Raw genomic sequence first — 56,581 nt, 5'->3', positions numbered from 1 at the left:
CGTCCATTACGCCGCCGAGCAGCGCCAGCTCAATCCGAGCATCCAGGCCTCCACCGGCGTCTACATCATCGGCGGCAAGATTCAGGAGAACCTGGTCGACCTCGATGCCAACGGCCAGCCGGTCGGCGTGCTCGCCGAGAGCTGGGAGGGGACCCCGGACGGCAAGACCGTGACCTTCAAGCTGCGCCAGGGCGTCACCTGGCACGACGGCAAGCCGTTCACCTCGGCCGACGTCGAATTCACCGCCATGAACATGTGGAAGAGGATCCTCAATTACGGATCGACGCTGCAGCTCTTCCTCACGGCGGTGGAAACGCCCGACGCCCACACCGCGATCTTCAAATACGAGCGGCCGATGCCGCTGAACCTGTTGCTGCGCGCCCTGCCCGACCTCGGCTATGTCTCGGCCAAGCATCTCTATGAGAACGGCGATATCCGCCAGAACCCGACCAACCTCGCGCCCGTCGGCACCGGTCCGTTCAAGTTCGTCAAATATGAGCGCGGGCAATACATCATCGCCGACCGCAACGAGAATTACTGGCGGCCCAACGCGCCCTATCTCGATCGCATCGTCTGGAAGGTGATCACCGATCGCGCCGCCGCGTCGGCGCAAATGGAAGCCGGTGAACTTCACTACGCGCCATTCTCGAGCCTGACGCTCTCGGATCTCGCCCGCCTCGGCAAGGACAAGCGCTTCATCGTTTCGACCAAGGGCAATGAAGGCAACGCCCGCACCAATACGCTGGAGTTCAACTTCCGCCGCAAGGAACTCTCAGACATCAGGGTTCGCCGCGCCATCGCGCATGCGATCAACGTGCCGTTCTTCATCGAGAATTTCCTCGGCGATTTCGCCAAGCTCGGCACCGGCCCGATCCCGTCGACCTCGACCGACTTCTATCCGGGCGCGAACACGCCGCAATACGCTTACGACAAGGCCAAAGCCATCGCGCTGCTCAACGAGGCCGGCTTCAAGCCGGGCACCGGCGGCACGCGCTTCTCGCTCAGGCTGCTGCCCGCCCCCTGGGGCGAGGATATCTCGCTGTGGTCAACCTTCATCCAGCAGTCGCTCGGCGAGATCGGCATTCCCGTCGATATCGTGCGCAACGATGGCGGTGGCTTCCTCAAGCAGGTCTATGACGAGCACGCCTTCGATATCGCCACCGGCTGGCACCAGTACCGCAACGATCCCGCGGTCTCGACCACGGTCTGGTACCGTTCGGGCCAGCCCAAGGGCGCGCCCTGGACCAACCAGTGGGGCTGGCAGGACGCGAATGTCGACAAGACGATCGACGATGCCGCCACCGAAGTCGATCCCGCCAAGCGCAAGGCGCTCTATGCCCAGTTCGTCAAGGAGGTGAATACGGAGCTGCCGGTCTGGATGCCGATCGAGCAGATTTTCCTCACCACGATCACGGCAAAGGCGCGCAACCACTCCAATACCCCGCGCTGGGGCTCGGCGAGCTGGCACGATCTTTGGCTTTCGGCTTAAGCCGTTATCGGCCAAGATAGGTTTATGCGCATTCTCGGCCTCGCGGGGCGGCGGCTCGCCGCCTCGATCCCGACCCTTGTCCTGATCCTGATCGGCGTGTTCCTGCTGCTGCAGTTCGCGCCGGGCGACACTGTCGACGCCATGATGGCGCAGATGGGCGGCGGCGATGCCGCGACCGCCAAGGAACTGCGAAAATTCTACGGGCTCGATCTCTCAATCCCGGCTCAGCTCGGCAATTACCTGTGGCGGCTGGTGCGGCTCGATCTCGGTTTCTCCTCGATCTACGGAAAGCCGGTAGCATCCGTGATCATCGAGCGGCTGCCGCCGACGATCCTCCTGATGACCGCCTCGCTATCTTTCGCATTTTTCTTCGGGCTGGTGTTCGGGGTGATCGCAGCGCGTGGCGTCAACCGCTGGCCCGATACGTTGATTTCCACGCTTGGGCTGATCTTCTATGCGACGCCCTCGTTCTGGTTCGGGTTGATGGCGATCGTGGTGTTTTCGGTCTATCTGCAATGGCTGCCACCGGGCGGTTTCGAGGATATCGGGACGATGCGGACCGGCATCTGGCGCCTGCTCGATATCGCAAGCCATCTGGTGCTGCCGACGCTGACGCTTGGGCTGATCTTCCTTGCCATTTACCTCCGCATCATGCGCGCCTCGATGCTGGAGGTGCTGAACCTCGACTATGTCCGGACAGCGCGGGCCAAGGGCCTCGACGAGACACGGGTGGTGACGCGGCACGTGCTGCGCAATGCGCTGCTGCCGATGGTGACGCTGATCGGGCTGCAGGCCGGCACCATGCTCGGCGGCTCGGTGGTGGTCGAAAGCGTGTTCTCGCTGCCGGGCCTCGGGCGGCTGGCCTATGAATCGGTGGTGCAGCGCGACCTCAACACGCTGCTCGGCATCGTCTTCGTCTCGGCGCTGCTCGTCATATCCGTGAACTTCGTCGTCGATCTCATCTATGCGCGGCTCGATCCGCGCATCACGGCGGAGGGTTAGCGCGATGGACGCCGTCAAGCGCTACTTCCGAAGCCCCGCCGCCGTCGCCGGCCTGATCCTGCTCGTGATCGTGATCGCGATGGCGATCTCGGCCGGCTGGTTCTATCCGCGCGATCCGCTGGCGCTCGCGGGCCGTCCGCTGGTCTGGCCGTTCTCCAACCCGCGCTTCCTGCTCGGCACCGACAATTCGGGCCGCGACATTGCCGCACAGATTTTCTACGGCGCGCGGATATCGCTCCTGATCGGCGGCGTCGCGACCGCAATCGCGATCCTGATCGGCATTCTCGTCGGCGCCTTCGCCGGCTATTACGGCGGCTGGGTCGACAATGTGCTGATGCGTATCACCGAAGCCTTTCAGACGCTGCCGAACTTCGTGCTGCTGCTGGTGCTGGTCGCAGTCTTCGGTTCGACGCTGACCACCGTCACCATCGCCGTCGGCGTGGTGTCGTGGCCAGCGCCGGCGCGGCTGACCCGCGCCGAGTTCCTGTCGCTGCGCAATCGCGAATTCGTCCAGGCCGGCCGGACGCTCGGCATGAAGAATATCCAGCTGATTTTCCGGGAGATCCTGCCCAATGCGCTGCCGCCGGTGATTGTCTACGCCAGCGTGGTGATGGCGGTCGCGATCCTGCTGGAGAGCGCGCTCGCCTTCCTGCGGCTGTCCGATCCCAACGTAGCGTCGTGGGGCAATCTCATCGGCTTGGGGCGCGATGTGCTGCGCGTGCAGTGGTATGTCTCGGCGATCCCCGGGATTGCCATCCTCGTCACCGTGCTCGCGGTATCGCTGGTCGGCCAGGGTCTCAACGACGCGCTCAATCCGAGGCTGAAGGGCCGATGAGCGAGCAAGAAACCAGCCTCTCGCTCGATCGCCTGAGCGTCCGCCTGCCCGCTGGCGCGGACCGGACGCATGCGCTCAGGGACGTGTCGCTGGAGATCGCCTCCAACGAGATCCTCTGCGTGGTCGGCGAATCCGGCTCCGGCAAGTCGATGATGGCGAACGCCGTCATGCGGCTGTTGCCGAATGAGGTAACGATCGACGACGGCCGGATCATGTTCGAGGGCCGCGATCTCTGCGCCGCGTCGATGGCGGAAATGCGCGAGGTACGCGGCGACGGCATCGCCATGATCTTCCAGGAGCCGATGACGGCGCTCAATCCGCTCCGCACCATCGGCGACCAGATCGCCGAGATGTTCTCGATTCATACCGATCTGTCGAAGGCAGAGATCAACACGCGGGTGCTTTCGCTGCTGGCGGACGTCCGCATCCCCGATCCCAAGGTGGCGGCGAAGGCCTACCCGCATGAGCTCTCCGGCGGCCAGCGCCAGCGCGCCATGATCGCAATGGCCCTGGCGCTCGATCCGAAACTGCTGATCGCGGACGAACCGACGACGGCGCTCGATGTCACCACACAGGCGCAGATACTAAAGTTGATCCGCGACCTGCAGCAGCGCCGCAAGACGGCCGTCATGTTCATCACCCATGATTTCGGCGTGGTGGCCGAAATCGCCGACCGCGTGGTGGTGATGCAGCATGGCGTCATCGTCGAACAGGGCACCGCTTCCGACGTGCTGCACCATCCGCAGCATGCCTATACCAGGCAGCTCATCGCCGCGGTGCCGCCGCTTAAGGCACCGCCGCCGCGCCCTCTTGCTGCCGATAACATCCTAACCATCTCGAGCGTCTCCAAGACCTACCGCACCGGCGGTTTTCTGGGGCGCGGCGCGCGGGTAACGCCAGCCGTGAAGAACGTATCGCTCACCCTGCCCCGCGGCGCGACGCTCGGCATCGTCGGCGAATCCGGCTCCGGCAAATCGACGCTGGCGCGCTGCATCGTGCGGCTGATCGACCCCGATACCGGCTCGATCGTGCTCGACGGCCGCGACTGGGCGAAGATGTCGCGCGAAGACGTTCGCCGTGAAACTCAGCATATCCAGATGGTGTTTCAGGACCCGTTCGCCTCCCTCAACCCGCGCCGCAAGGCCGCCGAACTGGTGGCGCAAGGGCCGATCGTGCACGGCACGCCGCGGGCAAAGGCGATTGCGGATGCGAGAGAGTTGTTTGCACTGGTCGGGCTAGATCCCTCCGCCGGCGACCGCTATCCGCATGAATTCTCCGGCGGCCAGCGCCAGCGCATTGGGCTGGCCCGCGCGCTGGCGCTGAAGCCGGACGTGCTGGTGGCGGACGAGCCGGTGTCGGCGCTGGATGTCTCCGTGCAGGCGCAGGTGCTGAAGCTGCTTGCGGAGCTGCGTCAGCGGCTCGGGCTTTCGATTGTGTTCATCACGCATGACCTGCGCGTCGCCGCGCAAATCTGTGACCTCGTCGCCGTGATGAAGGATGGGGCGGTCGTGGAACATGGGCTCGCAGGCGAGGTGTTCGGCAATCCGCAGCACGCTTATACGCGCGCCCTGCTCGACTCTATCCCCGGCGGCGCGTTCGCGCGCGAGCATAAGGTGTGAATGCTGATATTGCGGCCATACTACCTCAGAAGCGGATATCAACGGTGCACAGATGAATGACTACTGACATTTAGCCCTCTCTCCGCTGCACCACTCGATGACGCGGCTTGGAGAGGTGCTGCTTCAGCCGCGTGATCTCCTCCGCCGACCAGTCGCGAACGTCTGTCACCTCCTTCCACGCCTCGATATAGTGCGCCGGAGCGTAGACATGGCCGAATCCGATAGGTGCGTCGGTCGCCATGAACATGTCCAGCATCAGTTGAAAGAGCGTTATGACCGGATACCAGTGCACTTGCGGCGAGACGTCCGGCCCCCGTGGCGGCAGCATCCACTCCGGCTCGCGATAGAGGCTGCGATAGTCGAAGAAGGTCGCCGGGTCGCTTGCGTATTGGAGGTAAACGATCCGGATTGGCCCCCAGGCCGCGTTCGGGCCTGAGGGCTCGGCGGCCTCTCCGTGCTGGTTCATGAAGCGAACGAACGATCCATCGCGAAAGCGGGGAAGCCACACGGGTGATCCGGGATTACGGCGGTCGGTGAGCCGGCGCCAGAGCCTGCTCGTATAGGGCGGCCCGCTCCAGAGTGCGCCGTCGAACGGATCGCGCAATACCTCGATCAGGTCCGACGACTGTTCGGAATTCCTGGCGCCAAGACTGATGCCGTGCAGATAAAGTCTCGGCCGGCTGTCCTTGGGAAGCGCGATCCAATATCCATAAATCTCCTTGAACAGGGCGCGCGCAACATCGGCGCCATAACCTGGATCCGTCAGCAGGTACAGCCAACTGGCGAGATAGGAATATTGAACGGCAACGCTCGCGACGTCACCGCCGTGCAGATATTCGACACTGTCGATCGCTGCCGGGTCAACCCAGCCGGTACCGGTCGGCGTCACCACGATAAGCACGGATCTCTCGAACCCGCCGACCCGCTTCAATTCCTCCAGTGCAAGCTTGGCACGCTCTTCGGGGGTATCCGCCGATCGTAACCCGACATAGACGCGAGCAGGCGAAAGCGCGGCCCTACCCGAAAGAACGCTGATGTCTTCGCGGGTCGGCCCCGAGGTGATGAACTCCCGTCCCGCCCGTCCCAGCTTGTCCCAGGCGAGCAGAGACGTGCGGCTGCCGGTCTTCAGAGGCGCCAACGGCGGCTCGGTCTCCACTTCGATCAGCGCGTCGTATTCCCGGAAGGATGCCTCTGCGACCCGCAGAAAGGCGCGGAAGAGAAGCCCATTGATGACCAACCAGAATAGAGCAACCGTCGCGATGACGCCGACAACGTTGGATACTCGCGCGGGCAGAAAGCGCTTAGCCCGTGTCGTTACAAAGCGGAGCGTCAATCGGAAGAACCGCGCGAGCGCGATCAACATGGCGAACACTGCCAGCGCAATGAGGCTGACCGCGAGTGGATGCGCCGTGTCGACCGGCTCGAGTTCCATCAACTCACGGATCGAATTCTGCCATCTTGCCGCCTGCGAGAGGGATACAACCGCAACGATCGCGCAACTGGTCGTGGCGACGAGGTAGGCGGCGCGCAGGAAGCGGCCGTTGAGCCGCGCGAGTTCCATGTAATCCCAAAGCCAAACGCCGAATACGCCGATGCCATATCCAGCCGCCAGAGAACATCCCGAAAGCAAGCCTTGCGTCAAAAACGTCCGCGGCAAGAGCGTCGGCGAGAGAGAGGCAGCAAAGAAGAGCGTTCCGAGGACAAGGCCGCCGGCAGATAACGAATGCCAAAGCTCTCTCTTCATGGCCGGGAATCGATTGGTAACCATCGTGCTCCGAGCGAAGTGTGGCCAGAACGAATTCCAACAGGGGCAGACGCATGAACGTCAGATTGATGCCGATCCTGGAGGATAGCCGGCACGCATCGTATCCAAGGGAGAACAACTGGGAACGTACAGCCGAGTTCAACGGCCGCCAACGCACAGTGAAGAATAATTGTGCTCCGCTTGTCGTCATCACCTTGGCCGACCCTCGCGGACAGTGCCGGATTTACGAGTACGCTAGAGAGGGATCATCGTTCTTCACGCCATCTCGCGCGCATCTCTTCGGCGATACACCAGCAGCATCAGCGGCGCGAGCTTGCGCAGGACGCCGTGGGCGACGATCGGCACCGGCTCGGTGAACGGCAACGCCAGCTCTTTCTCCGGCACACCGCGGACGGCCTTTGCGAGCTCATTGCCGAGCGGCATCGTCAGCGCTACCGCGCGGCCATTGCAGCCGGTCCAGCCATAGGCGTTTGGGCCGAGCTTGTGGATGCGCGGCAGAAAATCCGTGGTCATGCCGACATAGCCGTTCCAGACATAATCGAACGAGACCTCGCCGATCTGCGGCCACAGCCGCTGCAGCCGCTCGGTGACGCGCGCCTTGATACGCTCCACCTTGTTGCCGGGGCCGATCACCGCGCCGCCGGTGACGAGGCGATTGCGTGCGTCATAGCGCGCAAAGTAGAGTTCGCCGTGTGTGTCCGACATCGCCTGCCGTGTCGGAATGATGGTCTTGCGCACGTTGTCGGACAATGGCTGCGTCGCCATCTGCCAGGACAGCACCGGCATCACCTCGCGCGCGATGTCAGGCACCAGCGACTTTGAAAACTCGCCGCTATAGGCATTGGTCGCAACCACCAGCGCGCGGCCGGAAATCTCTCCCTTCGCCGTCTTGACCACCCAGCGGTCGCCGCGGCGCTCAAAGCTTTCGGCCGGTGAGCGCGCATAGATGCGCCCGCCGAGGCCGAGCACGGTGCGCGCGAGACCGCGGGCCAGCGCCAGCGGATTGATATGGCCGCCGGTTTTGTTCCAGAAGCCGCCGAACCATGCATCGGAACCGAGCATATCGCGCGCCTGCTCGCGCGACAGCAGTTCAACCGGCGCGCCGAACTTCGACCACTGCCGGACGCGGCGCTCGGCGATCTTGATGCGGCCGGGCGAATGCACGGGCTGCACCCAGCCGGCCTGCTCGCCCTCGGCATCGATGTTGTGACGCCGCGTCACATCGAACAGATAGGACGCGCTGTCGCGCAGCATGCCGACAAAACGTTCTCCGGCCTCGCCATGCTTCGCAACAATATCCTCCGGATCGGGCCGCGACAGCGTCGGGATCACCTGCCCATTGTTGCGTCCCGAAGCGCCCCACCCCGGCTCCGCGGCCTCGACAATGGCGACATCGACGCCCGCCTCGCGCAGATGCAGCGCGGTGGAAAGGCCGGTAAAACCGCCGCCGATCACGATGACATCCGCCTGCTGCGTGCCGGTCAGTTCGGGCAATTCAGGCCCGGATGGCGTCACGGCCGCCCATAGTGAATCGGGCCAGCGGACGTTGCGCGTATTCATCGGTATCCTTTCTTGCAGCGGCCTTTTCGTTCTGCTTAGTTTAGCCCCCTAACTGCATCCAGGGAAATAAAAGAGTGGCACTCAAAAACGTCATCGGAATCGATCACGCCGTGGTCATGGTGAAAGATCTCGACAAAGCCGCCGAAAACTACAAGCGGCTCGGCTTCACCGTGTCGCCGCGCGGCACCCACAGCGCGCATATGGGATCGGGCAACTACACCATCATGTTCGATCCCGACTATATGGAATTGCTCGGCGTGCTGACGCCGACGGAACATAATGCTCCGGCGCGGGCCTATCTTGAAAAGAACGGCGAAGGCATCGAGCGCATCGCGTTCACGGCGGTGGATTCGGCCGAAGGCGCGGAAGAAATTCGCGCGCGCGGCTATCCGCCCGTTGGGCCCACCGATTTCGAGCGGCCGGTCACGATGCCTGACGGAACGGTGTCCGCAGCTAAATTCCGCACCTTCCAGTGGCCGACGGCGGAAGCGCCGGGCGGCGTGCGCATCTTCGCCTGCCAGCACAAGACGCGCGAGACGGTTTGGATTCCTGAACTGATGAAGCACGCCAATGGCGCCAGGCGCCTGAAGCAGGTGCTGATGGTCGCGCCCGAGCCGGCCACGGAAGCCGCGCATCTGGCAAAGATGATCGATCGCGAGACACGCAACGAGCCGGATGGCGCGGTCGCGGTACCCTCAGGCGGCGACCGCGCGGATTTCGTGTTCCTGACGAAGGATCAACTCGGCAAGCGCTATCCCGGCGTGTCGCTGGCCGGCCTGCCAGAGCGCGGCGGCGCGGGGCTGGTGATTGTGGCTGATGTCGCAGCGGCGGAGAAGGCGCTCGGTGCTGACGGCGTGAAGAGCGGAGCTGGCGTTATCGTGCCGCCCGCTGCGGGCAATGGCACGATGCTGGCGTTCGTGAAGGGCTAAGCTGGAATGCTCGCTCCCCGGACGCGCTACGCTGCGTCCGGGGAGCGCGCCCGATCTACTCCGCCGGTGCTGCGGCCGGCACTTCCGAATGCGAAGTGTAACTCGCACTCGCACTGGTCTTCGCCAGCGCGAACAGGCCGGCGGCCATCACCGCATAGGCCAGCGCCACGCCCGGCGTGACGCCAAGGCCGCCGCCGATGCCGACGGCTTCGCCGTGCATGAAACCGAAATAGGTCATGACCGCGCCGGCGAGCGCGAAGGCTGACGCCTTCATGAAGTCGCGCTCGATGACGAACACGCCGATTGCGCCGAGCACGAGACCGGCGAGGATCGAGCCGCCACCCATCACTTCCAGTCCGTGATAGATGACGCCCTGCTGCGGCAGCGAGGCGATAGCGGCTGCCTTCACAGCATCGACCTTGTCGGCGGCGAGACCGCCGACGGTCTGTGCGGCGGTCATGCTCGCAGCGAGCATGGTGTCGATCTGCAGCTTGGCCCACGCGGCGAGATGCGGCGTCAACGCCAGCACGATCGCCGGCGCGTGCTTGACCGGCGTGGTCTGGAATGCCTGCGCGCCAATCAGCATGCCGATATAGAGCAGGATCGGCGAGATCGCGACCACTGGCACCAGCGCCAGCAGCACCGAGATGATGCCGAACCACGACAGCAGCACCACCAGGATGCCGGTCGCCGCCGAATAACCGATACGCCCGCCCATCGCCTTCCAGCCGGGATGGCCGATATAAACAGCGTTGATGAAGGGATTGCCCATCAGGCAACCGATCAGGCTGACGACGCCGTCGGCGGTGAGCACGCGCGTGGTCGGATATTCGTCGCCGGCCGCTTCCGCGCTTTCGACATTGTCCATGGCCTCGACGAGATCGTAGATTCCGAACGGGATAGCCGTCACCAGAATGATGCCGAGGAATTCAAAGCCGGAGAAGACGTGGCCGAAAGCCGGCAGCGGCACCGAGAAGCCGAAATTGGCAAAGGCATCACCGAGGCCCTTCAGGCTCAAGCCACCGAGCCCGAGGCCGAACAGGTTCGACCCCCAGGCGATCAGCATGCCGGCGGCAATGGCGACGAGGCCCGCCGGAATTCCCTTCGGGTATTTCACGCCGCCGAACCACGCCACCAGAATGATGGCAAAGCAGACCAGCCCGATCTGCGGCGTCATGTACATTTCCAGCGCCGGCCGCATCGAGATGAAGGTGACGGAGACGCCGGCGAGTGTGCCGAGCAGCGCCGCACGCGGTGTGATCTTTCTGATGTATGGCGCGATGAAGCCGCCGATCATCAGGATAAAGCTCTGGAAGAACACCCAGACCAGACCTGCCGACCAGCCCTTGAGGGGGTCGCCGGTCTTGAGCGTGATCGGCAGCATGATCACGAAGGTGACAATGAACATGTGCGGCACACTGACGCCGGACGGCAGCGCACAGACGTCGTTGCGCCCGGTCTTCTGCGCCAGTTTGTAAGCGAGATACGCGTAATAGAAGGTCGAGAGGCACATCATCAGGCCGAGCGCCGGCAGGATGCGGCCGAACACGATCGAGTCAGGCATCTTCAGCACGAAGCGCAACAGTCCGGTCAGCACCAGCATGTTGACGAGGATGTTGGTACCGAATCCGAACAGCGCATTCCAGTCGCCCGGCGTCCACAATGCCGGCTTGAAGGTGGATGGTGCTGAAGTCCCCGTCGTGCTCATCGTGATGCCCCCGCTACTGCCGTTGTTGGAATCTCCGGTGAAAGTGTTCCCAGCACCGCGGCCGAATCGGAGACCCAGCCGAAGATGCCGCCCTGGGCCTTGATCATCTTCAGGCCCATCTCGTGGAATTCGGGAAAGTAGGAGGCGCAGCCATCCGCCAGCACGACGCAGCGATAGCCGCGGTCATTGGCCTCGCGCACGGTGGTGTTGACGCAAACCTCAGTGGTGACGCCGCACACCAAGAGGTTCTCGATGCCGTAGCGCTGGAGCACCTCGCCCAGCTCGGTGGCGTAGAACGCGCCCTTGCCCGGCTTGTCGATCACGATCTCGCTGTCGAGCGGATACAATTCAGGAATGATGTCGTGGCCGGCCTCGCCGCGAATGAGAATGCGCCCCATCGGCCCGGGATCGCCGATGCGCAAAGATGGCGCGCCGCGCTCGACCTTGGCCGGCGGCGCGTCGGAGAGATCGGGCAGATGACCTTCGCGGGTGTGGATGACCAGCATGCCGGCCCCCCGCGCCGCATCCAGCACGGATGCGATCGGCTTCACCGCCCGCGCAAGCTGGCTGACGTCATTGCCGAGCGTCTCGCCGAAGCCGCCGGGCTCCATGAAATCGCGCTGCATGTCGATGATGAGAAGTGCGGTCGCCGCCCAGTCGAGCTCGATCGGCTCCGGCTCCGCTGCGAGCTTTGCTGAGTTCGCCATGACGTACGCGCCCCGAACGAGACAACTCCCGGGGTAAGGCAAGCAAGCCGCATGCCATTGTGTACAATACCGTCAGGCGGCGGATCTGAAGAAAATCGGTCGTGTTGTCAGTTCGTTACCCATCGATACCGATCGTGGTTCGCCCTTGTCGAACGCACCACAAGCGAGCAGTTGCTCATTAGCTGTGCATGCTGCGACTGCGTTTGCCCGATCGAACTGATGATCCGTCGTTTCCTGTCCGCACCTGTCCCAGCAGCTCGACCAGCCAGGCAAGCCCGGTATCCATCATCGCTACTTTCGGCAGGATCATATTGATCGAGAAGCGTGGCAGCGGCAGCGGCGCCTTGACGGCGACGACGTCAAAGCGGGCGCCATGGATTTCCAGGAATCTTCTCGGCAGCGCGGAGACCATCTCGGTATCGGCCAGCACCGAAAGCGCAAAAATGAAGTTGGGGACGGTCAGGGCCACACGGCGCGCAAGGCCTTTCTTGGCGAGCTCAACATCCACGAATCCGGAAACATCCCCGGTATGGGAAACGACGAGATGCTCCATCTCGCAGTAGCGCTTGAGGGTCGGATTACGCTGGAACGAATGCCCCTTTCGTGCGGCAATAACGAACTCTTCCTCGTAGAGCTTCTGTTTATGGAAACGAACCGGACTGTCGTCGAAGGGTATGATCGCGATATCCAACGACCGGTCTTCGAGCTCCTTCAACGCATCCTTCCACGCCAGATGAGGCACGGTGAAGCCTTGCACCGGCAGCAACTGCCGGATGCCCACATCGACGCCCGGCGCCACTTCACGCAACCTCTCCAGCAGCGAGGGCAGGATAACCGACGACACGCCGTCCGGCGCGCCAATGACGAAGCGCCGCGTCGAATGCCGCGGCTCGAACGGCGTCGCCGACGAAACGACGCCGCGAATGCGCGCGAGAATTTCGGCCACTGACGTCGCGAGCTGGAGGGCGCGCTCGGTCGGGACGACGCCTTTCGGAGTCTTGAGAAACAAGGGGTCGCCGAGCAGCGTGCGCAGGCGGCCGAGGCCATGGCTGATGGCGGACGACGAAAGATGCAGCCGCTCCGCCGAGCGGCCCACATGCCGCTCCTGAAAGACGACCTCGAACAGCACCAGCAGGTTGAGATCGATCCGGGAAAGGTCAATCTGGTTCAGCATAATGCTGAAATCATATCACTGGATTCAGCATGATTGAAATGGGATTTGGGTTGCACCGCCGGTCATTCGCCGGCCCAACCCGAATGGAAAGAGACCGAAATGTTCAAACCGAACCACTGGAAGCGTTTGGCGCTGAAGGCCGTACTCGCCATGCCACTGTCGGCCAGCGCCGCACAGGAGCCGACCTCGACAGTTTCAGAGCAGGAACTTGTCGATCTGGTCAGAGAGACCGAAGCGCGGGCTTCGGCTTTCATGCGCGGCGACATGGACAAATGGGCTGGCCTGACGCGCATCGCCGATGACTTTACCCTGATGCAGCCGTTTGGTGGCGAAGCCAGCCGGGGTTTTGACATGAGTCCCGAGCGGCTGGCGCGGCTCGCCAGCTATTTCAGAAACGGCGATGCCAAAGTCGAATTGGTCCAATCCTACGCATCGGGCGATCTGGCCGTCCTTGCCGTGATCGAGCGTGAGCACGGCGAGGTCGGCGGCTTGCCGGATCAGGACTGGTCGCTGCGGGTGACGCTGGTCTATCGCAGGCAAGGCGCAGAGTGGTGGCTGGTTCACCGCCATGCCGACCCGCTGGTCCGAAACGTCGGACTTGAGACAGCCGCAGCACTGGCCCGCGGCGCAAAGCTCGAATGCCGCTGACTAGTTCCTGTTAAGCAGCGGCGTTCCGAATGCCCGCCGCCAGACCGACAGAAAACGCGGAAACCAGGAGTGGGCGACGGCGCTTTGATACGCCCACGTGCGGTATTTGAGGCCCCTTTCCGACAGCAGCTCCTGATATCCGCCGTGCGTTTCGGTTGCAGTTCGAATGTCCCTCAAAATATCGCGGGCGCAGGACCGGTACGTGTCGGTGCCGGAATGTTCATCGTAGTCCAGCATGCGGTCGGCGAATTCGACGTTGAAGGTCGGCCAGCAGGAGCGCCCCTGATAGGCCGGAGCTGCGATCTTGTGGATCAGCTTGGTCTGCGGATTTTCCACCGATACCAGGAAGTGAGACGTATCCGGAATTCGAAACTGCGGCTCGCCGAGTATCAGATCCGTCGTGGCTGCGAACAGCGCGCGTTCGCTCTCGTCACCGAGATCCCAAAATCCCTCGTGCACATTGACGAAATCGAGCGCAACGGAAGACGCCCCCGGCTCGCTCCTGGAATCCAGGGCATGCCTGATATAGCCATGCTTGCCGAACAGTCCGAGCAGTTCCACTTTATACTGTGAGAGCGCGCGCCCAAGCCGCGCTTCCAGCTCGATCTGGTCGATCACCCCCAATCGGATGCCCCGCACAAAAGTCGCGTAGACGCAGGCATTGGTGACGAAACGCCTGCGCTCGGCGCGGGTATCCGTTGCCGCGGAACGGGGTGTGTTTACGTCGCACAGCAAAGCCGTGAGGTCGTTGTCGGCGAATGGCTCCAGCGCGCCAGCGAGTTGAAGTATCGCCTTCTTGAGGTCCTCGCGATATTCGGCAAGCAACGCGCGGCCGGCATGAGCGCCTTGCGCCATCGCCAGATACGAAGATTGGTCCGCGCGCATGATCTGTTCCAGACCGGCGAGGATACCCAGCAGCGTATCCGACGGCAGCGAGAAGTAATTGACGCCGATGTAGCGATCGCCGCCCGCGGGAACGATGGTCGTGGTGACGACACCGGCGCGGACGGCCTCCAGCATCAGCCGGACGCTCTTTTCGAGCAAGCGAACCCTGCGGACGGCATCCTCGGAATCGATGATGGTCTCGGGATCGAGAACATCGGGATAAAACCAGGCAAAGTCCCGCGGATAGTAGGCGGACGCGTGCGGGGCGCCCGTCACCAGGAAAGCTTCCTGCGGAGAAAAGGCATGGTCGACCGACTGTCTGTACAGTTCATCGATCCCTGCCGATGAGTGATACTTTCTCAAAAACCGGTCGCCGAGAAAATTGACAGCCTGAATACCGTTGGCGACGCAGGTGGCAATCGGGCCCTGGTAAAATCGGTATTCGCGATGGGATGAAAATGAAATGTGACGGTGCATCTGCCTGGACGAACGGGGTTTCCGTGGTTTCGATTACCACGGGTTGATGCTTCAGACATCGTCGATTCGTATTTCTGTCAGATGACCCATGATGTCATCGCATTGTCATAAAGCGGACGCGGCGGCCCGCAGGATGGGTAGAGCGCAACGAAACCCATCATGCTCGTCAAATGTATCTCGTCAGCAAGGTGATGGGTTTCGCTGCGCTCTACCCATCCTGCGATCAGGCGGCCCTGCCCTTATACCTTTGGCCTAAAATTCTCAACGAACCGCAGCAATACCCGCGCGCCCGCATCGGCGTCGGCGGGTTCGACATGCTCGGCCGGGTTATGGCTGATGCCGCCGCGGCAGCGCACGAAGAGCATGGCGACATCTGATATATCGATCATCGCCATGCCGTCATGCCCCGCCCCGCTCGGCAGTTCGAACGCGCCGAAACCTTCGGCCGCAACCGCTTCCGCCATTTGCGCTTTCAGCCAGGGCGCACAGGGAACGGTGCGGTTTTCGTGGGTGACATCGATCTGCAGCGACAGTTCACGGCGCTTTGTGATGGCCTCGATCTGCCGCACGATCTCGGCGACGGCCTGCTTGCGGTGTCGATCCGCCGGGGCGCGGATGTCGAGGGCGAAGGAGACGCGACCGGGGATCACGTTGGTGGCGCCCGGCATCGCATTGATGACACCGACGGTACCGACGAGACCTGTGCTATCCGCCTTGCAGAACTGCTCGACCGCAACGATGCATTCGGCCGCGCCGGCCAGCGCGTCGCGCCGCAGCGCCATCGGCACCGTGCCGGCATGGCCCGCCATGCCGGAGAGGTGCGCCGCTAGCCGCGTGGCGCCGGAGATCGCCGTCACCGCGCCTACCGGAAGGTTCTGTTGCTCGAGCACCGGTCCCTGCTCGATGTGCAATTCGGCATAGGCATGCAATTCGCTCCGCTTCCGTGCCGCGGCGCCGATACGGCCGGGGTCAAGGCCGAATTGCACCATCGCCTCGCGCATGGTGAGGCCGGTTGCATCGCGCGTGTCGAGAACGCTCTCCTCAAACGTTCCGGCGATGGCCCGGCTGCCGAGCAGCGTGGAGGTAAACCGCACGCCCTCCTCATCGGCAAAACCGACGACTTCGATCGCGAACGGCAGCCGCACACCGCGTCGGTTCAGATCGGCCACGCAGGCAATCGCAGTGATCACCCCGAGTGGCCCGTCCCATTTGCCGGCATCGCGCACGGTGTCGTAATGCGAGCCCAGCATCAGGCACGACAGCCCGGGGCGGTCACCTTCGTAGCGGCCGCAGACATTGCCGATGGCGTCGAGATGGGCCGCCATGCCGGCATCCCGCATCCACGACAGGATGAGATCGGCCGCGGTGCGATGTTCGGGCGAAAGGAATATCCGCGTCAGATTATCGCCGGCCTCCGAAATCGCCCCAAGCTGATTGATGCGGCTTACGAGTTCATCGCCGAGCATGGCTTCATCCAATATCGAAAGCGTCGTCGGCAAGATGGGCCAGATTGGCGTGCCAGTGCTGCGCGATCTGCAGTCGCGTCGGCACCCAGACGCGCTCGTGCTTTCCGATATAGTCGAGAAACCGCATCAGCGCCGCCGCGCGGCCAGGGCGGCCGACGACGCGGCAGTGCAGGCCGACCGACATCATCTTCGGCGCGGTTTCGCCTTCCGCATAAAGAACGTCAAAGCTGTCCTTGAGGTAGGTGAAGAATTCGTCGCCGCCGCCAAAGCCCTGCGCGTTGACAAAGCGCATATCGTTGGCATCGAGCGTATAGGGAATGACCAGATGCGGCTTCGAGCCGCGCGACTTGATCCAGTACGGCAGGTCGTCGGCATAGGAGTCGCAGAGGTAAAGCAGGCCGCCGGCTTCCATCAGAAGCCTTAAGGTGTTGATCGAGGAGCGGCCGGTGTACCAGCCCAGCGGGCGCGCGCCGGTCGCCTCGGTGTGGACGCGGATTGCAGCGGCGATCTCGGTCCGCTCCTCGCTCTCCGACATGTCCTTGTGCTCGATCCACCTAAGGCTATGGCTGGCGATATCCCAGCCCGCCTCCTTCATGGCGGCGACAATGTCCGGATTTCGCTTCAGCGCCTTGGCGACGCCGAACACGGTGGTCGGCAGATTGCGTTTGGTGAACGCCCGCCACAGCCGCCAGAAGCCGGCACGCGAGCCATATTCGAACATCGACTCGATGTTGGCGTGACGCTGTCCGGGCCAGGGCTGCGCACCCAGCACGTCGGACAAAAAGGCTTCCGAGGCGCGATCGCCGTCGAGAATATTGTTCTCGCCGCCCTCCTCGAAATTGACCACGAACTGGACAGCAACGCGCGCGTTGCCGGGCCACCTCGGATCGGGCGGGTTGCGACCGTAGCCGCGGAAGTCGCGCGGGTAGACCGGCGCGGCCATGATCAGACTTCCTCGAAGCGGATTTTCTGCGCGCCCTTCCACAGCACGGTCTTGCCGAACGCGGTCAGGTTTTCCAGCCCTGAGGTCAGGCTGATGAAGTGGTTGCCGGCGAGCTGGCCCATCTTGCTGGCGAAATGCACGCCGCCATAGGCCAGCAGGATTTCGGTCTCGCTGATGCCGCCGGGATAGAGAATGATCTGGCCGGGCGCGGGATAGCTGGTGTGGTTCTCGTAGGAGACGCCGAAATCAAGATCGCCGAGCGGCATCCAGACCCCCTCGCCGCTCCAGCGGACATGGATCGCCTGGCTCTCGAACGGCATCGCCTTGCGGAAGGCGGCGACCGTCTTCGGTGCCAGCTGCTCCTCGAAACGAGCCTCGAAGGTGAATTCACCGGCGCGGACAATCAGTTGGCTCATCGATCTCTTCTTCTGGATACAGGTAAAGGACGAAAGTTCAGCCGTATCCATTGCAGCCGGAACCAGCGGAAGCAAGGCCGATTCCGACCCCGTTCGGGGTTGAGTTGGAGCAGCATGGACCGAATTGCGGGAGAACGGCGTTGTTGGAGACGTAGATTTCAACCCGGGAAAACCACCCATGGAGAACGACGTAAGGAAGCTATTCGAGCGATATGAGAGCTTCTTCAAACGGTCCCTCGAGGGGAACCCGGATATGGATGAGGTCGCGTCGCTGTATGCCTCGGATTTCATCGCGGCCTCGCCTGCCGGGGTTATGACCGGGAAGAACGACGATCAGCTAAAGCAGGTCATGGCACAAGGATACGCGCACTATCGCGCGATCGGGACCAAAGGGATGCGTATCAGTCATATTCGTCTCTCACCGATCGATGAGCATCACTGCGTGGCCCACGTCTCCTGGACCGCGACTTATGCTCGCACCGATCAGAACGATACGATTATCGATTTCGATGTCCATTACCTGGTCCAGAAGCTGGATGGCGAGGCAAAGGTCTTCGGCTGGGTGTCCGGCGACGAGCAGGCGCTTCTGAAGCAGCACGGCATTGTCTAGAGCCTTTTCGGTTCTGATTGCCCCCATGTCGACGGCGCGAACCGTGATCCACCCGACCAGCGCGATGACGGCGACGATGAAGAAGTGGCGGAGCTGCTAGCGCAGCACGTCGTTCAGCCGCGCCCAGCGGCAGCACCAGCGCCACGGCCACCAGACACAGCGCCAGCCGAGCCGGTCCTGCGATCCGTTGCAAGAAGTAACTTCACCGCCGGCCAGCGCACTGAAACCACGCGCCTGATGATCCTGGCGACTATTCCGTAGACGAACAGTGCAATGAAAATAGCGCCGACGACCAAGCCGAGACCGATCGCCCATTGCGGCACCCAGCCAAATATCTGTTCGAATTTTGACAGAAGATCTTCCATGCAGGATTCCCCGCTGCGACGGCGTTCGGCCGCTAACGCATTGATTCGTGCATCGGTCCCGCATCTGACGCAGCGCAGCAATTCACTGCGCGCATCTCGCTATTCGACGGGTTTGCTTGCTTTCCCCTGGCCTTACGCGTTTCATTCGAAACAAGCATGAGGGAACCAAGGGCGCATCAATGCCAGCAAGAATCATCGGAATGATCGGCACCCAGCAGGAGGGCGTCGCGGTTCACCTGATCAAGGGACAGATATCGCGGCAATGGGTGATCGACTTCGCCCGTCTGCATGAGCAGTGGAACTATGATTCCGTGCTGGTTGGATATTATGCCTCGGCCGCCGAAGGTTTTGCGATTGCGCTCTACGCGGCCGATCACACCGAACGGATCAAGTTCCTGATCGCGCACCGGCCGGGCTCGGTGGCGCCGGCGCTGGCGGCGCGGCAGGTCGCAACCTTTGACCAGCTCACGCAGGGGCGGATGGCGTTGCACATCATCGCCGGCACCAGCGACGCGGACCAGGCCAGCGAAGGCGACTTCCTGGGGAAAAACGACCGCTACCGCCGCGCCGGCGAATATCTCGAAGTGATGCAAAAGCTCTGGACCAGCGACAGCCCGATCGACCACAAGGGCGAGTTCTACCGCGTCGAGGGCGGGTTCTCCGACATCAAGCCCCATCAGCAGCCCTATCCGCCCCTCTTCTTCGGCGGTTCATCCGGAGGCGCGCTGGAAATGGGCGCCAAACATTGCGACATGTTCGCGATCTTCGGCGAGCCGCTGAAGGAGACGCGCGAGCGGGTGCAGGATTTCCGCCGGCGCGCCGCCGCCTTCGGGCGCAGCGTCGGCTTCAACATGTCGCTGCGGCCGATCATGGCGGATACCGAAGGCGCGGCATGGGACAAGGCGAACGCGCTCCTGGCGGATGTCGAGCGCAAGACCGGCGCGGCGCCGCAGCCGACCAACCATTCCGCCGAACGCCTGCTCGGCTACGCCGCGCGCGGCGACGTGCATGACGAGCGGCTATGGATGGGCATTGCGCGCGCCACCGGGGCGCCGGGCAACACGTCCTGCCTGGTCGGAACGCCTGAGCAGATCGCCGCGGCGGTGCTGGAGTATTACCGGCTCGGCATTCATTCCTTCCTGCTGCGCGGTTTCGAGAATCCGCACGACACGATGGGGATCGGTCGCGACTTGATTCCGCTCATCAAACAAGGTGCGCTGGCGATCGACCGGCAGGCGGAAGCGGCCGAATAGAGTTCACGTCAGGAATCCGCAACCCACCTCAAGATGCCGGCGCAAGGCCTTGAGGTCGACCAGGAAAACGCATGAGAGATTTTGCATGAAGGCCGTCGTTGTCGACAACTACAATTCGATCGACGGTATTTCGATCAGGGAGATCGATATGCCCGGCCTCGCCGTGGGCGAAGTCCGCGTCAGGATCGGCGCCGCGGCGGTCGGCTTCGTCGATGGCTTGAAGGTGCAGGGTCTTTACCAGACCAAGGACCCACTGCCGTTCGTGCCGGGGACGGAGTTTGCCGGAACGGTCGAGGCCGTCGCCGACAATGTCAACGCCTTCAAGCCGGGCATGCCCGTGATCGGCATGACCCGTTCCGGCGCGCTCGCCGAATATATCTCGGTGCCGTCTGCCGCGCTCAAGCACCTGCCGCCGCAGGTGCCTTTCGAGGCCGGCGCGTCGTTTCAGGCCAATTACCTGACCGGGCTATACGCGCTGGAGGCCCGCGCCTCGCTTCAGGCCGGCGAGATTTTGCTGGTGCTGGGCGCGGCCGGCGGCGTCGGCATTGCCGCCGTTCAGATCGGCAAGCTGATGGGCGCGCGGGTGATCGCCGCCGCCTCGACGCCGGAAAAGCGCGACTTCGCGGTTAGCTTCGGCGCCGATCAGACCATCGACTACACCAAGGCAAACTGGCGCGACACGCTGAAGGAACTGGCCGGCGGCCATGGGCCTGACGTCATCTACGATCCGGTCGGCGGCGAAGTATCGCTGCAGGCGTTTCGCTCGATTGCCTGGCGCGGACGGCATCTCGTGGTCGGGTTCGCCTCGGGCACTATTCCCGCGCTGGCGTTCAACCTGCCGCTGCTCAAGGGCGGCGCCCTGCTCGGCGTCGATCTGGCGCAAATCCAGAAGCGCGAGCCGGAGACGCACACGCGCCTGATGGCGCAATTGTTCGACTGGCTGGCATCGGGCAAATTGCAGCCCGTGGTCGGCAAGATCGTGCCGTTCGAGAATTTCCGCGAGGCATTCAAGACCATGCAGTCGCGATCGGCGCTGGGCAAGATGATCATCAAATTAGGCTGAGCGACGCGTCGAGGATATGGGCTGATGTCTCTGGAAAATGCCAACAAATCGCGCCGCCTGATGCACACGCGATCGGTCGAGTGCGAAGGCTTTCTGCGCGACGACGGGCTCTGGGAAGTCGAAGCCTGGCTGCGGGACACAAAGCCCTTCACCCAGCGCGCCGATCGGTTTCGCGAGGAATTGAAGCCGGGCGATCCCGTGCATGACATCGGGCTTCGGCTCGCCATCGACGAAGGCATGATCATTCGCGAGGCTGAGACGATGATGCGCGCCACGCCCTACCCGACCTGCATCGAGGTCGAGCCGATCCTGCAGCGACTGGTCGGCGAGCGCATCGGCCCGGGCTGGCGCGAAACGGTGCGGCGCAAGATCGGCCGTCTGGAGACCTGCACGCATCTGATGGAATTGCTCGGCCCCGCCGTGACCACGCTGTACCAGACCATGTCCTACGGCAGGAAGCCGGACGGTCGCGACACGCTGGAGAACCAGCAGAACTCCGGCGAGCGGCCGTTCTTCATCGGCGGCTGCCATTCCTGGCGCACCGACGGACCCGTCGTCGCCGCGATGTTCCCGCAGTTCGCGACCGGGCCGGCGCCGAAGGATTAAGCCGGCCCCTCATCCGCCTTGACAGCCGCCGCATGCGGATCGCCCGCGGGCAGAATGTCCCTGATGTAATCGCGCTGCTTCCATTCCGGCGACGGCGGAGTGCCCTGCCCTTCGCGGGGAACGTAAGGCGACGATGTGGCTCCGGCCAGATCGGGTACATAGCGTGGACAGTTCGGATAGATTTCGCACTCGATCCGCACCACCACTTTCGCTCCGAAATGCCGGCCCTTCGCCTCGGCGTCATCAAGGATCGAGGCGCGGCCGTTGATCCGCATCCTTCTGCTCTTGCCGTCGAAACGCACGAACAAGAGGCCAACATTCGGATTTCGCGAGATGTTGCCGAGCGTGCGGTACATCGAGTTGCCGTCATATTCAGGGTACTCGATAATGTTCGGACCGGCGACCTTCACAAAGCCGGGATCGCCGGACTTGACGCTGCAGTCGACATAATCGTTCCAGGACGTGCCGATAAAGAAGAACGGCGACGTCTCAATCATCTCCCTCTCGTCATCCCAGAATTCGTAATGCTTGCGGTGCCGCTCGATTGCTTCCGCGACGCGCCGTCCATCGAACCGGTCCTGCAGTTCGCTCAAGCCCTCGTGGTAAAATGGCCGCTGCCACATCGGTTCAGCTCCCCTGATTTTCGTTGAACTGTAATGCCGATCCAGCGGGGCGGCCACAACGTGCTGCCCCCGGGGGCGCGCCTGCTTCTTCGGAAGCATCCCTTAGAATAGATATCTGAGATATCACTTATTGACATAAGAACATCAATACTTAGGATGCAGGAATGACGTTTAATATTGGCTCAGGCGTCGCCGGCGGGGCAGACTGATGATCACTGCAGCTCAATTGCGGGCTGCCAGGGTGCTTCTCGGCATCGATCAGCGCCGGCTCGCGGAACTATCGGGGCTTTCGGTGCCGACCATCCAACGCATGGAAGCGAGTGAGACCATGGTTCGGGGCAACGTCGATTCGCTGGTGAAGCTGATCACCGCGCTTGACGATGCCGGCATCGAATTGATCGACGATGGGGCGACCAGCGACGGCGGCGGGCGCGGCGTGCGGCTGAAGGCCGGTTCCGGAGATCGCGCGGAAGACAAGAGTTTGAGCGGAGCGAGGACGCGTAAGTAATGTCGGCCGTCGCCCTGCAAATGATCTGTGTCGCCGCATTGCTCGGACTGGCCGTGCTGGCGATCGCTATCAGCCGGTCGAAGATCTCCACAGCCGTTATCTACGGCGCGACGCTGGCCGTATCGGCGATTGCAGTGGCCGGCGCATTGCGCGGCCTGCTCGGCGGCGCCGGTGCCAGCACACTCACCTTGCCGGTGGGATTGCCGTGGCTCGGCGCGCATTTCCGCCTCGACGCACTGGCCGCGTTCTTTCTCGTCGTCGTCAATCTGGGCGGGGCGTCGGCAAGCCTGTACGGCCTCGGCTACGGCCATCACGATCCCGCGCCGCACCGCGTATTGCCATTCTTCCCGGCCTTTCTCGCCGGTATGCACCTCGTGGTGCTTGCGGACGACGCCTTCTCCTACCTGCTGTGCTGGGAGTTCATGTCGCTGGCGTCGTGGGCGCTGGTCATGGCGCATCATCGCGAGCCGGGCAATGCCAGGGCCGGGTACGTCTATCTCGTGATGGCCAGCTTCGGTACGCTCGCGCTGCTGCTCGCCTTCGGCCTGCTGGCAGGGCCGGCGGGAGATTACGGATTTGCCGCCATTCGCGCCGCGCAGCACACGCCCTATGCCGCGACGCTGGTACTGGTACTGATGCTGCTCGGCGCCGGCTCCAAGGCCGGCCTGGTGCCGTTGCATGTCTGGCTGCCGCTCGCCCATCCCGCGGCTCCGAGCCACGTATCTGCGCTGATGAGCGGCGTCATGACCAAAGTCGCGATCTACGGCTTCATTCGCGTCATGTTCGATTTGCTGGGACAACCGGGCTGGCCGGCCGGCGCGGTCGTGCTGTTCCTCGGCAGCATCACCGCCGTCATGGGAATTCTTTACGCCATGATGGAGAAGGACCTGAAGCGCCTCCTGGCCTACAGCACGATCGAGAATATCGGCATCGTGTTCGTCAGCCTCGGCCTCGCCATGGCATTCCAGGCCAACGGACTGAAGGCGGCGGCCGCGCTCGCCTTCACGGCGGCGTTGCTTCACGCACTCAATCACTCCTTCTTCAAGAGCTTGCTGTTCTTCGGCGCTGGCGCCGTTCTGAACGCGACCGGCGAGCGCAATATGGACAAGCTTGGCGGCCTCATCCACCGCATGCCGTTTACGAGCTTCGCCGTTCTCGTCGGCTGCGTCGCGATCTCCGCGCTGCCGCCGTTCAACGGATTCGTGTCGGAGTGGCTGATTTTCCAGGCAGTGTTGCAAAGTCCGGAACTGCCGCAGTGGACGCTCAAGATCATGGTGCCCGCGGTCGGCGCGATGCTCGCTCTCGCTGCCGCACTGGCCGCGGCCTGTTTCGTCAAGACCTATGGCGTGACGTTCCTCGGCCGGCCGCGGAGTACGGCGGCCGAGGAGGCGCATGAAGTCGATCGCTTCTCGCTGGTGGCCATGTTCATCCTTGCCGCGCTCTGCCTGCTGGCCGGAATCCTGCCGGGGCTGGCGATCGACGCCCTTGCGCCGGTCGCGACGCAGATTCTCGGTGGCCGCATGCCGGCCCAGGCCGTTCAGCCCTGGCTCTCGATCGTGCCGATTGCGGAGAGCCGCAGCTCCTACAATGGATTGCTGGTGATGGTGTTCATCACGGCGTCCTCATCACTTGCCGTCTACGTTATTCATCGCTTCGCTTCGCACGCCCTTCGGCGGGGACCGGCCTGGGGATGCGGCTTCACCGACGCGACGCCCGCCGCGCAATATTCAAGCGTGAGCTTTGCGCAACCGATCCGCCGCGTGTTCGGCACACTGGTGTTCCACGCCCGCGATCACGTCACGATGCCGCCACCGGGTGACCTCCGGCCGGCGCGGCTCAGGATCGAATTGCACGACCTGGTATGGAGCAGAATGTATGCACCGATTGCGGATGCCGTCGGCTTCTTGTCGATGCGGCTCAATCGTCTGCAATTCCTGACCATCCGGCGATATCTCAGCCTGGTCTTTGCCACCCTCGTCACGCTGCTGCTGGTGCTTGCGATATGGACGTGATCTCGGACATCATCGTGCAAGGCGTGCAGATGCTGCTCGTGCTGCTGCTCGCCCCGCTGTTGACCGGCTACGTGCGCAAGGTCAAGGCTCGGCTGCTGCGCCGCCAGGGCGCCTCCGTCTTTCAGCCCTATCGCGATCTCCTGCGGCTCTTGCGCAAGGAAGTGGTGCTGGCCGACAACGCCTCATGGCTGTTCCGCGTGACACCCTACATCACTTTCGCGGCCGTCTGGGTTGCCGCCGCCCTGGTACCGACCTTCGCGACCGGGCTGTTGTTCAACTGGACGGCGGACCTGATCGCTATCGTCGCGCTCTTGGGAAGCGCGCGCTTCTTCCTTGCGCTCGCGGGGATGGACGTCGGCACCAGCTTCGGCGGCATCGGCTCCAGCCGCGAAGTGATGATTGCGACGCTTGCCGAGCCCGCAATGCTGCTGATCGTATTCTGTCTGGCCCTGGTCGCCGGCTCGACGCAGCTCTCGACCGTCTCGCACTTCCTGGCATCATCCTATGTCGGATTGCGCGTATCGCTCGGCATGGCGCTGGTCGCACTCTTCATGGTGGCAATCGCAGAGAACGCGCGCATCCCGGTCGATAACCCGGCGACGCACCTCGAACTCACCATGGTGCACGAGGCGATGATCCTGGAATATTCCGGACGTCATCTCGCGATGATCGAGTTCGGCGCCTACCTCAAGCTGCTCCTCTACGTCTCGCTGATTGCCTGCGTATTTTTCCCCTGGCAGATCGCGCTGTACGGCACCGGTGCCTTGTCTTACGCGATCGGCGCCGGCGCCTACATCGTCAAGCTTGCGCTGGCCGGCTTCCTGCTCGCGCTGTTCGAGACCGCTACCGCGAAGATGCGGGTGTTTCGCGTCCCGCAGTTTCTCGGCGCGGCGTTCATGCTGGGCCTGCTCGGCACCCTGCTGCTGTTCGTCTCAAGGAGCTTCTGATGCAGATGCACAGCCTGGCCTTCGACGTTTCGCACACGCTGGCCGGCGGGCTGGTGCTCATCAGCCTGATGATGCTGTATCAGGACCGTCTCTATTCGCTGCTCAATGTATTCGCGCTCCACGCTTTGGTGCTGTCGCTCTCGGTCGCCTGGCAGGCTTTCATCCAGGATGCACCCCATCTCTACGTCACCGCCGTCATCGCGCTGGTGTTCAAGGCGATCATCATTCCGGTGGCGCTGCATCGCATCATCAAGCAGCTCGGAATTCACCGCGACATCGAATCTGCGGTCGGAATCGGACCGACCATGCTGGCCGGGATGGGGCTCGTCGCGCTCTCCCTGGTCCTGATGTTGCGGGTGACGGGCGACGCCGACCCGCTGGCGCGTGAGGATCTCGCCTTTGCGCTGTCGGTGGTGCTGCTCGGACTTCTGGTCATGGTGACGCGCCGCAACGCGGTGAGCCAAGTCGTCGGTTTCATGTCGCTCGAGAACGGACTGGTGCTGGCGGCGACCGGCGCCAAGGGCATGCCGCTGGTCGTCGAAATCAGCGTCGCCTTCTCGATTCTGATCGCGTTCATCGTCATCGGCATCTTCCTGTTCCGAATCCGCGAACGTTTCGATTCAGTGGACGTCTCCGCGCTCGACGATTTCCGGGGCGAACGCCGATGATCCCTTCTCTCTTCGATCCCGTCACCGCCGTCCTGTTGATCCCGATCTGCTCGGCGGCGCTGCTGGCGGCCTTGCCCGGCTACCGGTTGACGGCGCGGCTCAACGTCGTTGCAAGCCTGGCGACATTCCTGGCAGCGCTCTCCCTGTTCGTGGTCGAACGTCCCTCTCCCGGATCGTACGTACTGATCGACGATCTGAACATCGTCTTCATCGTGCTCAATACCTTCGTCGGGTTCACCACCAGCATCTTCAGCGCGAGCTATATCGCGCATGAACTCGAAACCGGCCGGCTGACATCGGCATACCTGCGGTTCTATCATGCCATGTATCAGATCATGATGTTCGGCATGAACCTCGCGTTCGTGTCGAACAATATCGGCCTGATGTGGGTGGCGGTCGAACTCGCGACGCTGACAACGGTGCTGATGGTCGGCATCTACCGCACCCATGCCGCGCTCGAAGCCGCCTGGAAGTATTTCATCCTGGGCAGCGTCGGAATTGCGCTCGCTTTGTTCGGTACGATCCTGATCTATATGGCGGCCCGCCCCGTCATGGGTGAAGGCCATGACGGCATGGTCTGGACGCTGCTGGTCGAGCGCGCCGCGAATTTCGACGCTGCACTGCTCAACGTCGCCTTCGTATTCCTGTTTCTCGGTTACGGCACCAAGGTCGGTCTCGCGCCGCTGCATGCCTGGTTACCTGATGCGCATGCCGAAGGTCCGACGCCGATATCAGCCGTGCTGTCGGGCCTGTTGCTGAACGTCGCCCTCTACGCGCTGCTGCGCTTCAAGATATTGGTCGCGGCCAACCCGGCCTCGATCGCGCCCGGTCCGCTGATGGTGACGGTGGGCCTCGTCTCGTTGATCTTCGCGGCCTTCATGCTGTACCGGCGCCGCGACATCAAGCGGCTGTTCGCCTATTCATCGATCGAGCACATGGGCATTATCGTGTTCGCGTTTGGGATGGGCGGTCCACTCGCCAATTTCGCCGGGCTGCTGCACATGGTGATGCACAGCCTGACCAAGTCGGCGATCTTCTATGCCGTCGGACACATTTCGCAAATCAAGGGCACCCAGCGGATCTCGCGGATCCGCGGCCTGACCGTGACGCATCCGGCGCTCGGCTGGGGGCTGGTGGTGGGCGTCGTTGCGATCGCCGGGCTGCCGCCCCTCGGAATCTTCATGAGCGAATTCCTCGTTGTGAGTTCGACCTTCGCAAGGCAGCCGTTGCTTGCGATCGCACTGGTATTCGGCCTGCTGCTGGCTTTCGGCGCGCTGACGTTGCGCCTGACCAGCGTCGCCTTCGGCGAGCCGCGTGGCAGTACGGCCCCGGCCGACGCCTCGTACATTCCGATGTTTGCGCATCTCGCACTGGTATTGGGCGCAGGGATTTACCTTCCCGCTCCGCTGGTGGCCTGGTTCCAGCACGTGGCCCAGCTCCTTGGATAGGAATGAATTGACATGCCATCGCTGATCGATCTGACGCTGGAGGGTCGCAGGGTCGCGCAATATGGCCCGTGGCCACGCGTGGTGGTCGATGCTTCGGTATGGACATTTGCGGCGAGCGAACTGGCGCACGGGCGCTGGAGCCTGCTCGGCCTCTGGGGCGAGCCCGCAACGGTGCACATGGCGATCATGGATGGCCAGACCGCAGAGATCGCGGTCATCAGCCTGGATTGCCCCGACCGCCAATTTCCTTCCGTCGGTAAGCATCATCCGCCGGCACTGCGGCTGGAACGCACCATCAACGATCTCTTTGGACTGTCCGCCCAGGGCTCGCCCGATGCCCGCCCCTGGCTCGACCACAACCGCTGGGGCGTGCGTTTCCCATTAGGAGATCGCATCGACGCATTGCCGACGGCCAAGCCCTACCGTTTCCTCGCCGCGGAAGGCGACGGCCTGCACCAGATTGCGGTTGGCCCGGTACATGCGGGAATCATCGAGCCCGGACATTTCCGCTTTACCGCCAGCGGCGAGACCGTGGTTCGGCTGGAACAAAGGTTGGGGTATGTGCACAAGGGCATCGATGGCCTGATGGCCGGCGCCAGCCTCGAACGCGGCGCTCAACTCGCCGGCCGCGTGTCGGGCGACAGCACGGTGGCTTATGCTTATGCGTTTTCTCGCGCGGCCGAAATCGCGCTCGATCTCGCCGTGCCGAACCGAGCCGTCTTCCTGCGCGCGTTGCTGGCAGAACTCGAGCGGCTCGCCAATCACCTCGGCGACATTGGCGCCATTTGCAACGATGCGTCCTTCGCTCTGATGCACGCGCATTGCGGCATATTGCGCGAGAGCGTGCTGCGCGCATCAGGCTCAGCCTTCGGCCATCGCCTGATGCGCGGCATCATCGTGCCCGGCGGTATCAGCCGCGACATCGCCGATGGAGGGGCGGAAACGATCCGGGCCACGCTGGACAATATTCGCCTGCGCTTTCCAGCGCTTGTCGAACTCTATGACAACACAGCTTCGCTGCAGGATCGTACCGTCGATACCGGAACGCTGAAGCCGCCGCTTGCCCGACAATACGCCGCCGGCGGCTATGTCGGCCGTGCCTCGGGCCGCTCGTTCGACGCGCGCCGGACGCTGGCCTATCCGCCCTATGACAGCCTGCGTTTCGACGTGCCTGTTCTCAACGAGGGCGACGTCAATGCGCGCGTCTGGATCAGGGTGCGCGAAGTCGAGCAAAGTCTGTCGCTGATCGATCAGATCCTGAGCCGGCTTCCCGAAGGCCCGATATCCGAGGACGTCCCGCTTGGAGGGGAAGTGCGGGAGGGCATGGCAATCGTGGAGGGATTCCGCGGCGACGTCCTGATCTGGCTGCGCCTGCGCAATGGCCTGGTCGAACGGTGCCATATGCGCGATCCGTCCTGGTTTCAATGGCCGCTGCTGGAAGCCGTGATCGAGAACAACATCGTCGCGGATTTTCCACTCTGCAACAAATCATTCAACTGTTCCTATTCGGGCCACGATCTGTAACGGAGTCCCGCAATGCGCAAGCTGCTTTTCGAAAGCGTGTTTCGCCGGCCACTCACCGATCGGGCGCCATCGCCCGATGACGCCGCCGTGACGGAGCTTGCAACCGCGCTCGGTCAGGCCGCGCGGCGACGACTCGGCCGGAGCCTGTCGATCCGCGAAGTCGATGCCGGATCCTGCAACGGATGCGAGCTGGAAATTCATGCGCTCAACAACGCCTATTACGACGTCGAGCGGTTCGGCCTGCGGTTCGTCGCCTCACCGCGCCATGCCGATGTCCTGATGGTGACGGGTCCGGTGACGAAAAACATGCGCGAGGCGCTCGAACGCACCTATCACGCGACGCCGAATCCGAAATGGGTTGTCGCGGTCGGAGATTGCGCGCGGAACGGAGGATGTTTTGCCGGCAGCTACGCGGTCGTCGGCGGCGTCTCCGAGGTCGTCCCGGTCGATTTGCACATTCCCGGCTGCCCGCCTGCTCCCACAGCCATGCTGCAGGGATTGCTGGCGCTGCTCGAACGCGCGGATGCGGGAGCCGTTACCTCGTGAGAAACACTATCTGACCCGCTCCAGCACCCTCTTCGGTTGGCGGGAGGTCTTGCTCTTGGTCTTGAGATTTGTTTTGGGATTTGTGACATGTTCGCGAAGGCGCACCCCTCGCCCGCCTGTCACGCTCGCGGCGCCCGGATTGATCAACTCGATCCCGGCGCTCTCGAGCGCGGAAACCAGTTTCATCAGGGAATCGACGTTGGCGCGGATCACACCGTCGCTCGCTTCCATGCGCTGGATCGTCGGCACCGAAAGATCGGCCAGCTCGGCCATTTGCCGCTGATCGATACTCAGAAGCGCGCGCGCGGCCCTGAGTTGATTGGCGGTAATCATGGGGGCGGTTCCTCCCGGTCCGGAGGAATATATTTATCCCATCTAAAATACTGCCTCAAGCATCAATTTAGAGGTTCAGCATATCAAGCCGAAGGCTAGCGCGACCTCTCTGTATGATTGGAATCCGATTCATAACATGATAAACGATGTATCAAACATCCTATTTAATGCGTGGTGACATCAGGTGCGGTTGCTGGGGCGCTATCAGGGCAGGAACGGCGCAATCGAGATCGTCGAATGCTCCGCGGATGGAACGCGGATCTATTTCGAGGAAGGCATCAGGCAGAGTCAGGCCACACCCGACGGCGAGAGCGTCTTCAGCTACGTCAGGCTCATGGACGAGCTGCTGTATCGCGCGACGAATATTCTGGTCCTGGGATGCGGCGGCGGAAATCTCGCCACCAGGCTCGCGCGTCTCGGAAAAAAGCTGACCATCGTCGACAACAATCCGATCAGCTTTGTGATCGCTCAGAGATATTTTGGGCTGCCGGACGGGTTGCCGTTGATGGTCTCCGATTTCCGGAACTTCGTTCACGATGACGATCTGCTTTACGACGGGATCGCCATCGATGTCGGGGGGCCGGATTTCCGCTTTGATGATGAATTCGATATCGAGACCTGCGATGCCATCCGTGCGCGGCTGGCGCCCGGCGGCCGCATCGTCATGAACGTGTTGGTCGCGAACGACATCGACCCGCTACCCGATCGCATCGCCGCGCGGCTTGCCGGTGACCGGCTGGGAACATGGATCATCGACGAGCAGGGCGTCCAGGATCGAAATGCGATCATTGCATGCGTGCCGGAAAAGCAGTTGAATCCACGGCCGGCGCTCGCCGAAGTGATGCAAAACAGCCTTGAGCGATGGTCGATCCGGCGAGGCCGATTGCGCGGTCGCGACCTTGGCGCGATGTATTCCACCGCAGACAGGTAACCAGCCGCGCGGCGCGCGTCATGTTTCTGTTGCGCGATCCGCGCAAGTTCCGGCGAATGGCGTCGCAACCTTTTGGATTAGCGCCTGGACACAAAACTGTTTGCCAAAATTTCGCGAGACGGACTTCTTGCATTGCAAGAAGTCATTGCCGCCAGCGCAAAAGGACGCAGCCGGATCGAATTGTCAGATTGGGCGTGACGCCACGGCAGACAGGTGTCACTATCGAGCGATAAACAAATGTCGCGCACGTCGGACGAAGCGCGGCTGCCAAGGGGGAAACGAAAGCGTCGACGTGGACGCATGCGCTCCTTTTTGGCCTAACCGGTCCGCTGGCGTCGCATGGGACAACAGATTGTCCATCGTCTGCTGATTTCGTTCCCCGCCTTGCTCGGGGTTCTCTTCCTCTGCTTTTGCCTGTTGCAGGTCGCGCCCGCCGATCCCGCGATGATCATCGCCGGGCCTGACGCGAAGGCCGAGACCATCGCGGCGATCCGCCAGGAGCTCGGCCTCGACCGATCGATCCCGGTTCAGTTCTTCGAATACATCTTGCGTGTGCTGCGCGGCGATCTCGGCCGCTCCATCATCTCCAACCGGATGGTGAGCGAGGAACTGGCGATGACGATCGGGCCCACCATCGAGCTGATGCTGGGCGGCATGCTGATCGCGGTGCCGACCGGGCTCGCGCTCGGGACGCTTGCCGCCGTCAACCGCGGCCGTCTCACCGATCGCGTCATCATGGCGTGCTCCGTGGCGGGCGTGTCGATGCCGGTGTTCTTCATCGGCCTGATCCTGATCCAGTTCGTCGGATTCAAATGGGCGCTGCTGCCGTTCACCGGCCGCACCGGGCCGGTGTGGGACGGCGGATTGCCGAGCCTGATCCTCCCGGCGCTAACGCTCGGCGCGGTGCTGATCGGCCCGATCGCGCGGCTGACGCGCACCGCCGTGCTCGAAGTGCTCGGCGCCGATTTCGTCCGCACGGCGCGCGCCAAGGGATTGCGTGAGCGGGTGGTGATCATTCATCACGCGCTGCGCAACGCCATGATCCCCGTCGTCACTTTGATCGGCCTGCAGGCGGCGTTCCTGCTCGGCGGCGCGGTGGTCACGGAAACCATGTTCTCGTGGCCCGGCGTCGGCCGGCTCGCGGTCGGCGCCATCGTCTCCAGCGATTTTCCGACCGCGCAAGGCGCGATCATGATCCTCGCCATCGCCTTCCTGTCGATCAATCTTCTGGTCGATGTGCTCTATGTCTATCTCGATCCGAGGGTGCAGCGAAGATGAGCGCCGAGGCCCTCGATACCGGCTTTGCCCGGGAGAGCGAAACTGGCGTATTCGCCCGCGCCGGAGTGTTGCGCCGGCTGGCGCGCGACCGCGTGGCTGCGCTCGCCGGCCTGGTGCTCTCGGCCATCGTGCTGGCGGCGCTGTTTGCGCCGTGGATCGCGCCCTACGATCCCTATTTCACCGACCTCACCAAGGTCATGCAGTCGCCCGACGCCAGCCACTGGTTCGGCACCGACAATACCGGCCGCGACATTTTCAGCCGCGTGCTCTACGGCACGCGCAACACGCTGATGCTCGGGCTGGTCGGCGTGATCGTCGGCGGCTTCATCGGCGGGCTTCTCGGCATCCTCGCTGCCTATTACCGGCGGCTGGACGGCTGGATCATGCGGCTGGTCGACGTGATGCTCGCCTTCCCCGCGATCCTGATCGGGCTCGCGGTAGCGGCAATCTTCGGCGCCGGGCTGACCGCGGTGGTGATCGCGCTCGTCGTCGCCACCGTGCCCGATGTCGCCCGCGTGGCGCGGGGTGCGGCGATCGGCGTGATGGGCCAGGAATTCATGGAGGCCGGCCGCGCCGTCGGCGTCTCCGACCGCGAGCTGATCTGGCGCTACCTGACGCTCAACTGCATTTCGACGATCTTCGTGTTCCTCACCCTGCGCTTCGGCCAGATCATCCTGATCGGCGCGGCACTCGGCTTTCTCGGCATGGGTGCGCAACCGCCGACCGCCGAACTCGGCATGATGGCGGCGCAAGGCCGCGACTTCCTGTTCATGGCGCCGCATATCGCGACGATCCCGAGCTGTGCCATCTTCGTGATCGTGCTGGCCGCCAACCTTCTGGGCGACGCATTCCGCGACGTCCTCGATCCGAGGCTGCAGACATGATCAGATTCGCACTGGGAATGTCCTTGGCACTGTGCGTTACGGGCCCCGCGTCGGCCCAGACGCTCCAGCTCATGAAGGGGATAGACGCGCCACACTACGATGCGCACCGCACGACCTGGGGCCCGACCTCCGACATCGTCAACATGTTCCAGGATACGCTGGTGGCGCTCGACTGGGACGGTCGCACGCCGGTCCCCTATCTGGCCAAATCATGGACCATCAGCGAGGACGGCCGGACCTATACGTTCAAGCTGCGCGACGACGTCTCGTTCTGCAGCGGCAAGAAATTCACCGCCGACGACGTCGTCTACAGTTTCAAGCGGCTGAAGGATCCCGCGATCAAGGCGCCCTATGCCTGGCGCGCCGGCGTCATCAAGGAGCTGCGCGCGACCGACCCGCATACGGTCGAATACGAGCTCGAGGAACCCTACTCGGAGCTGCTTCTGCAGCTCACCATGTTCACCAACGTCATCCATAACAAGGAGAGCGTGGAGACGCTCGGCAAGGATTACGGCATCAAGGGCGCCGACGGCACCGGGCCGTGGTGCTTCGAGAGCTGGCAGCCGCGCACCGAGATCGTGCTCAAGCGTCACGATGCCTACAAATGGGGCCCGTCGATGTACAAGAACAAGGGCCCGGTGAAATTCGAAAAGCTCAGCATCAAGATCATGCCCGAGGAATCCAGCCGCGTCGCGGCCATGATGGCCGGGCAGTTCGACATCACCCATCAATTCCCGCCGCAGTTCATCGCGCAGGCCAAGGCCGCGCCGATGCTGACCGTGACGCCGGCGAAACCGAACTTCCAGTTGCTCTATTTCGGCTTCAAGACGACGCGGCCGATGGTATCGGACAAGCGCGTGCGCGAGGCGATGAGCATCGCCATCAACCGCGCCGAGATTGCCAAGGGCGTGCTGCTCGGCAATGCCGATCCGGCCTTCACCATCGTCGATTCCGATGCGCTCGATCATGACGCCGGCACCAAGGGCATCGTGAAGGAGGATATGGAGCGCGCAAAAGCCCTGCTCGACGAAGCCGGCTGGAAGCTTGGCAGCGACGGCGTCCGCGAGAAGGACGGCATCAAGCTGCAGCCGAAAGTCTATTACACCCAGGCCGGCAACACGCCGCGGGTCGCCGAGGCCATCCAGGGTTATTTGCGGCGCATCGGTGTGCAGTGGCAGCTGCAGCCGTGGGACTCGACCATTGCCTCCGCCAAAATGGCCGAGCAGGACTACGAGATCTGGTCGGTGACCGTGCCCTATCTGTCGGCCGGCGACCTCATGAACATCTACTTCGATTCCCGCAACATTCCGACGCCCAACCGGATGAACTGGAAGGACGCCGAAACCGACGACTGGCTGAAGCAGGGCCGCTCCGCGCTGACCGACACCGACCGCGCCAAATATTACGCGCTGGTGCAGCAGAAGGTGATGCGGGAGCATCTATGGATGCCGGTGCTCAACATCAACATGGATCAGGTGGCCAACAAGAAGATATCGGACGCCAGGCCGCACATGATCTACCAGAACACCTTCTACAAGGGGCTCGACGTATCGCGCCAGAAATAAGAAAGGGAGAAACACGATGCGCAGCTTTTTGACGGGCGTGGTGGCGCTGCTGGGAGCGGTCGGAATTGCTTCGACCGCCGAGGCTCAGACCTTGCGGGTGATGAAATCGCTGGACGCGCCGCACTACGACGGCCAGCGCACGACGTGGTCGCCGACGTCTGACATCGTCAACATGTTCCAGGCTACGCTGGTGGCGCTCGACTGGGATGGCAAGACGGCGATCCCCTATCTCGCCAAGTCGTGGACGATCAGCGAGGACGGCAGAACCTATATCTTCAAGCTGCGCGACGACGTGACGTTCTGCAGCGGCAAGAAATTCACCGCCGCCGATGTCATCTACAGCTTCAAGCGGCTGAAGGATCCTGAGACCAAGGCGCCCTATGCCTGGCGCGCTGGCGAGATCAAGGAAGTTCGTGCGCCCGATCCCTACACCGTCGAGTATGAGCTCAACGAGCCCTATTCCGAGCTGCTGCTGCAGCTCACCATGTACACCAACGCGATCCACAACAAGGATAGCGTCGAGGCGCTCGGCAAGGACTACGGCATCAAGGGTATCGACGGCACCGGGCCGTGGTGTTTCGAGAGCTGGCAGCCGCGCACAGAGATCGTGCTGAAGCGGCACGACGCCTACAAATGGGGCCCGTCGATGTACCAGAACAAGGGCCCGGTGAAGTTCGAGAAGCTCAGCATCAAGATCGTGCCCGAGGACGCCAGCCGCGTCGCCGCCATCATGGGCGGACAGTTCGATCTCTCGCACCAGGTTCCGCTGCAGTTCATCGCGCAGGTCAAGGCTGCGCCCAACCTGACCGTCCAGGAAGCCAAGCCGAACTTCCAGCTCATGTATTACGGCTACAAGATCACGCGCCCGATGGTATCGGACAAGCGCGTGCGCGAGGCCATGAACATCGCCATCAATCGCGCCGACATCGTCAAGGGCGTCATGCTTGGCAACGCCGAGCCGGCGTTCACCTTCGTCGATCCCAAGGCGCTCGACTTCGCCGAGAAAACCAAAACCGTCATCAAGGAAGACGTCGAACGCGCCAAGAAGCTTCTCGACGAGGCCGGCTGGAAGGTCGGCAGCGACGGCATCCGCGAGAAGGACGGCATGAAGCTGGCGCCGCGAGTGCTGTTCACGCAGGTCGCCTACTTCCCGCGCGTTTCCGAGGCCATTCAAGGCTACATGCGCAAGATCGGCATCGACTGGAAGATCGTGGGCTACGACTCCACGATCGCGCCTGCCGAGATGGGTAAGCAGGATTACGAGTTGTGGACCGTCACCGTGCCCTATCTGTCGGCGGGCGAGTTGATGAATGTCTATTTCAACTCGAAGAATATCCCGACCCCCAATCGCATGAACTGGAAGGACAATGAGACTGACGACTGGCTGCGCGCCGGACGCTCCGCGCTGACCGACGCCGAACGCGCACTCAACTATGCACGCGTGCAGGAGAAGGTGACGGGCGAACATCTGATGATGCCGGTGATGAACGTCGCCATGTATACGACCAGCTCGAAGAAGCTGAAGGGTGTCCGTCCGCACATGCTCTATCAGAATACTTTCTATAAAGGACTGGATATCTCGTTCTGATGGATACGCTGCTTGAGGTTCGCGGCCTGAAAACCCACTTCGCAACGGATCGCGGCCTGTTCCGCGCCGTCGACGGCATCAGCTTCAGCGTGCCCAAGGGGCGCACGATCGGCCTGGTCGGCGAGTCCGGCTGCGGCAAGAGCGTGACGTCGCTCTCGGTGATGGGGCTGGTGCCGAGCCCGCCGGGCCAGGTCGAGGCCGAGGCGGTGATGTTCGGCAATCACGACGTGCTGAGGCTCACGGCCGACGAGCGCCGCAAGCTGCGCGGCGGCAAGATGTCGATGATCTTCCAGGAGCCGATGACGTCGCTCAATCCGGTCCACACCGTCGGCCAGCAGATCATCGAGGCAATCCTGGCCCACACCGCGATGACGCCGCGCGCGGCGCGGGCGCGCGCAATCGAAATGCTCGATCTGGTGCGGATTCCTTCCGCCGCGCAGCGCATTGACGATTTTCCGCACAATATGTCAGGCGGCATGCGCCAGCGCGTCATGATCGCGATGGCACTGTCCTGCGAACCCGCGCTCTTGATCGCGGACGAGCCGACCACCGCGCTCGACGTCACCATCCAGGCCCAGATCCTCGACCTGCTGAGCGACCTGCAGCGGCGGCTCGGCATGGCGATCCTGATCATCACCCATGATCTCGGCGTCATCGCCGAAGTCGCCGACCAGGTATTGGTGATGTATGCCGGGCGCATCGTCGAGAGCGCCGACGTCAACGACCTGTTCGCCGATCCGCAGCATCCCTACACGATCGGCCTGCTCGGCTCGATCCCGCGCATCGATGTCGACCGCAAGCGCCTCGCCACCATCGAGGGCACGGTGCCGAGCCCGAACAACCAGCCGGCCGGCTGCCGTTTTGCACCCCGCTGTCCGTTCGCGGACCAGCGCTGCCGGCTCGATCCGCCCCCACTGCGCGATATCTCGCCGGGGCATCAGGTGGCGTGCTGGAAAGCCCCGGTCGAGGTGGCGTCATGAGCGATGCCGCGAACACGGCGCCGGTTCTGCAGGTCGACGGCCTGGTCAAGCATTTTGCGGTGACGCGGGGCCTGATCCGCCGCAGGACGATCGGCCTCGTCCGCGCCGTCGAGGACGTCAGCTTCGAGATCGCGCGCGGCGAGACGCTGGCGCTGGTCGGCGAATCCGGTTGCGGCAAGTCAACCACCGGTCGCCTGATCCTGCGCCTGATGGACCCGACCGCAGGCTCGGTGCGCTTCAAGGGCAAGGAAATCGCCGATCTCGACAAGGATGCGCTGCGCCGGATGCGCCGGCACATGCAGATCATCTTCCAGGACCCCTATGCCTCGCTCAATCCGCGCATGACCGTTGGCGAGATCCTGGCCGAGCCGCTGCGGGTTCACGAGATCGGCGACGACGCCTCGCGCGCGGCGCGCGGACGAGAGCTGTTGGAAATCGTCGGCCTGTTGCCTGAGCATGCCAGGCGCTATCCGCACCAGTTCTCCGGCGGGCAGCGGCAGCGCATCGGCATCGCGCGTGCGCTCGCCGCCAATCCCGATCTGATCGTCTGCGACGAGCCGGTGTCGGCGCTGGATGTCTCGATCCAGGCGCAGATCGTCAACCTCCTGCAAAATCTGCAGCAGCGCTTTGGTCTTTCCTATCTATTCATCGCTCATGATCTGGCCGTCGTGAAGCACATCAGCGACCGCGTCGCGGTGATGTATCTGGGCAAGCTGGTCGAGATCGCTGACAAGAAGACGCTCTACGACCGGCCGCTGCACCCCTACACCCAGGCGCTGCTAGCAGCGATCCCGAAGCCTGATCCGGCGCACCGCACCAAGCGCGTGATGCTGCAGGGCGACGTGCCGAGCCCGTTCCGGCCGCCGAGCGGCTGCCGCTTCCACACCCGCTGTCCGCATGCGCAGGCGCGCTGCTCGGCCGAGGAGCCGTTGCTGCGCGAGGCGGCGCCCGGCCATCGCGTCGCCTGTCATTTCTTTGAAACGATACCCGCACCAACCATTCTCGCACGGGCCGGTCTGGCCAACGGAAAGTTTGCCGCACGGCTGGCGGCCTTCGAGGTCGCCAAGACGGCCCGGGCGCCGGGCTGAGCCAGAGCGGGTTGGGAAGGCCCAGGCACAAAATTGCGAAAACAACCCCATGCAAAGTAGAATGGGGCCCTACTCGCAGCACTTACCGCCCTAAAGCGTGATGACTTTATCTTCGAAAAGTCATCACGCTTTATCTTTTTGTTTGAGCATGATCTTTTCGGAAAGCCGCTAAACACTTTTCCAGATCATGCTCTAGCCTGCGTGTTCGATGGCGCGGATGGCGCCGCGCAACTCGGCTAGCCCGCGCAGGCGTCCGATCGCAGTATAGCCGGGATTGGTGCGCTTGGTCGCGGCGAGATCGTCGAGCATGCGATGGCCGTGATCGGGTCGGAACACAATTTGCTCGCTGGACGACCGTGCGCGGTTCTCGCCGAGCAGCGCTTTCAGCACCGCGATCATGTCGACGTCACCGTCGAGATGATCGGACTCGAAGAACGACAGGCCGTCGGCTTCCCGCTTGGTCGCACGCAGATGGGCAAAGCCGATCCGCGGTGCAAAGCGCTTCGCCATCGCAGGCAGATCGTTCTCCGCGCGGACGCCGAGCGAGCCGGTGCAGAAGCAGATGCCGTTGGCCTTCGACGGCACGGCGTCGAACAGCGCCTGATAGTCTTCTGCCGACGAGGCGATGCGCGGCAGGCCGAACAGCGGCCGCGGCGGGTCGTCCGGATGCAGCGTCAGCTTCACGCCGAGCCCTTCGGCGACCGGCGCCACGCGGGCGAGGAATTCGCTGAGGTGCCGGCGCAGCACGTTGGAATCGATGCCGCGATATTGCAGCAGGCGCTCGCGGAACTGCGGGATCGTCAAGGGATCGGTGGTGGAGCCCGGCAGCGCGCTGGCAATGTTGGTGACGATGTAGTCGATGTCGGCCTGCGTCATCGCCTCAAAGACCTGCCTGGCGCGACGCTGTGCAGCCTCGGAATATTCCGCAGGCGCCTCGGGGCGCTGCAGGATGTGCAGGTCGAACGCCGCAAACCGATCCTGGTCGAAGCGCATCGCCTTTGCGCCGTTCGGCAGCTCCCATTCGAGATCGGTGCGGCACCAGTCAACCACAGGCATGAAATTGTAGCAGATGATCTTGATGCCGGACGCGGCCACCGCCTCCAGACTCGCGATCCACGCCTCGATCGAGCGCGTCGCCTTGCCCCCGAGCCGCTTCACGTCATCGGGAATCGGAATCGATTCCACCACCGACCACGTCAGCGGCGAGCGACCGGGCTGGCTGTTCTCGATAAAATTCTTGCGCTCCTCGACGGCGGCGCGCGTCCATGCCTCCCCGATCGGCACCTGATGCAGCGCCGTTACCACATCGGTCGCGCCGGCCTGCCTGATATCGTCGAGCGATACGGGATCGTTAGGCCCGTACCACCGCCATCCCTGCAGCATCATGGGCGATCTCCTGGATTCCTGGATTGCGATCAGGCCGTCAGCACGACCTTGACGCTCTGCGAACGATCGAGCGCCAGCCGCACCGCGTCCGGCGCGACCGAGAGCGGGCGTTGCGCCGTCACCAGCGACAGCACATCCACGCTGCCGTCGGCGATCAGTTCGACCGCGTTGAAGAATTCGTTCCCGAAGCGGAACGAGCCGCGGAGATCGATTTCCTTGGCCATCACCGCATTCGCCGGCACCGGGATCTGCCCGCCCGGCAGATTGCCGACCTGAACCACGACGCCGCCGCGCCTGACGGCGCCGATCGCGCTGGCCAAGCCAGCGGCGGTGCCCGAGACTTCGAAGGCGACATCGAACGGCTTTGCCGCGGCCTCCGCCTTCAGCGCTTCCTCACCATTGGAGATGTCGACGACATTGTTGGCGCCCAGCCGCTTGGCGAAGGCCAGCGGCGCCGCGGCGATGTCGACGACGGTCGTCTCCGCAATGCCTGCGCGCTGCGCCGCCAGCATGGTCAGGAGCCCGATCGGGCCGGCGCCGAACAGCACCGCGCGCTTGCCGGTGACGTCACCGGCGCGGGCCACCGCATGCAGACACACTGCGAGCGGCTCGGCGAGCGCCGCGGCCTGATACGCGACGTGATCCGGGATCTTCACGCATTGCGCCGGAATGGCATCGAAGTAGGACGCGAAGCCGCCCTGCATATGCGGGGTCTTCGAGGCCGAACCCATGAAGAAGATGTTTTCGCAGAGATTGGGCCGGCCCTCGCGGCACGGCTTGCAATGGCCGCACCAGCGCGACGGGTTGAGGGCGACGCGGTCGCCGACCTTCACGCCTCGCGCGGCGCCTGCGATCTCGACCACCTCGCCCGCGATCTCATGGCCGAGCACGAGCGGCGAGGTCACGACGAAATCGCCGGTGCGGGCATGGCGATAGTAATGCATGTCGGAGCCGCAGATGCCGCCCGCGCCGAAGCGGATGCGCACCATGCCTGAGGCGAGCGGATCCAGCGGACGCTCGACCATGCGGAGATCTTCAGGGCCGAACAGCGTTGCAGCCAAAGCCATCGATGTCATTTTGAGAGTCCCATGTATTTTGGCAGCCAGAGCGTCAGCTCCGGGATGTAGGTGATGGCGACGAGCGCCAGGAGCAGCGGCACCAGCCAGGGCAGAATCGCCATGGTCGTGCGCTCGACGGACAGTTTCGCCACCCGCGCCAGCACGAACAGCACCATGCCGAGCGGCGGATGCAACAGGCCGATCATCAGGTTCAGCGTCATGATCAGGCCGAAGTGGATGGGATCGATGCCGAGCTTGAGCACGATCGGCAGCAGGATCGGCACCAGAATGGTGATCGCGGCGATCGTGTCGATGAAGCAGCCGACGAACAGGATCAGGATGTTGGCCAGCAGCAGGAACACCCATTTGTTCTGGGTGATGCCGAGCATCGCGTCCGTCAACGTCTGCGCGGCCTGCGAGACCGTCAGCAGCCAGGCAAAGATCGAGGCCGCGGTCACGATGAACAGCACGGACGCCGTGGTCTCGATGGTATCGAAGGTCGCCTTCGCCACCGTCTGCAGCGTCATGGAACGGTAGCGTACCAACCCGAGGAACAGCGACCAGATCACCGCGGCGACTGCGGCTTCCGTCGGCGTGAACCAGCCAAGCGTCATGCCGCCGATCAGGATGACCGGCGCCATCAGCGCCATGACGGCGGAGAAATCGTAGTACCAGTCGAGCGCCAGCAGCGCCACGAGGCCGATGCCGACCGCCATGTTCACCGAAAGGCCGGCGACAACCAGCAGCCATACCACCAGCGGGAAGGCAAGGACGATGACGATTTCGAGGCCAGCCGAGCCGATTTGCGACCAGGAGAACGGCGTATCGCTGCCCCAGCCTTTTCGGTGCGCGAAGTAAGCCACGGTCGCCATCATGGCCAACGTCATGAACACGCCAGGAATCACGCCGCCCAGGAACAGCGCGCCGATCGAGACGTTCGCCATCATGCCGTAGATCACGAACGGCAGCGACGGCGGGATGATCGGACCGAGCGTCGCTGACGCCGCGGTGACGCCGACGGCGAACTCGGTCGAGTAGCCATGGTCCTTCATCGCCTTGATCTCGATGGTGCCGAGGCCTGCGGCATCCGCGATCGCGGTGCCGGACATGCCGGAGAAGATCACCGAGCCGACGATGTTGACGTGGCCGAGCCCGCCGCGCATCCAGCCCACCAGCGCGACCGCAAACTTGTAGATGCGCCCGGTCACGCCGGCGATGTTCATGAGATTGCCGGCCAGAATGAAGAACGGCACGGCGAGCAGCGGAAAGCTCTCGACGCCCGCAATCATGCGCTGCGCCAGCGTCACATCAGGCGTGATGCCGGTAACGAGAATATAGACCAGCGACGACACCGCCATGGCCAGCGCGACCGGCAGGCCGAGCAGCATCAGCAGCAGAAATCCCCCAAGCAGCAGCAGCATCGCCCTACCCTTCCGTTCCGTCGAATGCGCCGGGGCGCTCCAGAATCGAATAGCCCCGCCGCCAGTTCTCGACCGCGATCTGGATTGAGCGCACGAACATCAACACGAAGCCGAGCACCACGGCGTAATAGACAAAGCTCTTTTGGAATTTGATCGTGGTCATCCGCTCGTCGCCGATGATCTCTGTGAATTGCCAGACCAGCTTGATCGCGTAGCCGAAGAAGGCGATCCGGATCACATCGATGACCGTCGAGAGTGCGCGCCCTGCAGCATGCGGCAAATAGCGAAACAGCAAGTCGACCTGGATGTGCCGCGACAGCCGCACGCACATGGAAGAGCCGATGAAGACCACACCGATCAGGCAGTAGGTCGCGATCTCCTCGGTCCAGGCGTAGCTGTCGTTGAGGACATAGCGGGTGAAGAATTGCAGGAAGACCGACAGCGCCATGATCCAGAAGATCACCAGCGCCAGCCAGTCCTCGGGCGCGTAGCCGCTGAGATCGGCACCCTTGGGGACCTCGTCCTCAAAGGTGTGGGCGATCTCGTCCGCCGTGATCTGCTTGTGCACTTCAACCGTCGACATGCCCTTAATCCCCAACTGGCGTCGCGTGATTGGCTCACGTCATTCCGGGGCGATGCGCGAGCATCGAACCCGGAATCTCGAGATTCCGGGTTCGGCTCTTCGAGCCGCCCCGGAAATGACAGCCCATTACTATTTCACCGCCTGGATACGTTCCCAGTCGGCCTTGCGGTAATCGAAGCTCTCGAAGCTCACGGTCTTGAGCACGGTGTCGCGGAACTCATCCTTGTTCACCTCGGTCACCGTCAGGCCCTTCTGCTTGAAGAAATCGACCAGCTTGGCTTCGTTGGCCTTGATCTCGGCCGTGGCTTTCGCGGCCGCTTCCTGCGCGACGTCGGTGAAGATCTTGCGGTCTTCCTCCGACAGCTTCTTCCAGAGGCCGCCCGCGATGACGGTGTTGAGGTGATCGACGATGTGGCCGGTCAGCACGATGTGCTTCTGCACTTCGTAGAACTTCTTGGCCTCGATCGTGGTGAGCGGATTTTCCTGGGCTTCCACGGTGCCATTCTGCAGCGCGAGATAGACTTCGGCGAACGCGATCGGCGCGGTGTTGGCGCCGCAGGCGCGCGGCATCGCCAGATACGCAGGAACGTCAGGCACGCGCATCTTGAGACCCTTCATGTCGGCGCAGGCCTTGATCGGCTTGTTCGACGAGGTCTGGCGCACGCCGTAATAGGTCACCGCCAGGATGCGATGGCCGGTCTTGTCCTCATAGCCCTTGGCCAGTTCCTTGAAGACGTCGCTCTTGGTGTAGGCCAGGAGATGATCGGCGTCGCGGAAGGTGTAGGGATAATAGGTCACGCCGATCCGCGGAAAGCTCTTGGCCGCGAAGCTCGAGCCGGAGATGATCATGTCGACAGAGCCGAGCGAGAGCCCCTGGTTGATGTCGGTTTCCTTGCCGAGCTGCGAAGCCGGATAGACGTCGATCTGGTAACGGCCATTCGTTCGCTTGCCGATTTCGCCCGCGGCCCAGACGGAAGCGGTGTGGAACGGCTCGGAAGTCTCGTAGACGTGAGCCCATTTCAGCTTGGTCTGCGCCATGCCTGAAGTGGTCGCGGCCAACAGCGCGGCAGCGGATGCTGCGAATGCAATCGTCAATTTCTTCAACACCTGAATTTCCTCCGTTGCTACAATTTGCTTTTGTTACTCAACCGGTCCGGCACTTCGCCGAACCGTTCGAATTCTCTTCGTTCAGCCGCTGCTCGCGCGCACGCGGGAGGCGGATGATGCTTCCGCTCCGAAATTCTGCGCGAAACGATCCTGCGAACGCGCCAGGTGCTCGCGCATCGCTTCGCGCGCCGCATCCGGATCACGGGCAGCAATGGCATCGCGGATCGCGCGGTGCTCGGCCAGCGCGGCATTCCAGGACTCTGGATTTTCGAAGTAGTGCGCGAGCTTGGCGAAGTAGGGATTGAGCCGCTGGTCGAACAGCTCGCCGACCACGCGGACCAGCACAGCATTGTCCAGACAGCCAGCGACCGCGACATGAAACGCGCGGTCATGGATCATCGAGGCCTCGCCGGGATGCTGCACGGTGGCCATTGCATCGACCGATGCGTCGATGCGCGCGATGTCTTCTGCGGTCGCGACCCGCGCCGCCTGCTCGGCAATGGCGCCCTCGAGGAATTCGCGGGCGCGCAGCAGTTCGAACGGGCCTTCGATCTCGGCTGCCGCCGGCAAGGGCGGAGCCAGCGCCGCGGGCTCACTGACGTAAATTCCGGAGCCGACGCGAATGCGGACCCGGCCCTCGACTTCGAGCGCAATCAGCGCTTCGCGCACTGTCGGCCGCGACACCTTCAACTGTTCGGCAAGATCTCGTTCGGTCGGGAGACGGCTGCCCACGCCGTATTCGCCGCTGTCGATCAAGGCGCGAAGCTGATCGGCAACCTGGCGATAAAGGCGTCGCGCTTCCACGGCTTCGAGCGGCACGCTCGGCTCCCCTTGACGATCCCCTGAGTGAATCGATTCTTCTTGCTTTGATCGGGCTAAGGCCAATACTTCTGGCTAATTGGCCTTACCAATTGACCAGAGATTGATGGATCGAGCTTCCCATGTCAAGCGAAACGCCAGAAATCCCGCCATCTGGCTCGAAACACGGCGATTTTCGTCTCTCGGATGCCAACCTTCGCCGGCTTCCCGGCCAGATCCGGCAGCCCGCCTATGACCGATCGCTGATTTCGCCGGGCATTGTTCATCTCGGGATTGGCGCGTTTCACCGGGCGCACCAGGCGGTGGTGGTCGACGACCTGCTGGCCGGCGGCGCGACGGATTGGGGAATTGTCGGGGCCAGCCTGCGCAGCCCCGCGACGCGCGATGCCCTCGCGCCGCAGGACTGTCTCTACACACTCGCCGTTCGCTCCGGCGCAGGCACCGAACACAGGATCATCGGGTCGGTGCTCGCCAACGAAGTCGCGCCCGAGAAACCTGGGCAGTTGATCGCGCGCATGGCCGATCCAGCGACGCGCATCGTTTCGCTGACGGTCACCGAAAAAGGCTACTGCCATACGCCGCAGACCGGCGATCTCGACGAGCATCATCCCGACATCGTTCACGATCTGCAGAATCCGGGCACGCCGCGCTCGGCCGTCGGCTTCCTCGTGGCCGCGCTGGCGCGCCGGCGAATTGCAGGCGCAGCCCCCTTCACCGTCCTGTCCTGCGACAACCTCTCCGCCAACGGCCATACCGTCGGGCGCATCGTGACGCAGTTTGCCGCCTTGCGATCGCGCAACCTCGCCAAATGGATCGAAACCGAGGTCGCCTTCCCCTCGACCATGGTGGACCGGATCGTGCCGGAGACCACGGAGACCGACCGCGCTGCGGTTTCATCCGCGCTCGGGATGACCGACGCATGGCCTGTCGTCACCGAGCCGTTCACGCAATGGATCGTCGAAGACCGCTTTCCGGCTGGGCGGCCGGATTTCGCGGCCGCAGGCGTGCAACTGGTTTCCGACGTGACGCCGTTCGAGCACATGAAGCTGCGGTTGCTCAACGCCAGCCATTCGGCGCTCGCCTATCTCGGCTATCTCGCCGGACACGAGACCATCGCGGCCACCATGACCGACGAGCGCTTTGCGGCGTTCGCCTTGCAGGTGATGCAGAACGCGGCGCCGACGCTGGCGATGCCTGAAGGCACCGATCTTGCGGCCTACAGCGCCTCGCTGCGGAAGCGTTTTTCCAATCCGGCCCTGCACCATCGCACCTGGCAGATCGCGATGGATGGATCGCAGAAACTGCCGCAACGGCTGCTAGCCACCATGCAGGACCGCCTGCGGATGGGACGCTCGATCGATACCCACGCGCTCGCGGTGGCCGGCTGGATGCGTTACGTCACCGGGACCGACGAGCAGGGCCGCGCGATCGACGTGCGCGATCCGCTTGCCGCAAAGCTAAAGTCCATCGCCGAGAGCACGGGTCCGGTCGCGGATCTGCTTGCTCCCGCGCTGCTGGAAGTCGAACAGATCTTTGGCACGCTGGGCGCCGATCCTCGCATGCGCAGCGCCGTCACCGACGCGCTGGAAAAACTGTTCAAGGTTGGCGCGCGCGAGGCCGTGCGAACGTTTCGGGCAGCATGATTGGCGGGTCGGAACCGCCGTTCATTTCACAAATTCAGCCGGCTACGAAGACAACAAGGTCCTGGTCAGTTGGTGATCGGGATCGGCGAGCCCGTCGATGACATCGAAATGATGCCGGCCGGGCTCCTCGATCACGCGAGTGCTCGCGCCGAGCCCGGTCCAGATGTTGGCGAGAAGCGCGTTCTGGCGGACGAATTCCGGGCGCTCGGCGCTGCCCACCCAGCACGTGACGCGCGCATTCGGCATCGGCGCCAGCAATGCGGGGCTTTCCGCGAGTGCCTCGGCCTCATCGATCCGCAGCTCCGTATTCATCGCGGCTTTCATCAGCGGACGAAGGTCATGAAGGCCTGATATGGAGATGGTGTGGCTGATGCGCGCCCTGACATCGTCCGCGAGCGGCGACGTCGCCGAAATCATCCGCGTCACCAGATGCCCGCCGGCGGAATGGCCGGCCAGAAAAAGCGGGCCTTCGACCATCGCGGCGGCGCGCGCGACGGAAGCGGCAATTTCGCGCGTGATCTCGGCGATGCGCACGGCCGGACACAACGTGTAGGACGGCATCGCCACCGCATGGCCGCTATCAACCGATCCGCGCGCGAGATGCGACCAGAAACTCTTGTCGAGCGCCTTCCAGAATCCGCCATGAACGAACACAACCAGGCCCTTTGGCCGGCCTTCCGGTCTAAAGAGATCGAAGCGGTTTCGTTCACGCTTGCCATAGCTGATATCGAGCGTCGCTCGGCCGTGGCTTTGGAGTGCGTCTCGATAGGCCTGCGCGGGCTGCACCCACGCCGCCGGCCAGCGGTCGCCGCGCGGAATGTTCGGAGCATTCGCATAGGCGTCGCTCCAGTCGGAAATCTGATGAAAAATCACGCGGTTCGGTTTCCATTTGTGAGCCGGACGGGGATCGATGTCCGCGCGCAACCAGTCTATACCGGGAAGCGTACCTACCGCCATAAATTTTAAGCTTGAAATAATTGGAGTCAGCGCGAATAATTCCAAGGTGCGGAACAAGGGAAAGACATGACCGATTTCACGCGAACGAAATCCCGGTTCGCTATCCCGGACGGCGTGATCTATCTGGACGGCAATTCGCTCGGCCCCCTGCCCGTTGCCGCCGCCGATCGCGTCAGTCGCATGATATCGGAGGAATGGGGCAAGCACCTCATCAAGGGCTGGAACGTCTCCGGGTGGATGACGCAGCCGCGGCATATCGGCGACCGCATCGGCCGGCTGATCGGGGCTGCCGACGGCACAGTGGTGGTGGGCGATACGCTGTCGATCAAAGTTTACCAGGCGCTGGCCTCGGCGCTCGAGCTCAATCCGTCGCGGCGCGTGATCCTGTCGGACAACGGCAATTTTCCTTCCGATCTCTACATCGCCAGCGGCCTGCTTGAATCCCTCGACCGCGGCTACGCGTTGAAGGTCGTGGCCCCGGAAGACGTCGAAGCCGCCATCGACGAGACGATCGCGGTGCTGATGCTGACCGAGGTCGACTACCGCACCGGCCGGCTGCACGACATGCGCGCGCTGACACAGAGGGCGCATGCCGCCGGCGCGCTGACGGTCTGGGATCTGGCGCATTCCGCGGGCGCGCTTCCGGTAGAGTTGGAAGCTGCTGGAGCCGATTTCGCCGTCGGCTGCACCTACAAATATCTCAATGCCGGTCCTGGCGCGCCAGCCTTCATCTATGTCGCGCCGAAGCACGCCGACAAGGCGCGGCCGGCGCTTTCCGGCTGGATGGGTCATCACGCGCCCTTTGCCTTTGACCTCGACTATCGGGCCGGACCGGGCATCGAGCGCATGCGGGTTGGTACGCCCCCGATCATTGCGATGGCCGCGCTCGACGCCGCCCTCGACGTCTGGGACGACGTCAGCATGGCCGACGTGCGCCATGCATCGATCGCGCTTGCCGATCTCTTCATCCGTGAAGTCGAAGCACGCTGTCCCGAGCTGACGCTGGCTTCGCCGCGGGACGGCAAGCAGCGCGGCAGCCAGGTATCGTTTCGTCACCCGGAGGGCTACGCGATCATGCAGGCACTGATCGCGCGCGACGTGATCGGCGACTTCCGCGCGCCTGATATGATGCGCTTCGGCTTTACGCCGCTCTATATCGGAGAAACCGAGGTTCGCGCGGCAGTCGACATCATCGCCGACGTCTTGACCCATCGCCGCTGGGATACCGCGGAATACCGCAAGAAGGCGCTCGTAACATGACCGGCAAGCCCGACGACTCCCCGCGTGAGGGAGCCCAGATGTCGTTCGAAGGGCGCATGTCCTACAGCGATTATCTGCATCTGGAACGACTTCTGGACGCGCAAGAGCCGCTCTCGAAGGCGCATGACGAATTGCTGTTCATCATCCAGCACCAGACGTCCGAACTCTGGATGAAGCTGGCCATCCACGAAATCCGTTCCGCCATCAAGGCGATCCACCACGACCAGTTGCAGCCCGCCTTCAAGATGCTGTCGCGCGTCGCCCGGATCTTCGAGCAGCTCAATACCGCCTGGGACGTGCTGCGGACGATGACACCCAGCGAATATTCCGAGTTTCGCGATCAGCTCGGGCAGTCCTCGGGTTTCCAGTCGTACCAGTACCGCGCGATCGAGTTCCTTGCCGGCAATCGCAATCTGGCGCTGCTTGGCCCGCACGCCCACCGCGCCGACATCACGGCCAAGCTCGAGGAAATTCTCGCCGAGCCCGGCCTCTATGATGAGGCGCTACTATTGCTGGCGCGCAATGGTTTTGACATCGGCGAGGACGCACGCCGAACCGACTGGCGCGACAAGCGCACGCCGAACGACGAGGTCTTGGCGGCCTGGAAGACTGTCTATGCGGCGCCGGCGAAGCACTGGATGCTCTATGAGCTTGCGGAAAAGCTGGTCGATTTCGAAGACTATTTCCGCCGCTGGCGCTTCAACCACGTCACGACGGTCGAACGCATCATCGGCCTGAAGCGCGGCACCGGCGGCACGTCGGGCGTCTCCTACCTGCGCAAGATGCTGGAGGTCGAACTTTTTCCGGAACTCTGGAAGCTGAGAACAGAGCTCTAAAGCGTGATGATTTTTGGTTAGGTGAGTTTAGCCGCAACGCGTTTCACCTCTCCCGCTTGCGGGGGAGGTCGGCGCGAAGCGACGGGTGGGGGCTCTCTCCACTCGGGCAGTATCGCCCGCGGAGACACCCCCGCCCCACCCCTCCCCCGCAAGCGGGAGAGGGAGCGCACCTTCTTCGTGGTCGCATCAAATCTAATTTCATCATGCTCTAGGACGACATCCGAGAAACTGAAATCAGCGCGGCACCACCGCCGTCGCCTCGATCTCGACGCGGGCCTCCTTCTCGACCAGGCGCACCACCTGCACCAGCGCCATCGCCGGATAATGCGCGCCAAAAGTCTCGCGATAGACGCGGCCGAGTTCCTTCAGGCTGGCGAGATATTCCTCGATGTCGACGACGTACCAGGTCAGCCGAACTAGATGCTCCGGCTTTGCGCCGCCCTCGGCGAGAATCTCGGCAATGTTGGCAAGCGTCTGGCGCACCTGCGCGACGAAGTCCGACGCCAGATGCCCTTGGGTGTCCCAGCCGATCACGCCGCCCGTCATCACAAGCCGGCCATCGGCGGCCATGCCGTTGGCGTAGCCTTTCGGCATCGGCCAGCCGCTCGGCTGCAGCACTTGCGGGGCAGACGTCGAGGTATCGGTATTGGAATGAGACACCACGTTCAGCGTGGGGCCCTTGGGGGCAGTCACCGGCTTTTCTCCATCAGGGTTACAATCATTCCGCGGCAACGCCTGGCGACGCCGCACCGGAAGCAGCCATCTGCCTCAGCGCAAAGCGCCGGAGCTTGCCGGTCTCGGTCTTCGGCAGTTGCGCGACATATTCGATCGCACGCGGATATTTATAGGGCGCGATCGTCTGCTTGACGTGGTCCTGCAATGCCTGCGTCAGCGCAGCATCGGCTGCAGCGCCGCCCGCCAGCACCACGTAGGCCTTGACGATCATGCCGCGCGCCTCGTCGGGCGCGCCGACCACACCGCATTCGGCGACGGCCGGATGCGACAGCAGCGCCGCCTCAACCTCGGGACCAGCGATGTTGTAGCCGGAAGAGACGATCATATCGTCCGAGCGGGCGACAAAGGACAACCGCCCATCCGCACCGCGAACAAAGGAATCGCCCGTCAGATTCCAGCCGTCGCGGACATAGTTCGATTGCCTCGTGTCCGCGAGATAGCGGCAGCCGGTCGGGCCGCGCACCGCAAGCTTGCCGACGGTGCCATCAGGCAATTCGTTCATGTCGTCGTCGACGATCTTCGCCTCGTAGCCTGTGACCGGCCGCCCCGTCGTCCCGGCGACGGCGTCACCGACGTGGTTGGTGATGAAGATATGCAGCAGTTCGGTCGAGCCGATGCCGTCGAGAATGGTCTTGCCGGTCTTGCGGGTCCAGCTTTCGAATACCGGCGCCGGCAAGGTTTCGCCGGCGGAAATTGCCAGCCGCAGCGACGACAGGTTGGCGCCCTTGTCCATCGCGGCCATCATCGCGCGATACGCGGTCGGCGAGGTGAAGCAGATCGTCGCCTTGTAGGTCTCGATGATCTTGACCATCTCCGGCGGGGATGCGTTTTCGAGCAGCGTCGCCGTCGCGCCGAACCGCAGCGGGAAGATCGCCAGTCCCCCGAGCCCGAAGGTAAAGGCCAGCGGCGGCGAGCCGACGAAGACATCGTCCTCCGTGACGTTGAGGACTTCGCTCGCATAACCGTCGGCAACGATCATGAGGTCGCGATGGAAATGCATCGTCGCCTTGGGCTCGCCTGTCGTGCCGGAGGTGAATCCCAATAGCGCGACGTCGTCGCGTCCCGTCTTCACGGCGTCGAACTTCACCGGCTTGTTCAGTGCCACCCGGTCAAGCTCGGCATCATGGTTCGACGTGCCGTCGAAGTTCACGACCTGCTTGAGGAACTTGCTGGTCTTTGCGCAGGCGACCAGTTCATCGGCGATGCGGCTGTCGGTCAGCGCCAGTGCGATCTCCGCCTTGTCGACGATCTTGCTGAGTTCGCCCGCACGCAGCATCGGCATGGTGTTGACGACGACGGCGCCCGCCTTGGTGGCGGCGAGCCATGCCGCGACCAGCGCCGGGTTGTTGCCGGAGCGGATCAGGACGCGGTTGCCGGGCTTGACGCCATAGTTCTCCACCAGCGCATGCGCCAGGCGGTTGGACCAGTCGGCCAGCTCCTTGTAGGTGCGTTGGCGGCCATTGCCGATCAGCGCGATCCGGTCGCCCCAGCCTTTCTCGACGATCCGGTCGGTCAGTTCGACCGCGGCATTCAGATATTCCGGATATTGAAACTCCGGCCGGTCGAGCAGCAGGTCCGGCCATTGTTCTGATGGCGGCAGATTTCGCCGCGCAAAGTCGTCGACATGGCCGGACGGGCCAAGGGACCGACCAGCGGTCCGGCTGGGAGTTATACCTGACATCTTCATCTCCCCTCGCTTCCACCAATGAAAGGCTCGAGATCAATATCGAGGACGCCCGGCAACGCCGTCTCGCAAATCATTTTAGGCTTAAAACAATTTTGCGCAAGTGCGGAATCAAGGGTGGAATCGTGCCTTCCTGCCCGCAGGGGTTACCCCTGCGGGGAACCCGCCTCTCAGCCTGCCCGATAGGCGGGCGCCGCGGCGAGGAAACGGCCATAGGCTGCGGCATCAGGCGGAGTAAACTTCTCCACCAGCGGATTGGCCCGCCGTCCGGACACGCCGATATCGGCGAGCAGCTCGTCAAAATGCTTGAAGTGATAGGGCGCGACGCACAGCCCGCCATAGACGCCGGCCGCCGGTCGCTCGACACGCCTGAAATGCAGCATCATCTCGATGTTGTCCTGCATCTCCTTAAGTGTGGGCTGACGCGCGAGTTGGCCGTCGGCGTAGCGCACCAGCCAGTTCGCCGCGAGGTCCGCGCACAACACCGTGCAGAAGCTGGAGTTGAAGCCGACGAACCCCATTTCAGGCAGGTCCGGGTTGGCGATCAGACGATAGAGCCGGTACTGCCCGTCGGGATCGACCAGTCTGTCGCGATACGTCTGCGGCAGGAACGGCACGCCCAATTTGTAGCCGATCGCGAGAACGGCGACGTCGGCCTGGACGCGCTGCCCGCCGGTCATCACAATGGAATTACCGTCATAGCGCGCGAAGCTGCCTTTGATCGCCTTGATGCGACCGTCCGCGACCATCGGAAAGAATCCTGGTGTTGCGATTGGCACCGAGCAGTTGACGCCGTCCTCGATCCTCTCCTTCGGCACCATGTCGCATTTGCCGAGCTTGAGCTGAACCTTCAGCAGGCTCTCCAGCCCGCGCCAGTTGGCCCAGATGAATGGCTTTGCCACCGCATGGGCGAACCGCGACATCGCGCCGATGCCCCAGCTTTTGAACATCTCCTCCTGCGCACGGATGTAGAGAATGCGCTTGAAGTTGACGAGGCCGCCGATGAAATAGGGAATCCGCCACACCGGCTCGCGGTACACCAGTGTGACTTCGGCGGCGCCGGAATTCACCGCGTTGACGGCAATGTCCGTCGCCGACTTCGAACCGCCGAGCACGACGACCCTGCGGCCCCTGGCGATCTCAGGGGCGTTGTATTTCGAGGAGTGCATGATGCGCCCGCCCTGCGCCTTGAAGGCATCTTCGCCGGCCAGGCTGAGCGTCTGCGGCTCGTTGAACTGCCCGGTGCAGACCGCGACGAAATCGAAATCTTCGTGGCTGGTGCTGCCATCGGGCCCACGCAGATCGAGCCGCCACCCCGGCTTTGCGTCCGGCCGGCGATCCATCTGCGCCACCGTCGTATTGAAGCGGATCGCACCGAGGAGATTATTGTCTTTTGCGTATTCCGTCAGATAGGCGTGGACCTGCGGACCCTTCGGCCATTCCGGATAGGAATCCGGCATCGCCTTGTCGGTGTAACGATAGAGATCCTTCGGGCTCTGCGTTTGCACCTCGGGATAGGACCGCGCCGGCTCCCAGACGCCGCCGAGATCGCCGCTGCGCTCAATGATCGTGATCTGATGACCGCGCGCGGCGAAGGCTTTTGCGGCCGCCAACCCCGATACGCCGGCGCCGATGATACAAACCTGTTTCCGCCTGATCATGACAACTCTCCCGCAAGGATTGGCCTGGAATAGATTGCTGCGCGTTACTCGTTCGCCTCGGGCGGCAGGAAATCCACTTCATGCAGCGCCGAGATCCGCACCACCTCTGCGGGGTCGGTCAGATTGTGAAGCTGGTTGAACAGCGCCTCGAGTTTCTGCATCGGCGACACCCAGAACAGCGCGCGCGCCGGCTTGTCCGATTTATTGAAGTAGCCGTGCGGGATGCCGCGCGGCATCCGGACGAGATCGCCGGCCTTGGCCTGCACCCAGACGCCGTCGAGCTTGAGATCGAGGGTGCCCTCCTGCACCAGGATGAATTCATCCTGCGTCGGGTGGACGTGCACCGGCACGAACTGGCCGGGCTCGCTATTGGTCTCGAAGGCAAAGGTGGAATCGGTGATCGCCTTGGGGAAGTAGACCTGACCCAGGATGTTCCAGGTCTTGCCGCCGTAGCCGGTACCGTTGGCGGTGATGCCTTTTTCGAGCGCTGCCATTGTCCATCTCCTGTTTCGCGGCTTGAATGGTTCGCGCAGGCTGGATCGGGCGGGAGCGACCGTCTAGCCGCAAAACGAATCCGCAGGGCGCGTGGCAATGAAATTTTGGATTGCTGCGGCGCGATACAATCGGCCGTCCCTCCCCGTCATTCCGGGGCGCGCAGAGCGTGACCCTGAATCTCGAGATTCCGGGTTCGATGCTTCGCATCGCCCCGGAATGACGGACCCCGTTGCCTTCCGATCAGGCACCAGCGGCCACCAAATCGCCTTCCCAATCCGGCCGGCCGCAGATATTATAGGCTTCAAATAATGCGGAGAGCCGGGCCGTGGCGACGGGCACCAGCATTGTCAGGCATGATCTGCCGGTTCGGCTGGCGGCGTTCAACCGCGTTTCGACCGACAGCGTCGATGCTGCCGCCGACGCGGTCGGGCGGATATTCTGCCCGCATCGACTGACGCCCGAACACAATACGTCATCCGAATTCTTTGCCCTGCACAACAGCGCGATCTTTGGCGGCCTGTCCGTCAACTACGTCGCCTATGGCGGGTCGGTGTCGATCGACCCCGGCTGTCTCGAGCGCTTCTTCCTGCTGCAAATCCCCGTGCACGGCGCAGCGCGAATCCGAACCGCCGCGCGCGACATCGCAACCGTTCCCGGCGCCTGCGCTTCCCTGTTATCGCCGACGATTCCCACGCGAATGACCTGGGAAGGCAATTGCGCCCAGATCATTGTGCTGGTCGATCGCCGCCTGTTGGAACAACGGGCTGCGGCGCTGTCGGGCCGGCCGGCAGGCGTGGTCGAATTCGAACCTGCGGTGGACCTCTCTTCCGCAAGCGGCCGGGCGCTTCATTCCGCGATCTCGGAGTTCGTCGATCTTGCCGAACGCCTCGGACCGCAACGGCCGCTTTCGCCGATAGTAGCTTCCAATCTGCGCGAGACGCTGTTGGGCACTTTGCTCCACGGCCAGTGCCACAGCGCGAGCGATGCGATCGACCGGTTTGGCGGCCGGGCCGAAGCGCTGCCGCAATCGTTGCGGCGGGCACGCGAATTCCTCGCTACGCATGCGGACGAGCCGCTCGACCTCATGGAGCTTGCTGCGGCCTCTGGCGTAGGCATTCGCGCGCTGCAACTCGGCTTCCAACGGCACTTTGGAACATCGATCTCGGAGATGCTGCGTGATATCCGCCTTGCGCATCTCAATGTCCGATTGACCACCGCCTGCCCTGACGACAGCATCACCGACATCGCATTCGAGCTTGGGTTTACCCATCTCAGCCGAATGGCGAGCGCCTACCGTGCCAAATTCGGCGAGACACCGTCCGCAACCCTGCGCAGGATGCACTAGCCCGCCCGCGCCTTCGCAGATTTCTGCGCCGAGGCCTTGGTCTTGGCCAGCAGGCGCATCAATTCGCGGACATCCTTAGGCGTCAGGTCGCCGAACACGTCAGCGATCCATAATTCGTGCTCCGCCGCCATCTTGCGGAATTCGGCGCGGCCCGCCTTGGTCAGGCGGATCACCTGGACGCGGCGATCGGCATCCGAGGTGCGGCGGTCGAGATGGCCGGACTCGACGAGGCGCTCGACCAGGCCGGTGACGTTGCCGTTCGAGACCATCATACGCTTGGAGACATCCGACAGCGTCATGCCCTCGGGCACCTTGTCGAGCTGGGCCATCAGGTCGAACCGCGGCAGCGTGACGTCGAAGCGTTCGCGCAGGCGGCTGCGCACCTCGCCCTCGATCAGGGTCGTGCAGGTCAGGAGGCGAAGCCACAATCGGAGCTCGTCACCGTGATGCTCCGGGAGTTCGACGGCCTTGGTCTCTGAATCGAGGATCATGATGCAAATCTTGTCCGGCTTGTCTTTGTTCGGCTTGGGCGTTCGGAGGTCCCGAACAGAGCGCAGCTACATGATTGCCCAGATTTCTTTAGGTTTCAAGCAATTGGCGCATGGCTTGCATGGAAGCGTTCTGCTTGCAGGTGCCGTCACCGTCAGAATAAGCTGCGCTTCAAGCATTTGGGTGTGGCGTGAGTTTCGGCCGCCAAGGCCGGACGGAGGAATAATCATGAAGCAGTCGTTCAAGCTGACCGGACTTGCCGTTGTGCTCGGCGTTGCCGCGGCTCCCGCCGCCGCGCAGGAGAAAATCAAGATCGGCGTGATCACGACCTTGTCCGGCCCGGCGGCCGTGCTCGGCCAGCAATCCCGCGACGGTCTCCAACTCGCAATCAAGGATCTCGGCGGCAAGATGGCCGGCAAGGACGTCGAGGTCGTCGTTGTCGACGATGAGCTCAAGCCCGATGGCGCCGTGACCAAGGTCAAGGGCCTGCTCGAGCGCGAGAAGGTCGATTTCGTCGTGGGGCCGATCTTCTCCAACATCCTGCAGGCGATCCACCGGCCGGTCACCGAGAACAAGACGTTCCTGATCAGCCCGAACGCGGGGCCGTCGAGCTATGCCGGCAAGGAGTGCAACCCGTTCTTCTACGTGACCTCCTATCA

At 63.2% G+C, this 56,581-nt stretch carries 53 protein-coding genes (2 of these 53 only partly in view); 29 read left to right on the top strand and 24 right to left on the bottom strand.

Going from position 1 to position 56,581, the window contains the following annotated elements; all coding sequences use genetic code 11:
- The 4 genes in view from LMTR21_RS09670 to LMTR21_RS09655 are tightly spaced (at most 24 nt apart) and all read left to right on the top strand, a layout consistent with a single transcriptional unit that may run on beyond the window.
- A protein-coding gene (locus LMTR21_RS09670; RefSeq protein ID WP_065751201.1) for an ABC transporter substrate-binding protein crosses the window boundary here: on the top strand, positions 1-1,489 show its 3' portion. Its footprint begins 128 nt before the window's first position; 1,489 of the gene's 1,617 nt are visible here — the last part of the coding sequence; the start codon falls outside the window, past its left edge; the stop codon is at positions 1,487-1,489.
- A 24-nt stretch (positions 1,490-1,513) separates the two neighbouring features.
- Positions 1,514-2,491, top strand: coding sequence for an ABC transporter permease (locus tag LMTR21_RS09665; protein ID WP_065751202.1), 978 nt, complete (start codon positions 1,514-1,516; stop codon positions 2,489-2,491).
- Positions 2,492-2,495: 4 nt separating this feature from the next.
- Positions 2,496-3,326: an ABC transporter permease gene (locus LMTR21_RS09660; RefSeq protein ID WP_057833491.1), complete on the top strand. Its 831-nt coding sequence runs from the start codon at positions 2,496-2,498 to the stop codon at positions 3,324-3,326.
- Positions 3,323-4,945: an ABC transporter ATP-binding protein gene (locus LMTR21_RS09655; protein ID WP_065751203.1), complete on the top strand. Its 1,623-nt coding sequence runs from the start codon at positions 3,323-3,325 to the stop codon at positions 4,943-4,945. Before LMTR21_RS09660 ends, LMTR21_RS09655 begins: the two co-directional genes overlap by 4 nt.
- Before the next feature lie 70 nt (positions 4,946-5,015).
- Here LMTR21_RS09655 and LMTR21_RS09650 read toward each other — a convergent pair whose 3' ends face one another.
- Both LMTR21_RS09650 and LMTR21_RS09645 read right to left on the bottom strand, forming a co-directional pair.
- A complete protein-coding gene (locus tag LMTR21_RS09650; protein ID WP_065751299.1) occupies positions 5,016-6,689 on the bottom strand; it encodes an alpha/beta hydrolase in 1,674 nt (557 codons plus the stop codon).
- Positions 6,690-6,965: 276 nt separating this feature from the next.
- Complete coding sequence (locus LMTR21_RS09645; protein WP_065751204.1) at positions 6,966-8,270, bottom strand: NAD(P)/FAD-dependent oxidoreductase; 1,305 nt, start codon at positions 8,268-8,270, stop codon at positions 6,966-6,968.
- Positions 8,271-8,344: 74 nt separating this feature from the next.
- Between LMTR21_RS09645 and LMTR21_RS09640 the strand changes: the two genes are divergently transcribed.
- Complete coding sequence (locus LMTR21_RS09640; RefSeq protein WP_065751205.1) at positions 8,345-9,199, top strand: VOC family protein; 855 nt, start codon at positions 8,345-8,347, stop codon at positions 9,197-9,199.
- A gap of 55 nt (positions 9,200-9,254) precedes the next feature.
- Here the strand turns inward: LMTR21_RS09640 and LMTR21_RS09635 are convergent, their stop codons facing one another.
- From LMTR21_RS09635 to LMTR21_RS09625, 3 genes are all read right to left on the bottom strand, one after another.
- Positions 9,255-10,907, bottom strand: a complete 1,653-nt coding sequence (locus LMTR21_RS09635; protein WP_065751206.1) for a regulator — start codon at positions 10,905-10,907, stop codon at positions 9,255-9,257.
- Positions 10,904-11,614: a cysteine hydrolase family protein gene (locus LMTR21_RS09630; RefSeq protein ID WP_065751207.1), complete on the bottom strand. Its 711-nt coding sequence runs from the start codon at positions 11,612-11,614 to the stop codon at positions 10,904-10,906. The genes LMTR21_RS09635 and LMTR21_RS09630 overlap by 4 nt, the downstream gene beginning before the upstream one ends.
- Before the next feature lie 178 nt (positions 11,615-11,792).
- Positions 11,793-12,788: a LysR family transcriptional regulator gene (locus tag LMTR21_RS09625; RefSeq protein WP_065751208.1), complete on the bottom strand. Its 996-nt coding sequence runs from the start codon at positions 12,786-12,788 to the stop codon at positions 11,793-11,795.
- A 99-nt stretch (positions 12,789-12,887) separates the two neighbouring features.
- Here LMTR21_RS09625 and LMTR21_RS09620 point away from each other — a divergent pair, with 99 nt between their 5' ends.
- Positions 12,888-13,436: a YybH family protein gene (locus LMTR21_RS09620; RefSeq protein WP_065751300.1), complete on the top strand. Its 549-nt coding sequence runs from the start codon at positions 12,888-12,890 to the stop codon at positions 13,434-13,436.
- Here the strand turns inward: LMTR21_RS09620 and LMTR21_RS09615 are convergent, their stop codons facing one another.
- The 4 genes from LMTR21_RS09615 to LMTR21_RS09600 form a co-directional block, all read right to left on the bottom strand.
- The gene (locus LMTR21_RS09615; RefSeq protein WP_065751209.1) at positions 13,437-14,798 is read right to left on the bottom strand and encodes a hypothetical protein; all 1,362 of its coding nucleotides are present in this window, start codon (positions 14,796-14,798) and stop codon (positions 13,437-13,439) included.
- A 239-nt stretch (positions 14,799-15,037) separates the two neighbouring features.
- Positions 15,038-16,264, bottom strand: a complete 1,227-nt coding sequence (locus LMTR21_RS09610) for an allantoate amidohydrolase (protein ID WP_065751301.1) — start codon at positions 16,262-16,264, stop codon at positions 15,038-15,040.
- A gap of 4 nt (positions 16,265-16,268) precedes the next feature.
- Positions 16,269-17,207, bottom strand: a complete 939-nt coding sequence (gene puuE, locus LMTR21_RS09605) for an allantoinase PuuE (RefSeq protein WP_065751210.1) — start codon at positions 17,205-17,207, stop codon at positions 16,269-16,271.
- Between the two features lie 2 nt (positions 17,208-17,209).
- On the bottom strand, positions 17,210-17,623 hold the full coding sequence (locus LMTR21_RS09600; RefSeq protein ID WP_065751211.1) for a DUF3830 family protein: 414 nt from the start codon (positions 17,621-17,623) through the stop codon (positions 17,210-17,212).
- Between the two features lie 178 nt (positions 17,624-17,801).
- On the opposite strand from LMTR21_RS09600, the gene LMTR21_RS09595 reads away from it, so the two are divergent.
- Entirely contained in the window at positions 17,802-18,233 is a 432-nt protein-coding gene (locus LMTR21_RS09595; RefSeq protein WP_065751212.1) for a DUF6841 family protein, read from the top strand.
- Between the two features lie 113 nt (positions 18,234-18,346).
- Here the strand turns inward: LMTR21_RS09595 and LMTR21_RS09590 are convergent, their stop codons facing one another.
- On the bottom strand, positions 18,347-18,598 hold the full coding sequence (locus LMTR21_RS09590) for a hypothetical protein (RefSeq protein WP_065751213.1): 252 nt from the start codon (positions 18,596-18,598) through the stop codon (positions 18,347-18,349).
- A gap of 179 nt (positions 18,599-18,777) precedes the next feature.
- Between LMTR21_RS09590 and LMTR21_RS09585 the strand changes: the two genes are divergently transcribed.
- The 3 genes from LMTR21_RS09585 (at position 18,778) to LMTR21_RS09575 (ending at position 21,520) form a co-directional block, all read left to right on the top strand.
- Positions 18,778-19,851 (top strand): LLM class flavin-dependent oxidoreductase, encoded by a 1,074-nt coding sequence (locus LMTR21_RS09585; protein ID WP_065751214.1) that lies wholly within the window; start codon positions 18,778-18,780, stop codon positions 19,849-19,851.
- 85 nt (positions 19,852-19,936) lie between these two features.
- Positions 19,937-20,914 (top strand): NADPH:quinone oxidoreductase family protein, encoded by a 978-nt coding sequence (locus LMTR21_RS09580; RefSeq protein WP_065751215.1) that lies wholly within the window; start codon positions 19,937-19,939, stop codon positions 20,912-20,914.
- A gap of 24 nt (positions 20,915-20,938) precedes the next feature.
- Positions 20,939-21,520: a DUF2889 domain-containing protein gene (locus LMTR21_RS09575; protein ID WP_065751216.1), complete on the top strand. Its 582-nt coding sequence runs from the start codon at positions 20,939-20,941 to the stop codon at positions 21,518-21,520.
- Here the strand turns inward: LMTR21_RS09575 and LMTR21_RS09570 are convergent.
- Positions 21,517-22,143, bottom strand: coding sequence for a pyridoxamine 5'-phosphate oxidase family protein (locus tag LMTR21_RS09570; RefSeq protein ID WP_065751217.1), 627 nt, complete (start codon positions 22,141-22,143; stop codon positions 21,517-21,519). The two genes, LMTR21_RS09575 and LMTR21_RS09570, sit on opposite strands and share 4 nt — an antisense overlap.
- A 208-nt stretch (positions 22,144-22,351) precedes the next feature.
- Here LMTR21_RS09570 and LMTR21_RS09565 point away from each other — a divergent pair, with 208 nt between their 5' ends.
- The 7 genes from LMTR21_RS09565 to LMTR21_RS09535 are packed head-to-tail and all read left to right on the top strand — an operon-like array spanning position 22,352 to position 29,796.
- Entirely contained in the window at positions 22,352-22,651 is a 300-nt protein-coding gene (locus LMTR21_RS09565; RefSeq protein ID WP_065751218.1) for a helix-turn-helix domain-containing protein, read from the top strand.
- Positions 22,651-24,663, top strand: a complete 2,013-nt coding sequence (hyfB, locus tag LMTR21_RS09560) for a hydrogenase 4 subunit B (protein ID WP_065751219.1) — start codon at positions 22,651-22,653, stop codon at positions 24,661-24,663. The genes LMTR21_RS09565 and hyfB overlap by 1 nt, the downstream gene beginning before the upstream one ends.
- On the top strand, positions 24,654-25,610 hold the full coding sequence (locus LMTR21_RS09555; RefSeq protein WP_065751220.1) for a respiratory chain complex I subunit 1 family protein: 957 nt from the start codon (positions 24,654-24,656) through the stop codon (positions 25,608-25,610). Before hyfB ends, LMTR21_RS09555 begins: the two co-directional genes overlap by 10 nt.
- 5 nt (positions 25,611-25,615) lie before the next feature.
- Complete coding sequence (locus LMTR21_RS09550; RefSeq protein WP_065751302.1) at positions 25,616-26,278, top strand: hydrogenase-4 component E; 663 nt, start codon at positions 25,616-25,618, stop codon at positions 26,276-26,278.
- Entirely contained in the window at positions 26,275-27,726 is a 1,452-nt protein-coding gene (locus LMTR21_RS09545; RefSeq protein ID WP_065751221.1) for a hydrogenase 4 subunit F, read from the top strand. The genes LMTR21_RS09550 and LMTR21_RS09545 overlap by 4 nt, the downstream gene beginning before the upstream one ends.
- Before the next feature lie 12 nt (positions 27,727-27,738).
- Positions 27,739-29,250: a hydrogenase large subunit gene (locus tag LMTR21_RS09540; protein WP_065751222.1), complete on the top strand. Its 1,512-nt coding sequence runs from the start codon at positions 27,739-27,741 to the stop codon at positions 29,248-29,250.
- A 12-nt stretch (positions 29,251-29,262) separates the two neighbouring features.
- The gene (locus LMTR21_RS09535) at positions 29,263-29,796 is read left to right on the top strand and encodes an NADH-quinone oxidoreductase subunit B family protein (RefSeq protein WP_065751223.1); all 534 of its coding nucleotides are present in this window, start codon (positions 29,263-29,265) and stop codon (positions 29,794-29,796) included.
- A gap of 6 nt (positions 29,797-29,802) precedes the next feature.
- Here the strand turns inward: LMTR21_RS09535 and LMTR21_RS09530 are convergent, their stop codons facing one another.
- Positions 29,803-30,129 (bottom strand): helix-turn-helix domain-containing protein, encoded by a 327-nt coding sequence (locus tag LMTR21_RS09530; protein WP_065751224.1) that lies wholly within the window; start codon positions 30,127-30,129, stop codon positions 29,803-29,805.
- Positions 30,130-30,313: 184 nt separating this feature from the next.
- Here LMTR21_RS09530 and LMTR21_RS09525 point away from each other — a divergent pair, with 184 nt between their 5' ends.
- From LMTR21_RS09525 to LMTR21_RS09495, 7 genes are all read left to right on the top strand, one after another.
- A complete protein-coding gene (locus LMTR21_RS09525) occupies positions 30,314-31,060 on the top strand; it encodes a polyamine aminopropyltransferase (RefSeq protein WP_141688144.1) in 747 nt (248 codons plus the stop codon).
- A gap of 339 nt (positions 31,061-31,399) precedes the next feature.
- Positions 31,400-32,338, top strand: a complete 939-nt coding sequence (locus LMTR21_RS09520) for an ABC transporter permease (RefSeq protein ID WP_065751225.1) — start codon at positions 31,400-31,402, stop codon at positions 32,336-32,338.
- Complete coding sequence (locus tag LMTR21_RS09515) at positions 32,335-33,222, top strand: ABC transporter permease (RefSeq protein ID WP_084030453.1); 888 nt, start codon at positions 32,335-32,337, stop codon at positions 33,220-33,222. Before LMTR21_RS09520 ends, LMTR21_RS09515 begins: the two co-directional genes overlap by 4 nt.
- Positions 33,223-33,293: 71 nt before the next feature.
- Entirely contained in the window at positions 33,294-34,787 is a 1,494-nt protein-coding gene (locus tag LMTR21_RS09510; protein ID WP_187399333.1) for an ABC transporter substrate-binding protein, read from the top strand.
- 16 nt (positions 34,788-34,803) lie between these two features.
- A complete protein-coding gene (locus tag LMTR21_RS09505; protein ID WP_065751227.1) occupies positions 34,804-36,375 on the top strand; it encodes an ABC transporter substrate-binding protein in 1,572 nt (523 codons plus the stop codon).
- Positions 36,375-37,355, top strand: coding sequence for an ABC transporter ATP-binding protein (locus LMTR21_RS09500; RefSeq protein ID WP_187399332.1), 981 nt, complete (start codon positions 36,375-36,377; stop codon positions 37,353-37,355). The genes LMTR21_RS09505 and LMTR21_RS09500 overlap by 1 nt, the downstream gene beginning before the upstream one ends.
- Positions 37,352-38,443: an ABC transporter ATP-binding protein gene (locus tag LMTR21_RS09495; protein WP_148635946.1), complete on the top strand. Its 1,092-nt coding sequence runs from the start codon at positions 37,352-37,354 to the stop codon at positions 38,441-38,443. Before LMTR21_RS09500 ends, LMTR21_RS09495 begins: the two co-directional genes overlap by 4 nt.
- A 192-nt stretch (positions 38,444-38,635) precedes the next feature.
- Here LMTR21_RS09495 and uxuA read toward each other — a convergent pair whose 3' ends face one another.
- From uxuA to LMTR21_RS09465, 6 genes are all read right to left on the bottom strand, one after another.
- Complete coding sequence (gene uxuA / locus LMTR21_RS09490) at positions 38,636-39,826, bottom strand: mannonate dehydratase (protein WP_065751305.1); 1,191 nt, start codon at positions 39,824-39,826, stop codon at positions 38,636-38,638.
- 32 nt (positions 39,827-39,858) lie between these two features.
- The gene (locus LMTR21_RS09485; protein WP_065751230.1) at positions 39,859-40,905 is read right to left on the bottom strand and encodes an L-idonate 5-dehydrogenase; all 1,047 of its coding nucleotides are present in this window, start codon (positions 40,903-40,905) and stop codon (positions 39,859-39,861) included.
- Complete coding sequence (locus tag LMTR21_RS09480) at positions 40,902-42,308, bottom strand: TRAP transporter large permease (protein ID WP_065751231.1); 1,407 nt, start codon at positions 42,306-42,308, stop codon at positions 40,902-40,904. The genes LMTR21_RS09485 and LMTR21_RS09480 overlap by 4 nt, the downstream gene beginning before the upstream one ends.
- A 4-nt stretch (positions 42,309-42,312) precedes the next feature.
- Positions 42,313-42,891, bottom strand: coding sequence for a TRAP transporter small permease (locus LMTR21_RS09475; protein ID WP_065751232.1), 579 nt, complete (start codon positions 42,889-42,891; stop codon positions 42,313-42,315).
- Positions 42,892-43,020: 129 nt separating this feature from the next.
- Positions 43,021-43,995 (bottom strand): sialic acid TRAP transporter substrate-binding protein SiaP, encoded by a 975-nt coding sequence (locus LMTR21_RS09470; RefSeq protein ID WP_430642579.1) that lies wholly within the window; start codon positions 43,993-43,995, stop codon positions 43,021-43,023.
- 84 nt (positions 43,996-44,079) lie between these two features.
- Positions 44,080-44,817, bottom strand: coding sequence for a FadR/GntR family transcriptional regulator (locus tag LMTR21_RS09465; RefSeq protein ID WP_065751234.1), 738 nt, complete (start codon positions 44,815-44,817; stop codon positions 44,080-44,082).
- A 122-nt stretch (positions 44,818-44,939) separates the two neighbouring features.
- On the opposite strand from LMTR21_RS09465, the gene LMTR21_RS09460 reads away from it, so the two are divergent.
- Entirely contained in the window at positions 44,940-46,460 is a 1,521-nt protein-coding gene (locus LMTR21_RS09460) for a mannitol dehydrogenase family protein (protein WP_065751235.1), read from the top strand.
- Between the two features lie 42 nt (positions 46,461-46,502).
- Here LMTR21_RS09460 and LMTR21_RS09455 read toward each other — a convergent pair whose 3' ends face one another.
- Positions 46,503-47,333: an alpha/beta hydrolase gene (locus LMTR21_RS09455; RefSeq protein WP_065751306.1), complete on the bottom strand. Its 831-nt coding sequence runs from the start codon at positions 47,331-47,333 to the stop codon at positions 46,503-46,505.
- Positions 47,334-47,483: 150 nt separating this feature from the next.
- Between LMTR21_RS09455 and kynU the strand changes: the two genes are divergently transcribed.
- Positions 47,484-48,677 (top strand): kynureninase, encoded by a 1,194-nt coding sequence (gene kynU, locus LMTR21_RS09450; protein ID WP_065751236.1) that lies wholly within the window; start codon positions 47,484-47,486, stop codon positions 48,675-48,677.
- Positions 48,674-49,513, top strand: a complete 840-nt coding sequence (gene kynA / locus LMTR21_RS09445) for a tryptophan 2,3-dioxygenase (RefSeq protein ID WP_065751237.1) — start codon at positions 48,674-48,676, stop codon at positions 49,511-49,513. The genes kynU and kynA overlap by 4 nt, the downstream gene beginning before the upstream one ends.
- Before the next feature lie 234 nt (positions 49,514-49,747).
- Here the strand turns inward: kynA and LMTR21_RS09440 are convergent, their stop codons facing one another.
- The 4 genes from LMTR21_RS09440 to LMTR21_RS09425 form a co-directional block, all read right to left on the bottom strand.
- Positions 49,748-50,206 carry a RidA family protein gene (locus LMTR21_RS09440; protein WP_065751238.1) on the bottom strand — a complete coding sequence of 153 codons (459 nt, stop codon included), beginning with the start codon at positions 50,204-50,206 and terminating at the stop codon, positions 49,748-49,750.
- A gap of 25 nt (positions 50,207-50,231) precedes the next feature.
- On the bottom strand, positions 50,232-51,929 hold the full coding sequence (locus LMTR21_RS09435) for a benzoate-CoA ligase family protein (protein ID WP_065751307.1): 1,698 nt from the start codon (positions 51,927-51,929) through the stop codon (positions 50,232-50,234).
- Between the two features lie 173 nt (positions 51,930-52,102).
- Positions 52,103-53,593 carry a flavin-containing monooxygenase gene (locus tag LMTR21_RS09430; RefSeq protein ID WP_065751239.1) on the bottom strand — a complete coding sequence of 497 codons (1,491 nt, stop codon included), beginning with the start codon at positions 53,591-53,593 and terminating at the stop codon, positions 52,103-52,105.
- Positions 53,594-53,637: 44 nt separating this feature from the next.
- On the bottom strand, positions 53,638-54,087 hold the full coding sequence (locus LMTR21_RS09425; RefSeq protein WP_065751240.1) for a cupin domain-containing protein: 450 nt from the start codon (positions 54,085-54,087) through the stop codon (positions 53,638-53,640).
- A gap of 326 nt (positions 54,088-54,413) precedes the next feature.
- Between LMTR21_RS09425 and LMTR21_RS09415 the strand changes: the two genes are divergently transcribed.
- Positions 54,414-55,433, top strand: a complete 1,020-nt coding sequence (locus tag LMTR21_RS09415) for an AraC family transcriptional regulator (protein WP_065751241.1) — start codon at positions 54,414-54,416, stop codon at positions 55,431-55,433.
- Here the strand turns inward: LMTR21_RS09415 and LMTR21_RS09410 are convergent.
- Complete coding sequence (locus LMTR21_RS09410; RefSeq protein ID WP_057833485.1) at positions 55,430-55,924, bottom strand: MarR family winged helix-turn-helix transcriptional regulator; 495 nt, start codon at positions 55,922-55,924, stop codon at positions 55,430-55,432. The genes LMTR21_RS09415 and LMTR21_RS09410 overlap by 4 nt on opposite strands.
- A 226-nt stretch (positions 55,925-56,150) precedes the next feature.
- On the opposite strand from LMTR21_RS09410, the gene LMTR21_RS09405 reads away from it, so the two are divergent.
- Positions 56,151-56,581, top strand: partial view of an ABC transporter substrate-binding protein gene (locus LMTR21_RS09405; RefSeq protein WP_065751242.1) — the 5' portion only. Its footprint extends 742 nt past the window's final position; 431 of the gene's 1,173 nt are visible here — the first part of the coding sequence; its start codon is at positions 56,151-56,153; the stop codon falls past the right edge of the window.

The sequence above is a fragment of the Bradyrhizobium paxllaeri genome (assembly GCF_001693515.2).
GTDB classification, from domain to species: domain Bacteria; phylum Pseudomonadota; class Alphaproteobacteria; order Rhizobiales; family Xanthobacteraceae; genus Bradyrhizobium; species Bradyrhizobium paxllaeri.
Note: the sequence above shows the minus strand (reverse complement) of the source record. Positions and strands in the feature narration are given on the sequence as shown.

Excerpts from the sequence above, each read along its gene's own strand:
- LMTR21_RS09615 (WP_065751209.1), bottom strand. The coding sequence starts at position 14,798 with ATGCACCGTCACATTTCATTTTCATCCCATCGCGAATACCGATTTTAC.
- LMTR21_RS09510 (WP_187399333.1), top strand. The coding sequence starts at position 33,294 with ATGAAGGGGATAGACGCGCCACACTACGATGCGCACCGCACGACCTGG.
- kynU (WP_065751236.1), top strand. The coding sequence starts at position 47,484 with ATGACCGATTTCACGCGAACGAAATCCCGGTTCGCTATCCCGGACGGC.
- uxuA (WP_065751305.1), bottom strand. The coding sequence starts at position 39,826 with ATGCTGCAGGGATGGCGGTGGTACGGGCCTAACGATCCCGTATCGCTC.
- LMTR21_RS09650 (WP_065751299.1), bottom strand. The coding sequence starts at position 6,689 with ATGAAGAGAGAGCTTTGGCATTCGTTATCTGCCGGCGGCCTTGTCCTC.
- LMTR21_RS09570 (WP_065751217.1), bottom strand. The coding sequence starts at position 22,143 with ATGTGGCAGCGGCCATTTTACCACGAGGGCTTGAGCGAACTGCAGGAC.
- LMTR21_RS09625 (WP_065751208.1), bottom strand. The coding sequence starts at position 12,788 with ATGCTGAACCAGATTGACCTTTCCCGGATCGATCTCAACCTGCTGGTG.
- LMTR21_RS09520 (WP_065751225.1), top strand. The coding sequence starts at position 31,400 with ATGGGACAACAGATTGTCCATCGTCTGCTGATTTCGTTCCCCGCCTTG.
- LMTR21_RS09575 (WP_065751216.1), top strand. The coding sequence starts at position 20,939 with ATGTCTCTGGAAAATGCCAACAAATCGCGCCGCCTGATGCACACGCGA.
- LMTR21_RS09595 (WP_065751212.1), top strand. The coding sequence starts at position 17,802 with ATGGAGAACGACGTAAGGAAGCTATTCGAGCGATATGAGAGCTTCTTC.
- LMTR21_RS09430 (WP_065751239.1), bottom strand. The coding sequence starts at position 53,593 with ATGATCAGGCGGAAACAGGTTTGTATCATCGGCGCCGGCGTATCGGGG.
- LMTR21_RS09665 (WP_065751202.1), top strand. The coding sequence starts at position 1,514 with ATGCGCATTCTCGGCCTCGCGGGGCGGCGGCTCGCCGCCTCGATCCCG.
- LMTR21_RS09485 (WP_065751230.1), bottom strand. The coding sequence starts at position 40,905 with ATGACATCGATGGCTTTGGCTGCAACGCTGTTCGGCCCTGAAGATCTC.
- LMTR21_RS09655 (WP_065751203.1), top strand. The coding sequence starts at position 3,323 with ATGAGCGAGCAAGAAACCAGCCTCTCGCTCGATCGCCTGAGCGTCCGC.
- LMTR21_RS09590 (WP_065751213.1), bottom strand. The coding sequence starts at position 18,598 with ATGGAAGATCTTCTGTCAAAATTCGAACAGATATTTGGCTGGGTGCCG.
- LMTR21_RS09435 (WP_065751307.1), bottom strand. The coding sequence starts at position 51,929 with ATGTCAGGTATAACTCCCAGCCGGACCGCTGGTCGGTCCCTTGGCCCG.
- LMTR21_RS09505 (WP_065751227.1), top strand. The coding sequence starts at position 34,804 with ATGCGCAGCTTTTTGACGGGCGTGGTGGCGCTGCTGGGAGCGGTCGGA.
- LMTR21_RS09530 (WP_065751224.1), bottom strand. The coding sequence starts at position 30,129 with ATGATTACCGCCAATCAACTCAGGGCCGCGCGCGCGCTTCTGAGTATC.
- LMTR21_RS09475 (WP_065751232.1), bottom strand. The coding sequence starts at position 42,891 with ATGTCGACGGTTGAAGTGCACAAGCAGATCACGGCGGACGAGATCGCC.
- LMTR21_RS09460 (WP_065751235.1), top strand. The coding sequence starts at position 44,940 with ATGTCAAGCGAAACGCCAGAAATCCCGCCATCTGGCTCGAAACACGGC.
- LMTR21_RS09535 (WP_065751223.1), top strand. The coding sequence starts at position 29,263 with ATGCGCAAGCTGCTTTTCGAAAGCGTGTTTCGCCGGCCACTCACCGAT.
- LMTR21_RS09495 (WP_148635946.1), top strand. The coding sequence starts at position 37,352 with ATGAGCGATGCCGCGAACACGGCGCCGGTTCTGCAGGTCGACGGCCTG.
- hyfB (WP_065751219.1), top strand. The coding sequence starts at position 22,651 with ATGTCGGCCGTCGCCCTGCAAATGATCTGTGTCGCCGCATTGCTCGGA.
- puuE (WP_065751210.1), bottom strand. The coding sequence starts at position 17,207 with ATGGCCGCGCCGGTCTACCCGCGCGACTTCCGCGGCTACGGTCGCAAC.
- LMTR21_RS09600 (WP_065751211.1), bottom strand. The coding sequence starts at position 17,623 with ATGAGCCAACTGATTGTCCGCGCCGGTGAATTCACCTTCGAGGCTCGT.
- kynA (WP_065751237.1), top strand. The coding sequence starts at position 48,674 with ATGACCGGCAAGCCCGACGACTCCCCGCGTGAGGGAGCCCAGATGTCG.
- LMTR21_RS09635 (WP_065751206.1), bottom strand. The coding sequence starts at position 10,907 with ATGAGCACGACGGGGACTTCAGCACCATCCACCTTCAAGCCGGCATTG.
- LMTR21_RS09545 (WP_065751221.1), top strand. The coding sequence starts at position 26,275 with ATGATCCCTTCTCTCTTCGATCCCGTCACCGCCGTCCTGTTGATCCCG.
- LMTR21_RS09555 (WP_065751220.1), top strand. The coding sequence starts at position 24,654 with ATGGACGTGATCTCGGACATCATCGTGCAAGGCGTGCAGATGCTGCTC.
- LMTR21_RS09610 (WP_065751301.1), bottom strand. The coding sequence starts at position 16,264 with ATGCTCGGCGATGAACTCGTAAGCCGCATCAATCAGCTTGGGGCGATT.
- LMTR21_RS09630 (WP_065751207.1), bottom strand. The coding sequence starts at position 11,614 with ATGGCGAACTCAGCAAAGCTCGCAGCGGAGCCGGAGCCGATCGAGCTC.
- LMTR21_RS09425 (WP_065751240.1), bottom strand. The coding sequence starts at position 54,087 with ATGGCAGCGCTCGAAAAAGGCATCACCGCCAACGGTACCGGCTACGGC.
- LMTR21_RS09540 (WP_065751222.1), top strand. The coding sequence starts at position 27,739 with ATGCCATCGCTGATCGATCTGACGCTGGAGGGTCGCAGGGTCGCGCAA.
- LMTR21_RS09500 (WP_187399332.1), top strand. The coding sequence starts at position 36,375 with ATGGATACGCTGCTTGAGGTTCGCGGCCTGAAAACCCACTTCGCAACG.
- LMTR21_RS09515 (WP_084030453.1), top strand. The coding sequence starts at position 32,335 with ATGAGCGCCGAGGCCCTCGATACCGGCTTTGCCCGGGAGAGCGAAACT.
- LMTR21_RS09410 (WP_057833485.1), bottom strand. The coding sequence starts at position 55,924 with ATGATCCTCGATTCAGAGACCAAGGCCGTCGAACTCCCGGAGCATCAC.
- LMTR21_RS09585 (WP_065751214.1), top strand. The coding sequence starts at position 18,778 with ATGCCAGCAAGAATCATCGGAATGATCGGCACCCAGCAGGAGGGCGTC.
- LMTR21_RS09620 (WP_065751300.1), top strand. The coding sequence starts at position 12,888 with ATGTTCAAACCGAACCACTGGAAGCGTTTGGCGCTGAAGGCCGTACTC.
- LMTR21_RS09580 (WP_065751215.1), top strand. The coding sequence starts at position 19,937 with ATGAAGGCCGTCGTTGTCGACAACTACAATTCGATCGACGGTATTTCG.
- LMTR21_RS09660 (WP_057833491.1), top strand. The coding sequence starts at position 2,496 with ATGGACGCCGTCAAGCGCTACTTCCGAAGCCCCGCCGCCGTCGCCGGC.
- LMTR21_RS09480 (WP_065751231.1), bottom strand. The coding sequence starts at position 42,308 with ATGCTGCTGCTGCTTGGGGGATTTCTGCTGCTGATGCTGCTCGGCCTG.
- LMTR21_RS09550 (WP_065751302.1), top strand. The coding sequence starts at position 25,616 with ATGCACAGCCTGGCCTTCGACGTTTCGCACACGCTGGCCGGCGGGCTG.
- LMTR21_RS09565 (WP_065751218.1), top strand. The coding sequence starts at position 22,352 with ATGATCACTGCAGCTCAATTGCGGGCTGCCAGGGTGCTTCTCGGCATC.
- LMTR21_RS09645 (WP_065751204.1), bottom strand. The coding sequence starts at position 8,270 with ATGAATACGCGCAACGTCCGCTGGCCCGATTCACTATGGGCGGCCGTG.